This window comes from Amycolatopsis sp. NPDC023774, assembly GCF_040639695.1.
Classification (GTDB): Bacteria; Actinomycetota; Actinomycetes; order Mycobacteriales; family Pseudonocardiaceae; genus Amycolatopsis.
On the sequence record NZ_JBFAAJ010000005.1, the window covers coordinates 1 to 57671 of the forward strand.

Below are 57671 nucleotides of genomic sequence, written 5' to 3' on the forward strand. Positions count from 1 at the left end.
CTTGAAGTTCTCCTGGGCCAGCTTGAAATCGTCCTTGCCACCGGCCACGGGCGGAACCTTGCCGACGTTGGGGCCAGGGCCGGCGTTGGTGTTCGTGGTGTTGGAGCTCGTACTCGTGGCCTGGTTGCCCCGCTTCGGCCTCGGCGCTTGCGCTGGGGTGTGCAGGTTGCGGGGGCGCGGTGCGTCGCTGCCGGTTTTGATGCCGGCGGGTTTCGAACCGGGGGTGGGGCGGGGACTCGGCTGGGGGTTCGCGCCTTGGCTGGTGACTGTGTCGGCGTTGGTGCTGGTCTTCGTGTTCGCCGCCGGCCGCGGGGCCGGGTTCGTCGCGGTGGCGGCCTTCGGCCTGGTGTCCTGACCACTGTCCGTCCGTGGCGCCGGTGTGGGCTCGGTGTTGATCGACGCACTGGGCGCGGGAGCCGGCGTCGTGTCGATCTTCGGCGCGGGAGTGGACTTCGTCGAGTTTTCGGTGTCCCGGCTCTGCTTCGTCGACGGATTCCCCTTGCCACCGCCGGCCGGAACCGGGCTCGGCGAAGGGAAGGCAGTGACGGCGGTGGGCGCGGGGTTCGCCGACACCGGCGAGGTGTTCACCGGCACGCGGCCTGGGCCGAGGTCCGGCCCGCCGACGCTCGTCCGCTCGTCCGTCGGGCCGTTCTCGCCGTCCTGGCCTGGCCCCGCCGTCGAACGAACCCCACTGACACTCCCCGCGACCGGCGGCGGAGCGGCCTTTGTCGAGCCCGTGTCGGAGGTTGTGCCGGCTCCGGTCTTGGTGTTCGGGTTCGAGGCGGTGTCGGTGTTCGAGCCCGTGTTCGCGCTCGTGGTGCTGTTCGAGCCGGTGTTGCTGCTCGCGCTGGTGGTGGGGCTCGAGGTGGTGTTCGGCCCGGTGGCGGTTGTGGTGCTCGTGTCCGGGCCGGTGGTGCCCGGGTTCGTGGTGGCGTTGGGGCCGGTGTTCGTACCGCCGGTGTTGGGTCCCGTGTCCGGGCCGGTGGTGCCCGGGTTCCTCGTCGTCGGGTTGGGGCCCATGTTGGTGGTGCCGGTGCCGGTGCCGGAGCCTGGGTTCCCCGTTGTCGAGTCGGCGCCCGTATTGGTGGTGCCGGTGTTCGGGCCGGTCGTGGTGTCCGGCGATGGGGTGGTGTTTCCGCTGGTGGGGACGTCGGGCGGCGCGGTGTTCTGGCCGGCGATCTGGTTGCCGCCGAAGCCGGGGAGACCAGTGTCGTGCTGGGGCGCCGAGTGGTCCCCGGCCATGGCAGGTGGTGGTGTGGCTGGGGCAGGTGGGGGTGTGGCGGTGTCGCCGATGTCGGAGTTCACGCCGCCCGGAACCGAAGGCGCCGGCACCGGGCCGCCGGTGTTGACCGAGTTCGGCGACGAGGGCGGTGGTACCGACGTATCACCGGTGTTGCTCGTGTCGGTGTTGCCGTTGGTGCCAGCGCCGGTGTCGGTGTTGCCCGAACCGGTGTCGGTGTTGCCGTTGGTGCCAGCGCCGGTGTCGGTGTTGCCCGAACCGGTGTCGGTGTTGCCGGTGCTCGTGTTGGTATCGCCGGTGTTACCCGTGCCGGCGTTCGGGTTGCCCGTGCCGATGTTGCCCGCACCCGCGTTCGCGTTGCCGGTGCCGGTGTTCGGGGTGCCGTTCGAGCCGGTGTCGCCGCTGCCGGTGGTCGAGTTGCCGTTCGAGCCGCCGGTGGAGCCGGTGTTGTTGTTGGCGCCGGGGTTGTCGCCGCTGGTGTTTCCGGTTCCGGTCGAGCCGGTGTTGCCGGTTCCGGTGTTCGTGTTACCTGAGCTGGTGTCGCCGGTCACGTTTCCGGTACCGGTGTTGCCGGTACCCACGTTGCCTGTGTTGCCGGCGCCTGTGTTGCCGGCACCGGCATTGCCCGTATTGCCGCCACCCGCGTTGCCAGTGCTTCCAGCGCCCGTGTTCCCCGAGTTGCCGCCACCGGCATTGCCGGAACCCGTGTTGCCAGTGTTACCGGCACCGGTGTTTCCAGTGCCGGTGTTTCCCGCGCCGGCGTTGCCCGAGTTACCGGCGCCTGTGTTGCCTGTGTTTCCAGCGCCCGAGTTCGCACCGCCACCGGTGTTGGCATCGCCGGTCGCACCATTGCCCGAGTTGGCACCGCCACCGCTGTTCGCGCCGCCGGTCGCACTATTGCCGGAGTTCACACCGCCGGTGTCGCCGCCACCCGTGTCGCCGCCGCCTGTGCTGGCGCCGGGTCCGTTGAGGCCACCGGACCCAACGGACCCGCCGGCGCCGTGGCCGCCAGAGCCGCCCGCGGCCGGGGGCGGGGGCGGGGGCGGGGGCACCGAAAGATTCCCTAGATTCGGGTTCCCGTTGATACCGCCCATGTCTCCCGGGCCGTTGGGCCCCTTGGCCGTCGGCCCGTCGCCTGCGCCATTGAGGGAGTCGTGGAGGGATTGGCCGGCGTGGTGAGCGCCGTGGGAGGCGGCGCCGGAGAGGCCGCCGTTGAGGGCGCCCCAGCCGAGGCTGTCGGTGTCGCCGCCGAAGATGGCAGCGCCTGCGCCGCCGACGACGACTTCGGTGGTGGCCTCGTTGGCGGCGGCGCCCCAGACGTTCTTGCCGAATTTGGTGCCGAACTTGTTGTCGAACTTGTTCATGGCGCCGTGAAAGTTGTGGGCGAAGGCGCCACCGATGCCGCCCAGGACGCCGGACTGCATGATGGCCTTGCCGTCGAGGCCGTGGCGATTTCCTTGCGCGATCTGGATGACCTGAGCGAGCATCTCTTCCGCGATCTCTTCCGCCGCCTCCTCCGCGGCCGCCTCCGCGAGGTGCGTCGCGAGGTTCATCAGGCGCTGCATGAGCGTCCGTTCGATCTCCACGACGGCGGTGCGCCCCGCCGCGAAGATCTCCGGCACCAGCGGCATCGTGAACGGGTTCGACATCGCCCAGATGATGTCGGCGGCCGTGATCGCGATGGCGATCAACATGCTGTACTTGGACTTCTCGACGTCGAGTGCCTGCGCCCGCAACGCCTGCGCCTGGCCCTGCGCGGCGACGATGAAGTCCGTGCCCATCGTGCCCAATTTGTTGGCGAAGTCGACGAAGTTCTTCTGCACGTCGCCGCCGACGTTCGCGGCCACGCGGCCCGCGATCTGGTTGAAGCCGGTGCCCGCTTCGGCCACGCGCCGGGCGACGTCGTCCCACTCGTCGGCCAGCGCGCGCATGGCGTCCTCGTCGCCCTGCGGCCAGGCGTCACCCGCGATGATGTAGAAGATCCAGTTCAGGCTCGGATCCACCATCAGGCTCATCGCGGGTTCACCCCCCTACCACTTTCAGTCTACAAAGGACTCAGTGAGCCGGCTTCGGCGGAATCGTCGGATTCAGCGCGGTGCCTTCGCGCGCCCGCAACGGCTCGGCCGGACCACCGTCGCCACCGCTGCCGACGTCCGAGTTCAGCTGCGTGAAGTCCGTCCGCAACGACCCCGCGAGCTCCGTCGCTCCCTCGTCGACGTCGCGGAACGAGTCGGCCATGTCGCGCACCGCCGTGGTGGTGCCGTCCACGGCCTTGGCCCACGCGTCGAGTCCGTTGTAGATCTTGCCGGCCGCCGCGAGGTGGACGTTGGCGAAGTTCGAGCCGTTCTTGTCGTTGCCGGTCGCCGCCAGCACGGTGCTCGGGTTGGTCAGGGCCTGCACACGCTGCGCCAGGCTCTGCAGCTCGCCCGCCTTCTGGGCAAAGCCGTTGGCGCTGTTGGTGAGTCCGTCCGCGTCGACGAAGAAGTCGTCAGTCATGCCTGGGTTCCTTCCTCCATGCCGGGAACACGTCCCGAGAACAACGCCCGCACGTCCACGCGGCCGCTCATCAAGTCCTGCGCCGAGAGCCCGGGCGGCAGCATCGGTGCCATCGCCTCCGCCGAGGCGCTGATCGACTTCTGCCGCGCCTCCTCGACCGTCTTCACGATCACCGCCGCCAGCTCGGCCGGCGCCATCCTCTTGTACACACTGGTGGGGAAGGAAAGTTCGGTCAGCTCACCGGTGCGCGACACTGTCGCGGTCACCTCGCGCCGCGCGGACGTGGCGCTGGAGGTGAGCGAATCCACCTGCTTGCGGTTCTCCTCGAACCGCTCGCGCTGCTGCTGGTAGGCGCCCATGGCCTCGTCCAGCATCTTCTGGTACGGCGAACTCATGCGTTACCTCCTCAGCCGACCGACGCCAGGCCCGGGCCCAGCGCCAGCGCTCCGGTCTCAGGTGGACGGATCCCGCGCAGGTCTGCGGCCGCGAGCGTGCGCGACGCCGCCGCCACCGACAGCGTCCGTGCCAGCTCGTGGGCCGCGTGCACGGTGTGCTCGGAGGCCGCCGCCAGCTCGTGAGCCAGCGCGTCTCGCACATCGTCAGGAACGTCGTGACCGCGCCGCACCAGCAGCCGCACGGCGATCTCAGCCAGCTCGTCCACTGTGTACTCGCCGAGCTCCCACCCGACGGTGAACGAACTCCGCAACGTCGGCACCACACCCAGCAACGCGGCCACGCGCTGCGTCTGCCCGGTCAGCACCACGACCGGGTCGGCCGGACGGCGCGTCACCGCTTCAGCGACGGCCTCGAGGACCTCCGCGCCCGAGCTGTGCGTCGCGATCTCCCAGTCGCCGTCCACATCGAGCACGAGCACACCACCGCCGGCGTCGTTCATGGCCGTGCGCACGAGGTACTCGGCCTGCCCCGGCCAGCGCGGGTACAGGTCTGCGGCCACCGAGCAGCGCACGAGCTGCCCGACGTTCACCAGCCCGAGCTCCGCCAGGCTCAACGCGTACAGCTTCGCGAACTCGGCCCGCCCGGACCCGCGTTCGCCGCTGATCACCAGGTTCGCCAGGTGCCCCAGCGGCTGCCGCTCCTGCTTGAGCCCGCCCAGGCGCACCAGCTGGCGCTGCGCGTTCTCCCGCACGCCGGCCTGGCCGACGAGGGTCCGCAGGCGGTTCCAGCCGGTGCTCGCGCCGACGGCCGCCGCCGGGTCGGCACCCACCGACACCGCCGCCGCGGCCGCCGCCGGCAGCTGCACCAGCTCCGCCCGCAGATCCTCTGCCGTCAGCCGGTTGAGCTCCGAGTCCTTCGACGGCGGCTGCAACGCCAACCGCGAAGCCTGGTTGTTCACCATGGCCTCGAACAGCTTGCGCGCCACCCGCCCGTTACCGAACGTCGAGTCCTTCGGCACCCGCTCGAAGTACTCGCGCAGCGCCTGCAGCGCGTCGTCGGTCAGCTCGTAGTAATGCTTGCGCGTCAACCCCGTCGTGATCGTGACCAGCTCGTCGACGCTGTAGTTCGGGAACTCGATCGTGCGCGTGAACCGCGACGCCAGACCGGGGTTGGACTGCAGGAACAGCTCCATCTGCTCCGAGTACCCCGCGACGATCACGACCAGCGAGTCACGCTGATCTTCCATGATCTTCATCAGCGCGTCGATGGCTTCCTGCCCGAAGTCCGGACCGGACCCACCCGAACCCGCGGCCAGCGTGTACGCCTCGTCGATGAACAGCACGCCACCGATGGCCTTCTCGACCACCTCGGTGGTCTTGATCGCCGTCGAACCGATGTACTGACCGACCAGGTCCTGGCGCGCGACCTCGATCATGTGGCCCTTGGACAGGATGCCCAGCTCCGCCAGCACCGTGCCGTACAGGCGCGCGACCGTGGTCTTACCGGTGCCGGGAGGACCCGCGAACACGAGGTGGCGGCTCATCGGCGGCATCGGCAGCCCCATGCGTTCCCGCATCTGGGACATCTTGATCAGGTTGATCAGGCCGGTGACCTCCTTCTTGACCCCGGCCAGACCCACCAGCGACTCGAGCTCACCCAGCGGCCCGTCCAGCACCTCACCCGCGGCGTCACTCACGCTCTGCGGGCCGGCCGGCTGGTCGGGCGTCGACGGGAACTCGGAGGACAACCCGCTCGAAGGTTCCGCCCGCACCTGGTCGGTGCTCACGTTCTCCACCGTCGCCTGGTCGTCCCCGAGCCGGTGCACGGCTTCGCCGCCCGCGTCGTTGACCACACAGTCGCGGATCGTCACCGGCTCGCGCGTATCCACGAGGAACCCGTCGCCACCCGCGCCGAGCACCTCGCACTCGACGAGCGACCCGCGTGACCCCTCTTCCAGCACGACACCGTTACGCTTCGCACTGCGCACGCGGCACCGCGAAGCACTCAGCACGGAACCGCCCGTGACGGTGATCCCGTCGGCCTTCGCCTCGGCGATTTCACAGTCCTGCAAAGAACTTTCGGCCGGGCCCGACACACGGAGGCCGCCGCCGCGCACCAGCACCGAGGTGAGTGACGACGGCGTGCTCGCCCCGAGCGTCACGGCGTGTTCGGCGGTGGAACCCACTCTGATGTCGGCCACGGTCACCCGCGCCGACTCGGTCGCCTCCAGGCCCGCCTCGCGGCCGGTCTCGATCGACGCGTCCGCGAGCTCCATTCGCGACTGTCCGGAAAGGACCATGCCTGGCCCGGATTCGGTGTTGAGCCGCAGGCCGGTGATCTTCACGGCCGCATCGGCGTTCACGAGCACCGCCGTCTGTGTCGAACCGCGCACGGTCGCGCGCTCGAACTTCGGCGTCGCCTCGCCGTCGACGAGGATCGCGACCGGCGAGCCCTCGAACGTGCAGTCCACGAACTCCGGCGCCGCGTTCGCCGTCGCCTGCACCGCGTTGCGCTCGGCACCGGAGAACACACACTCGCGCAGCAGCGGCGCCGACGATCCGGCCACGTGCGCGGCCTGCATGGGCGCGGCGACGAACTGTGAGCTCGCGACCGAGATCCGGCCCTGGCTGGTGAGATAAAGGTCAACGTTTGCGCTTTCGCGCACGGTGAGACCGGTGATTGTTGCGCGGCCCTGTTGTTCCACGACCATCGCGGGTTTTTGCGCGCCGGTGATCTCGCAGTGTTCGATCACCGCCACGGCCTCGCCGTTCACGCAGATGCCGTTGCCCTGCGGACGGCGCACCGCGCACCGGCGCAGCACCACGGACCCGACCTCGGCCACCACGATCCCCGACGACGCCGCGTCGAGGATCTCCGTGTCCTCGATCGTGCTCTGCGCAGGTGAAGCCACGACCACGCCGGCGCCCGCCGAGCTCGTCACCGTGCAGCCGCGCAACGCGAGCCGGCCCTGCAGGCGCGCGAGCAGCGTCGCCCAGGAGGCGCCGGAGATCCGGCAGCCGTCCAGCGCCGCCTCGCCGCGCACGACGTCGACGGCCACGAGGTTGCTGTCGGTGCTGGTGAGCGTGAACCCGCGCAGCTGCACCGCTTCGGCGTTGGCGACGAGCACGCTGCCCTCGCTCGCCACGACCTCGACGGTGCCCGCACCCTGCTCGGCGACCAGCGAAACCATCCGGTCCACCACGAGGTTCTCCTCGTAGCGGCCCGGGTTCACGCTGATCGTGGCCCCCGGCTGCGCCTGCGCCAGCGCGGCGCCGATGGTCGGGAACGCCCCCGGCCGATCACCGCCGACCACGAGCAACTGTCGGTTCATCGAATTCGCCTCTCCCGCCTCGACACCACGCTCACACCAGCCCCGGGAGCGCCCCGAACCGCGGCGCGGACACCTCGGCGATCGGGTCCCGGCCCTCGGCCTCGGCCCACACCTCGAGCTCCCGGCGCAGCGACACCAGCGCCAGCTCGTCGAGCGAGATCCGGTCGGACGCGACCTTGCCGGTCTCGTCCACCTCGCTCGACGTCAGTTCCCGCAGCAGCACCAGCCCGCGCACGCCCTCGGCGGGCTCGCGCAGGTCCAGCACCTTGAAACTCGTGCCGGGCACGAACAGCACCCGGTTCTCCACGCCACCGGCGGTGGGTTCCAGCAGCTTCGTGCGCCGGGCCGTGATCGACCAGACCAGCACGTCGGTATCGCCGGCCAAAGTGGACGACGGCTGTGTGAGCGTGTTGAGGAAACCCCACTCGGTGAGCACCTTCCGCGAGCGGAACAGGTCCCACTCGGACTTCGACACGGACGTCGCGAACGTCGCCGGGCCGCGGTGCGAAGGCAGCCGGCTCAGGCCCGCCACCACGCAGCGCGCGATGGGCACGTGCGGCCCGTTGGCTCCGGTGCGCAGCGCGCCGTCGATGGCCGCACCCTTGGCCGAGAGGTACAGCTGCACGGCGACGGCGTCGGTGAGCACCTCGGCGGACGACGTCGACAGCGCCCCCTGGAACCCGGGGTGCTCGGACAGGATGCGGGCGACGGCGTTGGACATCAGGCCGTACTCCGCGCCGAGCGACTTGCGCAGCCACTCGCGTTCCTTCTCCGCGCCACGCTTGGGCAGCAGCGCCGTCGCCTCGGCACCCGGGGTGGGCTGCAGGCGGGCTTCACCCTGCTCGGCCGGAACGACCGGCTCGGCGGCGGCTTCGGTGGTCGGCGCGTTCTGGCCGGCCTGAGCGTTCTCAGCGGTTTCGGCGGCTCCGGTGATTTCGGTGGTTTCGGTGGTCTCCGTACTCTCGACGGGAACGACCGGTCCCTGCACGGTCGGCGCCTCGACGGACGGGGGCGCCACCGGCGGCACCTCCGCGACAGGTGGCATTCCGGCGGGCGGAGTGGCTGCCGGCGGCATTCCGGCGGGCGGAGTGGCTGCCGGCGGCACTCCGGCCGGCGGCGTAGCAGCGGGCGGCATCCCCACGGGCGGGGTCGCGACCGGTGGCATCGACACGGGCACGGCGGCCGGGCTGGGCGGAGCCACCGGAGCCGGCGGCATCCCGACCGGCGGTGCAACAGGCGGAATCGGCGTGGCCGGACCCGCGAACCCAGTCGGCGCACCAGGAACCGGCACGCCCGAGCCCGCGAAACCGCCCGGCACCCCGAACTTCGGCGGCGCCGACGGACCCGCGGGCGCAGCCGGGACCTCAGCCCCACCCTCGGGCGCCGCGAACTTCGACGGCGCCGACGGACCCGCCAGCGCAGCCGGAACCTCGGCCCCGCCCTGAGGAACGGTGGGGCCGGCCGGACCCGCGAACCCTGCACCACCGGGCTGCTCGGTCTGACGGCCCGCCGGTTTGTCACCCTGCGCGTCCCCGAACGGACCGCCGGAGGGTTCCCCCACGGGCACCATCTGCGGCCGAGCCGTCGTGATCGTGACCGGGCTGCCGACCCCGGCCAGCGACCGCGGCACCCCGACACCCGGGTCGAGGCGCTGCGTGATCGTCGGCTCGGACCGCAGCAAGGCCGGCTCCGGCGTGACGTCCACCTCGAGGTCCACGGGCGCGGCCGGCTTGTACTCGCCAGGCACCACGACCTCCGTCGGGGCGGCCTCCAGCAGTGCCGGGGCCGGAGCCGCGTCGCCCTGCTCGATCTCGGCCAGCGCCTTGGTCGTCACCTGCACCCGGCCGCGCTCGGCCAGCAGCGCGTGCGCGGGAAGCACGCGGCTCATCCGCCGCGTGTTCTCGTCGAGCCGCGCGAGCACGTCCTGGGCCAGCATCCGCATGCGGTCTACAGCAGCTTCGCTCGCCGCGTCGAAAGTGAGGTTGTTGATCGAGTTGTCCAGCATCAGCGCACGCACGGCCGGGGTGTCGCGGCCGTCGTGCGGCGAGCGCACCAGCAGACCGGACTGCACGACCTCGATCACGGCGTCGGGCGAGTACCAGTACACGGCCGGGGCGACCTCGTTGAGGCCGTGGATCGGCGCGCGGTGGCTGAGCAGACGAGGCGCCTGCACCGGCCCGCCTTGCACCCGCGGCTGGTAGCCGATCTCACGCACGAACGTGGTCCAGCCGAGCCGTCCGTCGAACAGCACCGTGCGCACGTCGACCAGCTGCGGCGAGCCGACGGGCAGGCCGGTGTAGAACGCGACCTCCTTGCCGAGCAGGTCCGCCAACGCCTGACCCAGCGTCGTCCCGGCCGGGACCGACATCGGGCCGTACTGCACGAACCGGGCGTTGGCCCGCACGTTCTCCGGCAGCCGCACCCACAGGCGGGCCGCGTCGTCGAGCGTCAACGGCGGGCAGCCGGGGCAGCCCAGCACGATCGTCATCGTGTCGTGCTGCGCGGGCAGGCCCTTGACCAGCGCCGCGCGGTGCGCGCGCTGGCCCTGGTCGAACCCGACCGGCCGCACCCACAACCCACCCGGCAACGGCTCCGCGACCCCGCGTGAGCTCGTGGACGTGAGCTCCGCCGTGAGCCCGGAGTCCCACGACGGCCGCGGGAACCGCTTGGCCTCCCACTTCGGCGCGCGCCCCGGCTGGAACTTCACCCAGCCGCTGCCGCGTCCGGAGTGGACGAACAGGGCACCGCCGGCGCTCGGGATCACCGAACCGTCAGGAGCGAGCACCGTGCGGTTGATCCGCTCCGACAGCCACTGCCCCGCCAGTGCCGACGTCTCGCGCGAACGTCCGCCGATCACCAGCCGCACGCCACGACGGCGCCGCGGCAGGACCTTCGCCACCGACTCCCACAGCGAGATCGGCGAGTCCACCGGCAGGTCCACGACGACCAGGTCGTGCTCGGTGTCGGCCGCGACGCCCAGCGCGAGCGCCTGGGCCTCGTCGGTCATCCCGGTCGCAGGGTGGACGACAAGCGCGTTCCCGACCGTCTGCTTGTCGAGGGTGGTACCGGAGGCACCGGTCCCGCGACGCACCAGCGAGAGGTCCATGTTCACCTTCGTCCTTCCTACCGGCACCGGCCCGAGCTCCCGGTACAGCTGTCATGTGCGGCGTAGGTCTATCGGTTCACGTCGGGATGCGCACCGTGTGGGACGGCCCGCCGGTGCCCCCCACTGGTGCAGACGGCGCGATCCCGCCGGCGTGATGCGCGATCAGGCCGTAGAGGAAAAACCCGACCACGATCAGCAGTCCCAGCAACGCCCCGCCCAGCAGGCCGTTCCAGGTCCGCTTGGCCGGCACGTCGAGGTGGCTCGCGTCGCCCAGCACCAGGGCCGAGGTCATCCGTCCGATGAGGAAGGAGTACGCCTCGACGTGGTCCTTCTGTGTCTGCACCATCTCAGCTCACCCCGTTCACGCCGTGAGCCCGGTCGCCCAGCCGTAGACCCCGAACAGCTGCAGCAGGATCGGGATCACCGCCACCGCGCTCAACGTCTCGGTCCAGTTGGCCAGGTGGCCCCAGATCGGCAGCAGGCGCCGCGGCGGCGGCCGCAGCATCGCCAGCACCAGCAGGAAGAACACCAGCGCCAGCCCGCCGGCCGACACCCCGCGCCAGTTGGCCGCCATCGGGTCGACCAGCGACAGCGCGAGCAGCACCAGCCCGACGGAGCCGGCCACGGACAGCGGCACCCGCTGCCACGCGCCGAGCAGCGCCCGCGAGCGCATCAGCACCGCCGCGGCCACGAGGAACGCCAGCAGCTTCGGGAACAGGTCCTGCTGTGCGAGGAACGGGATCGCACCCGTGAACACGACCGCCGACGCGATGCAGAAGATCGTGAGGTAGCCGTCGGCGTAGGCCGTCTGCCGCACCATCTGCTCCGCGGGCGCGGGCTCGATGTCGTACTGCAGCTCCGATGCGGTGCGCGGCAGCTGCGGACCGCGGATGCGCGCGAACCGGATGCCGATGCGCGGCGCGAACACCAGCAACGCGATGAGCACGGCCGACACGAGGCCCGCCGTCTGTGTCGTGGTGAGCCCCGCGCCGAGGTGCAGCCACATCGAGAGGGCGCCGGCGACACCCGTCGCCACCACCGCGCCGAACGGCACGAACGGCAGCCCCCGCGACCACGCGGCGCGCCCACCGATGAGCAGGCCACCGGCCAGCGCGAACGTCAGCGAGCCGACGAGGATCGGCGCGCCCTGCAGGTCGAATGCGGCGCCGACGCCGGCCACGCCCACGGCCCCGGCGATGGCCGCGAACCCGCAACCGCCGAGGCCGAGCAACAGGAGCAGCGCCTCGTCCTCGGTGCGCACGCCGCACGCGACCGCGGCCACGACCAGGCCCAGCGCCACGACGGCGGTCCCGATCGCGGACAGGCCCAGCGGACCCGGCATGAGCAGGAGCCACGCCAGCACGACCTGCGCGAAGATCGCGAACCCGAGGAACAGCCAGCGGTTGAACTCCGGCTTCCAGCGCCCGGGCTGGCGGCTGACGGCGGTGGCCATGCCGTCGGCGATGTCGTCGAAGTCGAGCTCCGGCAGCGGATCCTGGCGGGGGCGGAGGTGGAACTCCTCGCCCTCCTTCCAGTCCAGCGACTCCGGCGTGCCGGCCGCGTCGAGCGGGGCCTCACCGAGGCGCTGCAGCACCCACGTGTCGGCCAGGTCCTCGCGGCCGCCGGTGTGGCGCAGCAGCACCGGCAGCAGGCTCGTGAGCGGCACCGACATCGGCACGGCCATGTCGGCCCGCCCCTGCGGCCCGTACACCGTGATCCGGCAGAGCTCGCCCTGCATGGCTGTCAACGTCCGCTCCTTCCAGCGCAGTCAGAACTGTGCCGATCGTTACCAGTCCGACCACAGTCACGGCCGAATGGCTTGTGGCAACGGTTACGTGACCGGTGGGGGTCGGCCTACTTTTGGCCGGACTAGTAAAAGTGCTCATCGCAGGCCGCCCACCAGCTGCTGCTGCTCGGCTTCCGCGCCCAGCGGTACGTAACCGGTCTGCACGAGCTTCACGCCGCGGCGGGTGACCAGCTGCGCGCGGCCCGCGGGCAGGTTGCGCGGGGTCGCCTCACCGAGGAACTTGCCTTCTTCCTTGGGATAGGAGAAGACCACGCCGGGGCTGCCGAGCTCCCAGGCGCGGCGGATCACCGCGTCGCTCAGCGCCCGCATCGCCCCGGAGGTGCTGCGCGCGACGATGAGGTGGAACCCGATGTAGGAACCTTGCGCGAGCAGCGACAGCAGCGGCTCCAGCGGCGAGCCGATGCCGCCGGTGAGCAGCTGGTAGTCGTCGACCACGAAGAACAGCCGCGGGCCCGTCCACCAGTCGCGGCGCTTGAGCCGGTCGGCGGTGACGGACTGGTCCGGCACACGCGGGGTGAGCGAGACACTCGCCTGCCCGGCCAGCTCCTGCAACGCCTCCGTGGTGGTGGCGTAGCCGACGCGGTAGGCCTCGGGGACCTCCGTGTCGAGCATGCGGCTCGGGTCGGCGAGCACGATCTTCGCCTCGCTCGGCTGGTAGCGCGCGAGCACCGAGCGGATGACCAGCCGCAGCAGGTTGGTCTTGCCGGTCTCGTTGTCGCCGAAGGTGAGCAGGTGCGGCGTGGCCTCGAAGTTGTGCCACACCGGCAGCAGCCGCTGCTCGTCCTGGCCCAGCGCGATCCGCAGGTCGCCGTCCGGCCGCGGGAGCTCGCTGATCGGCAGCGTGTTCGGCAGCATCCGCACCGCCGGCGCCTTGCGGCCCGGCCAGAACGTGTGCACCTCCTCGGCCACGGCCTTGGTCGCCGCCGCCAGGTCGTCGGTCGCCGAGCTGCCGTCCATGCGCGGCAGCGCCGCCAGGAAGTGCAGCCCGTCCGGCGTCATGCCGCGCCCGGGCTGGTTCGGCACCGTCTTGGCCTTGCGCGAGCCGATCTCCGACTCCATCGGGTCACCCAGACGCAGCTCGAACCGCGTCTGCAGCAGGTCGCGAAGGTACGGGCGGATCTCCGACCAGCGCGTGGACGCGATCACCACGTGGATGCCGAACGACAGGCCGCGCGAGGCCAGCTCGCCGATCTTCTGCTCCAGCTCCGAGTAGTCGTTCTTGAGGCTGTACCAGCCGTCGATGACCAGGAAAACGTCGCCGAACGGGTCCTCGACCTGGCCGCGCCGGCGCAGCTGCCGGTACACCTCCATCGACTCGACGCCGCGCTCGGAGAACACGTTCTCGCGGTACTCCATGATCTGCGAGATCTCTTCGATGGTCCGCACCACGCGGTCGCGCTCGAGGCGCGTGGCGACCGAGCCGACGTGCGGCAGGCCGTTGATCGACATGATGCCGCCACCGCCGAAGTCCAGCCCGTAGAACTGGACCTCCTGCGGCGTGTGCGTCATCGCCAGCGCCAGCACCAGCGTGCGGACGATGGTCGACTTGCCCGTCTTCGGGCCACCCACCACGGCCACGTGGCCCGCGGCGCCGGCCAGGTCGGCCATCAGCAGCTCGCGCACCTGCTCGAACGGCCGGTCGATCATGCCCATCGGCACGCGCAGGCGGCCGTGGTGCGCCGGGTCCTGCACGCTCATGCCGCGCACCGGGTCGGGCAGCACGCTGGGCAGCAGCGAGTCGAGGCTCGGGGACTCCGCCAGCGGCGGCAGCCACACCTGCCGCGCCGCCGGGCCGGCGCCCGTGAGCCGGTCGACGAACACGTCGGCCAGCGTCGGGCCGATCGGCGCCGCGTCGAGAGCGTCCACATCGGACATTCTCTTCTCGCCCGCGTCCGGCTCGTCGTCGCGGATGATGAACCGGCTCGGGCGCGCCTGGGTGAAGAACGGCACCACCTCGCGGCTCACGCGCGCCGCATCCGCGTGGCCCTCGCCGTTGCCGGCGGGCACGGGGCCGGACACGTACGCGGCCTTGAACCGCACCAGGTTCGTCGTGTCGATCTTGAGGAAACCGTTGCCGGGCTCCGAAGGCAGCTCATACGCGCTGCCGACCCCGATCACACTGCGCGACTCCATCGAGGAGAACGTGCGCAACGCGATCCGGTACGAAAGGTGACCCTCCACGCGGTGGATGCGGCCCTCGTCGAGGCGCTGCGACGCGAGCAGCAGGTGCACACCGAGGCTCCGGCCCAGCCGCCCGACCGACACGAACAGCTCCATGAACTCCGGCTTCGCGCTCAACAGCTCGGAGAACTCGTCCACCACCAGGAACAACGTCGGCATCGGCGCCAGCTGCTCACCGGCCGCGCGCGCCTTCTCGTACTCGTACAACGACGGGTAACCGCTGGCGCGCAACTGTTCCTGCCGGCGCACCATCTCCCCGTTGAGCGAGTCCTGCATGCGGTCGACCAGCGGCAGCTCGTCGGCCAGGTTCGTGATCATCGCCGAGGTGTGCGGCAGGCGGTCCATGCCCAGGAACGTCGCGCCACCCTTGAAGTCCACCAGCACGAAGTTCAAGATCTCCGACGAGTGCGTCGCCGCCAGCCCCAGCACCAGTGTGCGCAGCAGCTCCGACTTACCCGAACCCGTCGCCCCGATCAGCATGCCGTGCGGGCCCATGCCGCCCTGCGCGGACTCCTTCAGGTCCAGCTCGACGATCTCGCCCTCTTCGGTGACACCGATCGGGACCGACATCCGCGCGCGCTGCACCGCCCGCGGCCGCCACTGCGCCGCGATGTCGAACGTGTGCACGTCCTTGATGTTCAGCAACGCCGTCAGCCCGAAGTCGCTCTCCAGCGGCTGCTCCGCGATCTCCAGCGTGCCGCTCGTGCGCTTCGGCGCCAGCAACCGCGCCAGGCCCTCGGCCTGCGTCACCGACAGCTCGTCGCGAAACGCCGAACCCGCGCCCGTCCCGGCCGGGAACTCGACCAGATCGTCCTTCGTCGTCAGTCGCAGCACCTTCGGTCCACCGGGCAACGCGCCCGTGACGTCCAGCAGCACCACGTTGCGCAGACCCGCGCCGACCAGCCGCGAGGACTCCGGGACCGGCGCCAGGTGGGCCACGATCACCACCAGCGGCTCGCTCGTGCTCGGGCCCACCGACTTGTCGTGGTCGTCGCGATCGGCCACGTCCGGGCCCAGGATGTCCATCAGCTCGTCGTGGTCGGTCGCCAGCAACCGCAACGGGCCCGCCGGATCGCGGAACGTCGGGTGGTTGTTGTGCGGCATCCACTTCACCCAGTCCCACTGCGACTGGGCCGCCTCCGTCGTCAGCACCGCCACCCGCAGCTCGTCCGGCGAGTGGAAGGTGATCAGCTGCGCCAGCATCGCCCGCACCAGCCCCACGGCGGCCTCGGGGTCGCCGTCGAACTCCACGCTCGTGAAGCTGCGCAGCCCCACCGCCGTCGGAATGCCCGACAACGTCCGGTACGTCTCCGTGAAGCGCCGCAACGAGATCGCCGACAGCGGGTCCAGGTCCTCGATCGGCTTCGTGACCGGCGGCATCAGCTCCAGGGCCGACTGCTGCGACCCCAACCCGATGCGCACGCGGCCGAAGTCGTCGTGCGACACCCGCCGCTCCCACAACCGCGGCCCCATCGCCAGCGACCACAACGAGTCCGGCGACGGGTTGTTCCACGCCACCGCACGCCGCTGGTGCTTCGCCGTCGACCGCGCGCGCTCGCGGACCTGCGCGATGTAACGGAGGTAGTCGCGGCGCTCGGCCTTCATCTTCCGCTTGCGTTCACCCGCCGCACGCGACAGCTGACCCAGGCTCATCGCCATCATCGACACGCCCATGCCGCCACCGAGCACATACGTCATCGGCGAGCTGCCGCCCACACCCGAGAACGCCAGGATCATCACCATCGACCCGATGCCCATCGGGAGCATCATCAACAGCGAGTTGAAGTCCCGGGCCGCAGGCTCGGCGAGCACCGGCGGCTCCTGCAGGTCCTCCTGCCCCTCGGGCAGCTCCGGACCCGCGACCCGCGGGCCGCGCTTGACCGTCTCCGTACTCACCGGTGCACCTCCTTCCCGAACTTCCCCGTCACTCGAGCACGCCCGAAGGCCGGCTCGCCGGACGGCCCCACGCGGACTCGTCCTGGCTCAGCAGGTCCGCCATCGTGCGCTCGGCCTCTTCCTCTTCCTCGCCGTCCTCGGCTTCCGCAGTGTCCTCTTCGGACTCGAGCTCGTCGGGGTCGGGTCCGCCGTTCGTGGGCAGCTCGTCGGCGTAGAACTCACCTTCACCGGTCCGCACCCGCTGGTACTTCGCGAGCTGCGGCGAGTCGTCCGCACCACCGGCCGGGCGCCACGGCTTGTCCGAACGCTCCACCAGGTCGGTGACGAAGTCCTCCTCCCGCTCCTCGCGCTGCGCGAACACCGAGGAAGGCAACAGGCCCGGCAGGAAGTCCGCTGTGCCGGCGTCCCACGCCGAGGTGTCCACGACCTCCGCGGCCTGGACCACGGCTACGCGCACCTCGTCGGGCTCGCCACCGCCGGCGCCGCCCGCGACCGCGCCTTCGCGGTCGTCGTGCTTGGCGTGCTCCTGCTGGGAGTTCTGCGTGTTCTGAGCCGACTGGGTCGCCGGGCTCGCCGGGGTTGCCGGGGTTGCCGGGGCTGCGGCCGAGCCGGCCACACCCCAGCCCGCTTGCACGGGCGGCACCACGACCGGGACGGCCGGGACCGCGCTCGTCGCCCAGCCACCCGAGCCGGCGGCCGGCTGGTCGCCGGTGCCCCAGCCCGTGACCGGTCCCGGGTCGTCGGGGTCAGCCGCGGTCAGCGCGTCGGCCGGCGTCGCTTCAACGGACGTCGGGAGCACCGGGGTCGGGTGGACGGGCGTCGCTTCTACCGGCACCGCGGTGACCGGAGTGGCGTCGACCGGCACTGGCGCGGCAGGCACCGCGTCGGGCTGCGTCGACCACGACGTCGCGGGCGCGGCCGGGGTGTCGCTGAGCACGGCCGGATCGCCGGCACCCGCCGGGACCTGGCCGTTCGTCCACGGCTGTGTGGTTGCGTCGAGCAGGCTCGCGTCGTCGGGCCGCTCGGTCGCGGTGCCCGTCGGCGCGGGGCCGCTCACACCGTTCTGCGGTGGGACGGCCATGCCCGCCGTGCCGGTGCTGTCGTGCGTGGCCGGCGCGTCATGACCGTCCACAGAGGACAGTGCCGGCGGCGCCCAGTCGGCCGACTTCGACGGCGGGGTGTCCCCGGACGAGTTCGGGTCACCGACGCCGGCCGGCGAGCTCGCCAGCCACGCGTTGTCCACGCCACCGAGCAGGCCGGCCGAGTCGGGCCGGTCGGCGGACGGCGCGTTCGCACCCGCGCCACCACCTGCGCCGCCCGGCGGCATCATCGGCATGCCCGAGCCCGCACCACCGGCGCCGGCCTGGCCAGGACCGTTCGTCCCGTTCGGGTCCGCCAGCGACTGCGGCAGGTCCGGCGGCGGCACGAGGTTGCTCGAGTCGAGCCCCTTCACCCCGTCCAGCCCACCGCTGTCACCGGCGCCACCGAGGTCACCGGTACCGCCGAGTCCCGCGTCCGTTCCGGGCGGGGGAGCCCACGACGCCGACTTGAGCGGCGGCGTCTCCCCGAACGAGGTCGGGTCGCCGATGCCCTGCGGGACGTCGGTGAGCCACGGCTTGTCGATGCCCCCGAGCAGACCGGCGGAGTCGGGCCGGTCGCTGGCCTGGTTGCCCAGGCCACTCGCGCCACCTGCGCCGCCCGGCGGCATCATCGGCATGCCCGAGCCCGCACCACCGGCGCCGACCTGGCCAGGACCGTTCGTCCCGTTCGGGTCCGCCAGCGACTGCGGCAGGTCCGGCGGCGGCACGAGGTTGCTCGAGTCGAGCCCCTTGATCCCGCCGGGACCGTCCGAGCCCGCGCCACCGAGGCCGCCGATGCCGTCGAGGTTCGCACCGCCGGCGCCGCCGGTCCCACCGGCGTCACCGGGTGGCGGTGCCCACGAAGCGTGGCTCAACGGCGGGGTTTCGCCGAGCGAGGTCGGGTCGCCGATGCCCTTCGGGATGTCCGTGAGCCACGGCTTGTCCACGCCACCGAGCAGGCCCGCCGAGTCCGGCCGCTCGTTGCCCTGGTTGCCCAGGCCGCCCGCGCCACCGGCGCCGGTCGGCGGCGGCATCATCGGCGGCGGCGGGATGGCGCCCTGGTTGCCGTTGTTGTTGCCGTCCTGCAGACCCGGCGGCAGGTCCGACGGGTTCAGCGCGTTGCTCGAGAGGTTGTTGCCCAGGCCGGCGGTGTCCGGCGGCGGCGTGAGAGCCGGCGGCTTGATGTCGCCGAGGCCACCGCCACCCGCGCTGCCGGGGCCGCCGGTGTTGCCGAGACCGAGGTCGCCGAGGCCACCCCCGCCCTTGACGTCACCGGGAGGCGGCGTGAGCGCGGGCGGCTTGATGTTGCCGAGGCCGCCGCCACCGGACGTGTCGTCGTTGTCGGCGCCCGTCGAGCCGGGCGGCGGCGTCAGGTTGGGCGAGGTGAACGGGGGCAGGTTGCCGAGACCACCGTTCTGCCCGCCGTCGTCGCCACCGACCGAGCCCGGAGGCGGCGGCAGGTTCGGCGACGTGAGCGGAGGCGGCGTGGTGTCGAAGTTGCTCAGGCCCGCACCGCCGGGGCCGCCACCGGGGCCGCCGCCACCGGACGTGTCGAGGTTCGGCGGCGCGACGTCGAGGTTCTCCAACGGCGGTGGGTTGCCGGCACCGCTGTCGCCGCCACCGAGGTCACCGGGCGGCGGCGGGATCTCCGCGGCGTTGAGGGGTGGCGGGTTCCCGCCGCCACCGGTCCCGTCACCGCCACCGAGGTCGCCCGGGGGCGGCGGGATGTTGGGCGGCGGAACGTTGCCGCCACCACCACCGCCGTCGCCACCTCCGGCACCCCCGCCGGGAGGCGGCGGGATGTCGGCGGGCGGCGGGATGTTCGGGGGCGGCGGCAGGTTGTCGTCACCGCCGCCGGGCGGCGGGACGTTCGGCGGCGGGGGCGGCGGGGCCTGACCGGGCGGCGGCGGGCTGTAGCTCGAGGTCGCGACGGTGTTGTACTTCCCGGCCAGCTGGTTGCCGACCTGGCGCATGTCGTTGGTCATCATCTCGACCGCATCGGGGAACTGCGAGATGAACGCCCGCCCGTCGCCGAGGACCTTGCCGCGGGCGATGACCTGCTCGGCGTAGTAGCTGTCGATGTAGCGAAGGGTGTTCTGCGCCCACTGCAGGTAGGCGGCGGAGTTCACGAGCTGGGTCGGGATGTCGCGCGCACCGCCACCGTCGTCGGTGATCATGTGCACGAGGGCGTCGAACTTCGCGCTCAGGTTGCCCGCGAGCACCTTGAAGTTGTCGGCGGCGGTGCCCTTCCACGGCCCGTCGTCGCCGGCGAGGGCGGCGGTCTGGTCCTTGATGGCTTGGGAGATGGCGGCGAGGTTCAGCTGCGTCGTCTGGAACACGCCCGCGGCTGCCTGCAGCGACTGCCAGTTGACGTTGCCGTAGGCCCGGTCCAGGTTGTCCTGACCGCCGGTCATCGAACCGCCGCCGAGGATGGCGGCCTCGATCTGTTTCCAGGTCAGCCCGTCGAAGTCCTTGCTCGGGTCACCGGTGGTGTTCGATTTCCCGTTGCTGCTGGAATCGGGCCAGATGCCGTCGTCGTCCTGCTGGAACCCGTTGTTGTTATTCGGGTTGTCTGCCATCTTCCCTCGTTCGCCTCGAACCTGGGACCGCCGCCCCCGTGGGACCGGTCAGCTGTGCTTGTTGCCCGCGTTGTTGATTTCGTTGCTGACGTTGCCGAAGTACTGGTTGTACTTGTCCATCGTCATGTTGTTGGCCTCGTCGGCGTCGTCGTAGGCCTTCGACGCCGTGTTGACGGCTTCGGAGAGGTCGTGCAGCGACGTGATGAGGTCCTGGATCGTGGCGCGCGTGGTGTCGCGTACCCCGCCGGGTCCGACGATCGGCTGGGTGATCTTGCTGTTGGCGGTGGCGAAGATACCGGGCTTGACGGTGATGCCGTCGAGCTGACCGGGCAGGTCCTTGAGCGGGCCGTCGGCGAGGGTCTGCATGTTCGTGGCGAACGTGCGCATCGCCTCGGTGTTGACCGTGGTCACGCCCTTGCCGGGGTGCTCGGCGCCACCGGGAACCGGGGGCGGCGTGGTGACGTTGCCCTGCGGGATCCACTGGTTGTCGACCGGCGGCGGGGTCTGGTCACCCGGGCTCTTGAACGGGCCGCTGGTCGTCGCCGGGGTGTTGTTCCCGTCGCCGTTGATGGAGTCCATCACCGTCTTCGCCGCTTCGAAGACGACTGGGTCGAATGCCATGAGTGCTCACTGTCCTTTCAGGTCTGCGGACCCGGTGGGGACACCGGGGGCGCGGCGGCTGATCCACCGCGCCCCGGGGACCCGCGACGCCGGCATCAGCGCTGGGCGAACCGCTGAGCGTTGCCGCTCTCGGTGGCGGAGGTGCCTTCGTTGATGTGGGACAAGGTCTGCGCGGCGGCGTCGAGCGCCTGCGGCAAGACCTGGGCCTGCTGGTGGCACCACTCGTAGGTCGACTGGAACTCGTCGGCAGCGGCACCGGTCCAGTGTTCGCGCTGCGCCTGGATCTTGCTGTGCATCTCTTCGAGCAGCGAGGTGATCTGCTGCGCCTGCTGCTTGGCCGACCCGACCGTGTCGGTCATCGCGGTAAAGTTGATCTGGAAGTTGCCCAGAGCCATGGATCTTGTCCTCTCGGGAGAAAGCTGGGATTGGGTTCGAACCGATCAGAAGCCGCTGAGGCCGCCGCCGCCGATGGCAGCGGCCTGCGCGCGGGCCGTCGCCGTGTTGTCCTCGTCGCCGCGGTCGTAGTCCGCCGCGCCCTGGGTGACGTGCTCGGAAAGAGTGGTCAGGCGCTGCACGATCTTCTTCACCGTGTTGTCGAACTCGCCCATGGCCTGGTGGAAGATCGTGGCGGAGTCCGACCGCCAGGTGCCGAGCAGTTCCTGCATGGTCGAGTCCACCTGGCCCCCGACGCCCGTGATCCCGTCACCGGTGCTGGTGATCGTGCTCGCACCCTGACGCATGATCCCGGTATCGACCTTGGCGCCGTCCTGCGAAGCCATGCTCTTCTCCTCTGGTTGGTTTTGTCTTCGATTGTCGACATGTAGTCGAAGCTGCTCGCCGTCAGCACGACGTCATCGTGACGACGGTTCATCGCAAATGCCGTGACGCCGCTTCACACTTCCGAGGTTCGAAAAGGCTGACCGGAGCCGGCGAGGTAACGGTAAGTGAGTGCGCGACACCCCGCGCTCTGTTGTTCCCTTATGGACACGAGGTCGCGGACGCGGGGGCAACGGTGTTCACGACTGGACAAACAGGACATCGCCCAGCAAGGCCCAGGTGCGCCGGACCGGCCCGGCCCGCTCATTGCCCCTTTTTCCGCCCAAATCTGCATGAGGGGCCATCGCCGGAAAGTGTCGGTGCGCCCCCGTAGAGTGCGAGCCGTGATCGACCAGCTCACCATCCCGACCGAAGCAGGCTCTTTCGACGCAATCGCCTCCGGGCCGGCGGACGGTCGCCCCGTGCTGCTGCTCCACGGTTTCCCCGAGGCCGCCGTGGAGTGGGAACACCAGGTGGCGACCCTCGGCGTGCTCGGCTACCGCGCCGTGGCACCCGACCAGCGGGGGTACTCGCCGGACGTTCGCCCCGAACAACCGGCGGAGTACGGTATTTCTACCCTGGTGGACGACGCCGTGGCAATGGCGGATGCGTTGGGGTGGCCGAAGTTCGACCTCATCGGGCACGACTGGGGCGGTGCCGTCGCGTGGTGGACCGCGGACGCTCACCCCGGACGGCTGCGGAGCCTCGCCGTGGTGTCGACCCCGCACCCCGCGGCTCTCGCGGCGGCGATGAAGACCGACGAGGACCAGCACCTGCGCTCGGCGTACATGACGGAATGGCGCGCGACCCCGGCCACGGAGCGGAAGATGCTCGCCGACGGCGCCCGCGCGTTGCGCGACATCTTCGATCGCCGCATCCCGCCGAGCCGGATCGACGAGTACGTCCGGCGCCTCGAGGAACCGGGTGCGCTCACGGCCGCGCTGAACTGGTACCGCGCCGGCCGGCCGGGCGGGAAGATCGGCAAGATCGAGGTGCCGACGCTCTACGTGTGGTCCACCGAAGACGTCGCGTTCGGCTCCACCGCGGCGCTCGACACCGGCAACTGGGTCACCGGGCCGTATAGGTTCGAGATGCTCGAGGACGTGTCCCACTGGGTCGCCGAAGAAGCCCCCGAGGCCCTCACCTCCCTCATCGTGGAGCACCTCGGCAGCCACTGACGAAGAAGCAGGCCCGGCTTTCGTTGGCACACGGGAATTATTACCGACATCCGTCCAATTCGGACCGCGGGACAAGAGCGTTCACCCGAGGCGGTCATACGCTGAGTTGCGGGCCGGCGCCCGTCACGGACTGTGCTGTTCGGCGTGGTTCGCCGGGGACGGTTCGGGTATCGCTTTTCCACTGCGGGCAGGGGCTTACGGTTGCCGTCGGGCTCGCGGTCTCACGGCGACCGTGCGTCAAGAGCCGGTTCGGCAGTTCACCCGAGCCGGGTCGAGCGGCGACTCGCGGGCCCCGGCGGTGACGGATCGTGTCGACGGGTGGGACCCGGCGCCCTTTTGTCCACTTCGGACTCGAGCGTTCACCCGGGCGGTCACGCTAGTGGGCACAGGACCTCGGTCGTCACGCACCGTGCCGCCCAGCCACCCGAAACGGGATGAACGGCACGGCCACCCGCCTTGCGGTACCTCGTCCGTGGAGGTCTGGTGTTCAGTGGTCAGGTGGACACCATCACCGAATCCGAGTCCGAGCGCGTCGTCTTCGTCACGGAGGACGGCGTGCCGACGGGAGAGACCGGGCCGAAGCTCGCGAGCCACCACGGCGAGACGCGGCTACACCTCGCGTTCTCGTGTTACGTGCTGCGCCGCGTCGACCAGGCGTTGTTGATCACGCAACGGGCGCTGGACAAGAAGGTGTGGCCGGGGGTGTGGACCAACAGCGTCTGCGGGCACCCTGCACCGGGCGAGTCGCTGCCCGACGCCGTGCGTCGGCGCGCGGCGTACGAGATCGGGCTGCCGGAGCTGCAGGACCTGGAGTGCGTGCTCCCGAAGTACCGGTACCGGACGCCGCCGTTCCAGGGGATCGTGGAGAACGAGTTCTGCCCGGTGTTCGTCGCTTGGGTCGATCGCGACCCCGAGCCCAACCCAGAGGAAGTCGGTGACTGGCGGTGGGTCTCGTGGCCCGATTACGCACAGTTGCTCGAAGGCACCGGGGGAAACGTGAGTTACTGGGCCAAGGACCAGTACGCGCAGCTCAAGGGCAAGAAACCGTTTTCGTCGTTGGGGCGGTAGAACATCGGTGCGTGACAATGCCGGGCCCCCGTCGTCCACTTGAGCGATATTCGCTTTCGTGCGTACCGATGTCTCAAGACACCGCTCCTTTAAGACGACAACCATGAGGTGGCGGAGGTGGGTGTGGCGGCCGAGGATGAGCTCACGGCGGGTGCACCCGCTCCGGATCTGCTGAGCCTGCACGAGTCCATCGCCGGCATGTTCGCCAAGCAGGGCGACTGGCGCCGGGCGTACGCGCACCTGCGGTCCGCGCTCGACATCGCGAGAGCCGGCAGCCTCCGGGACACGCTGACGTCGAGCTACAACCGCCGTTACCTCGACCAGCGGCTGCCCGGGCTGCCCGCCGCACGTGGTCTCGCCGTCGCACTGATCGACCTCGACCGGTTCAAGCACGTGAACGACACGTACGGTCACCTCCTCGGCGATCGTGTGCTGTGCCGCGTCGCCGACCTCCTGCAGGAAGAGCTGCCGACCGACGGGTTCTGTGCTCGCTACGGCGGCGAGGAGTTCGCGCTCGTGCTACCGGGCGTCGACGCGCCGGGGGCCGTGCGCATCGTCGAGGCGGCTCGCACACGCGTCGCCCGTCACCCCTGGTCAGAACTTCAGCCCGGCTTGAGAGTCACCATCAGCGCGGGCCTGGCACACGCTTCCGCCGGCCCCGTGTCCGCCCAGCGGCAGCTCCTGCGCGCGGACAACCTCCTGTACGCGGCGAAACGCGCGGGGCGCAACAAAGTTGCGTATCACGACCGCGGAACGACGCGCGTCATTACCCACTCTGAGTAACGCAAACGCGGGCCTTCTCCCTTTTGCTTGCTCCAATCTTCACCTGTTCGTCCGCTTCGGGCCGTCTTGGGTCGACTCATGGTGAAGAAATTCGCGGGAGGGTGTCGTCACGAACGGCGGGTATCCGTACGATAACGAAAACCTCCCGAGGAACGACGTGCCCTGGGAGAGCCGGAACGAAAGGCCCCCGCCGCCGGTTCGTAAGCGCCCGAAGTGCGAAAGGAGTCCGAGTGCCCGACGATCGCCCCCTCCCCGGCACCGGTCGCCACTCGGACAACGGCACCCCCCACACCCGCGCCGGCCGCCGCCGCTCCATGGAAACCCAGGGCGGCATCAGCGTCTCCGACGTCGTGGCCCGCCACACCGGCGAACGCCCGACCTTCGACACGGAAGACTCCGACGCGGGCTCGCGTCGCGCGGAGCCTGGTGGGCGGTCGAACAGCAGCTCACACGTGCGCGGACCCAACGGCCACTCTGCCGCGCCCGGCTCCCGCTCAGGCTCACGACGCGCCGACGACTCCGACGTCGAGGGCAGCTCACACCTCGCGGAGTCGAACGGCAGCTCCCGCCTACGTTCAGGCAACTCACACTTGGCCGAGTCCAACGGCAGCTCCCGCGCGGGCAGCCCCGGCACCTCGCACCTGGCCGAGTCCCACGGCAGTGCCCGCGCGGGCCGCCCCGGCAGCTCACACCTCGCGGACGAGACCTACTCGACTTCTTCCCGCTCGCACCGCGCCGAGCAGCCGCCACCCCGCGGCCGCCGCGCCCGCCCCGACGACGACCCGCCCGCCGCACCTTCGGCGGGCGGCCCCGTGCCAAGCGCGGATTCTTCGGGCCGGTCCTCGCACACCGCGGATGCGCCAGAGGCGGCTCACTCGCGCGGACCCCGCCGTGCCGCTTCGGAACCACCTTCCCCGCGCCGCCCGACGACCTCGCAGCCACTGCCCACCGGCCGCCGCCGCGCCCCGGAACCCCCGGCCCCCGGCGGCAGCCACGCCGTGGCCGACCACGGCCCGAACTTCTCCGACCTCCCGGCCGCCGAACCCGCCGGCCGCCATGGCACCTCCGCACCGCCCGAGCCCCCGAACGGCCGCACCCCCGGCCCGGCCGGCGCCGCCCCGCTGCCCCCGGCCGAACGCCCCGCCCGCCCCAACGGCCAGCGCCCCGGTCCGAGCGGTATGCCCGGCGCAAGCGGCAAGGCCGCACCGAATGGCAACCCGGGCCCGAATGGCAAGCCTCCTGCCCACGGCATGCCGCGGCCCAACGGCGCCGCCGGCCCGAATGGCAAGCCAGGCCCCACCGGCAAGCCGAGCTCCCAGATCGACACACACGGCATGCCGGGTCCGAACGGTGCTGCCGGACCCCATGGCAAGTCCAACCCGAACGGCAACCCGGCGGCGCGAGGCGACGCGAATGGCATGACCGGCGCAAACGGCGGTCCGGGCGCAGGCGGTCCTGCCGGACCCCATGGCAAGTCCGCGCCGAACGGCACGTCCGGCTCCCATGGTGGGGCCGGAGCTGCCGGGCCCAATGGCCAGGCGGGCCCGAATGGCATGGCGACGGCCAACGGCATGCCACGACCCGGCGGCCCTGCCGGCACGAACGGCAAGTCTGGGCCGAACGGCAGCGGAATGCCGGGGGCCAATGGCGTTGCCGGGCCCAACGGCAAGGCCGGGCCCAACGGCGTTGCCGGGCCCAATGGCGTTGCCGGGCCCAATGGCGTTGCCGGGCCGAGCGGCGTTGCCGGGTCCAACGGCAAGGCCGGGCCCAACGGCAAGCCGGGACCCGGTGGGATGCCGGGGCCGGAGGGTCTTGCCGGTGCGAACGGCAAGCCGGGACTGAATGGCACGTCCGGGCCACACGGTGTGCCGGCGGCCAACGGTACTGCCGGACTGAACGGCAAGGTCGGGGCGAACGGCAAGCGGCGGCCTCAAGCCGGCGCGAGCAGCCGGCCCGGGCCGAACGGTGCCGTCAACGGCAAGCCCGGTGTGTCCGGCAAGCCCGGCGCAGACCAAGGCCTCGCGGCCGACGGGTTCGTCGAGAACGACCAAAGCGCCGAAGCAGACCACGAGAACAACCAAGCCGCCCCGGGAGCCGAGCGCACTCAGCTCACCTCTCCCGTGGGGGAGCGCACCCAGCTCACCCCTCCCGTCAACGGCAAACGCCCGCCCCGCCAACGCCGACCGCCCGCGCGGCCCGCTGGAGTGCCCGCGCGGTCGGAGCTCGATCCGTTGACCATGACGGACGAGATGGAGGCGATCGACGAGGCCACGCAGTACCGCAGGAAGATCGACCACACCCTCGCGCGCTTCTCGGCCGCCCACGACGAGATGCTGGCGGAGGAGGACAAACGGCGCGAGCGCATGGCGCGGCTGACCGCGCGGCCCGTCGCGTTGTTCGAGCAGACGCGCACTGCTCTGCAGCGCGTGGTGGCGCCCACCGGGATCCAGAAGGCGATCCCCGCCGAGGCGGACGACGAGACGCCCGAAGAGCGCGCCCCTCAGACCCGTCTGCAGGAAAAGAAGCAGCGCCACAACGAGCGGGCCGTCCGGATCGGTCGGATCGTGCTCATCGTGCTGGCTGTGTTGGTCTTCCTGGGCACCGGCGTGGCCTGGGGAGCGGTGAACTGGTTCGACGCCAAGTTCACCCAGGTCTCCGCGCTCGACGAGAACTCCTCCGACATCCGCGACGCCGACGCCCAGGCCAACGACGAGAACTTCCTCATGGTCGGCTCCGACAGCCGCGACGGCGCCTCGGCCGAAGAAGGTGTCGGCACCGCCGAGAGCAACCCCGGCGCCCGCTCGGACACCGTGATGGTCGCCCACGTGCCGGCCGACCGGAAGCGCGTGGTCGTGGTGTCCTTCCCGCGCGACCTTGAGATCAACCGGCCCGACTGCAACCGCTGGGATCCCTCGAAGTCCGTCACCACCGACGAGGTCGTGTCGGGCCAGAGCATCGCGAAGCTCAACACCGCGTACGCCGTGGGTGGCCCGCAGTGCGTCACGAAGGTGATCCAGAAGATCACCGGCCTGCGCATCAACCACTTCGTGGGCATTGACTTCAACGGTTTCAAAGACATGGTCGACGCGGTCCACGGCGTCACGATCAACAACGAGAAGCCGATCGACGACGAGGTGCTCGGCAAGGTCCTGCTGGAGACCGGCGACGTCACGATCTCCGGCGACCAGGCCCTGAACTACGTACGCGCCCGCCACGTGAAGGGCGACCCGACGTCCGACTACGGCCGCATCAAGCGGCAACAGGCTTTCATCGGCGCGCTGCTGAAGAAGGTCATGTCGTCCGACGTGGTCCTCGACCCCGGCAAGCTGTCCGGCTTCATCACCGCGTTCGCGAAGGCCACCTTCGGCGACAACCTCGGTGTGCAGCAGATGATGACGCTCGCCCAGTCGATGCGCGGCGTGGACCCGTCCAAGATCAACTTCATGACCGTGCCCACCACCGGCACCGCCAACAAGCGCGGCAACGAGGTCCTCGTGCAGTCCAGAACGGACTCGCTCTTCGACGCCTTGCGCGACAACACCCCGCTGCCCGGCGAAAAGCCCACCACCGCGGCCAACGCGGGCAGCGCGTCGAAGATCGACAGCAAAGGCGCCGAAGGTTGACCCGCGGGATTCGTTAGACCGGATTCACGTGCGGTTCACCCGGCGATGCGGTATTCGGACAACGCGCGTCGTAGGGTGTCTCCATGCGTGAGGCTTACCATGTCGAACTCGAACAGCTCGCCGAGAACCTGGCCGCCATGTCGGCTCAGGTCGCCGAGGCGATGGAGCTGGCCACCAAGGCACTGCTGGAGGTCGACCTGGGCCTCGCGGAGCAGGTGATCAGCGACGACGCGAAGGTCGACGACGCGCGCGCCGAGTGCGAGGAGCAGGCGTACGCGCTACTCGCCCTCCAAGCACCCGTGGCCACGGACCTGCGCACCGTGCTCGCCGCAATCCACGCCGCCGAGAGCCTCGAGCGCATGGGCGACCTCGCCCTGCACGTCGCCAAGGCCGCGCGGCGTCGCCACCCCGAAGCGGTGCTGCCGGAGTCGGTGAAGCCCTACTTCGTCGAGATGGGCCGCGCCGCGGTGAAGCTCGCGCGCCAGGCCGAGCAGGTCATCAAGTCCAAGGACGTCAACGCCGCCAAGGACCTCGAGGCCGAGGACGACCAGGTCGACGACATCCACCGTCACCTGTTCACGGTGCTGATGGACCGCGAGTGGCCCTACGGTGTCGCCGCGGCCGTCGACGTCACGCTGCTCGGCCGCTTCTACGAGCGCTACGCCGACCACGCGGTTTCGGTCGCCAAGCGCATGATCTTCGTGGTCACTGGTCGTATGCCGGGCTACGACTCCGACGAGGACCTCAACGTCTGATCTCGCGGTCAGCCGGCACCGGCTGTTCATCAGAGAGCGGTTCGACCGTCCACTTCGACCGTGAGTCGACGCTGGTTTCTCCTCGCTGACAACGCCGCCCTCACCGCGGCCCGGAAAGCCGTCGCCCGCGACCGCTGACCGGCACCACCCGACGAAACTGCCCCTCCGTCCACATCGGACGGAGGGGCAGTTGTGCGACAGGCCAGAATGGACGATCAGCCGAACCGGCCCGAGATGTAGTCCTCGGTCGCCTTCTGGTCCGGGTTGGAGAAGATCTTCTCCGTGTCGTTCAGCTCGATCAGCCGGCCGGGCTGGCCGACGCCGGCCAGGTTGAAGAACGCCGTCTGGTCGGAAACTCGGGCCGCCTGCTGCATGTTGTGCGTGACGATGACGATCGTGTACTCCTTCTTGAGCTCACCGATCAGGTCCTCGATGGCGAGGGTCGAGATCGGGTCGAGCGCGGAGCACGGCTCGTCCATCAGGAGCACGTCGGGCTGCACGGCGATGGCGCGGGCGATGCAGAGCCGCTGCTGCTGACCGCCGGAGAGGCCGCCGCCCGGCTTGTTGAGCCGGTCCTTGACCTCGTTCCACAGGTTGGCACCGCGCAGCGCGCGCTCGGCGATCTCGTCGAGCTGCTTGCGGTTCCTGGTACCGCCCAGGCGCAGCCCGGCCACCACGTTGTCCTTGATGGACATCGTGGGGAACGGGTTGGGACGCTGGAACACCATGCCGATCGTCCGGCGCACCTGCACCGGGTCCACCGCGGACGCGTAGATGTCCTCGCCGTCGAGCAGCACCTCGCCCTCCACGCGCGCACCCGGGATGACCTCGTGCATCCGGTTGAGCGTGCGCAGCACGGTCGACTTACCGCAGCCCGACGGCCCGATGAACGCGGTGACGTTGCGCGGCGGCACGTTCAGCGTGACGCTGTCCACGGCGTGGAACTTGCCGTAGTAGATGTCTACGTCCTTGACGTCGATTCGCTTGGCCATGACTCACTTCTTCTTCGGGGCGAGGAGCCGGGAGAGCAGGGTGGCGAGCAGGTTCAGGATCGCGATGATGATGACCAGCGTCAACGCGGCACCCCAGATCCGGTCGAAACCGACGCTCCCGGGGTCGAGCGAGTTGGTCACGCGCTCGTTGTTCATCACCAGCGGCAGTGCGGCCTGCTCACCGTCGAAGGGGTTCCAGTTCACGTAGGCCGAGTAGCCCACGAGGACCAGCAGCGGCGCCGTCTCGCCCATCACCCGGGCGAGCGCCATCATGACGCCGCCGATGATGCCGGACATCGCCGTCGGCAGCACGATCTTCATGATCGTCTTCCACTTCGGCACACCCAGCGCGTAGGACGCCTCGCGCAGGTCGTCCGGCACGATCCGCAACATCTCCTCCGACGAGCGGACGACCACCGGGATCATGAGCAGCACCAGCGCCAGCGACACCGCGAAACCGCTGCGCGGCAGGCCGAGCGTGGTGATCCACAGCGCGTAGATGAACAGCGCGGCGACGATCGAGGGAACACCGGAGAGGATGTCGACCATGAACGTGGTGGCCTTCGCGAGCTTGCCGCGGCCGTACTCCACCAGGTAGATCGACACCAGCAGGCCGATGGGCACCGCGATGACCGCGCAGATCAGGCCTTGCTCCAGCGTGCCGATGATCGCGTGCAGCACGCCGCCGCCGACCTCGTCGCTCAGCACGGACCCGAAGTCCTCGGTCCACCAGTTCGTGAACGGGATGCGCTTGATGCCGTTGACGATCACGGTGTAGAGCACCCACACCAGCGGCACGACGGCGACCAGGAACGCCAGCCACACCAGCACGGTGGCGAAGCCGTTCTTGGCCTTGCGGGCCAGGCTGACCTGCTGGAACGCGGGCGTCACGGCGGGACGTTCGAGCGTTGTGGACATGCTCAGTCCCCCTTCTTGCTGATGATGGAGCGGGCGGCGAAGTTCACCAGGAACGTCAGCACGAACAGCACGAGACCGGCGGCGATGTACGCGCCGGCGGAGGTGGCGTTGTTGAACTCGCTGTAGTTCGCGGCGATCTTCGACGCGAACGTCGCACCACCGTCGAAGAGGCTCCAGTCGAAGTTGCGGCCCTGCGGGATCAGCAGGATGACCGCGAGCGCGATGGTCTCACCCAGCGCGCGGCCGAGGCCCAGCATCGACGCACCGATGTAGCCGGCCTTGCCGAACGGCAGCACCGTGGTGCGGATGACCTCCCAGCGGGTGGCGCCGAGCGCCAGCGCGCCTTCGATGTGCGGGGTCGGCGTGCGTTCGAAGACCTCACGCGAGAGCGAGGTGATGATCGGCAGGATCATGACCGCGAGCACGATGCCGGCCGTGAAAATCGTGCCGCGCACGTTCGGCTGCACGTTGCCCGGCGCGAAGAGGGGGAACCAGGAGAAAGTGGAGTTCACCCACAGCGAGAACGGCTCGATCGCCGGGGCGAACACGATGATGCCCCAGAGGCCGAAGATGATCGACGGTACGGCGGCCAGCAGGTCGATCACGTAGGCGAACCCGCGGGCGAGCCGCTTCGGCGCGTACTGGGTGAGGAACAGGGCGATGCCGAGCGAAACCGGCATGGCGATGATCAGCGCCACCAGCGAAGTGGCCACGGTGACCTCGGCGAGGTCCGCGATGCCGAACGCCATGTTCGCCGGATCGTTGGTCGACCACCCGTGGTTGAACAGGAAGTTGACCTTGTCGACCCGCAGCGCCGGGATGGCCTGGATGATCAGGAAGATCCCGATCAGGCCGATCAGCGCGACGATGAAGATGCCGGCCCCGGTGGTCAGGTTCTGGAAGATGCGGTCACCGGCCCGCACCTTCTTCGGCTTCTCCTGCGCGGGCGGCCTTTCGGGCGCCGGCGCGGATGTTGTGTCCGAAATCGGATCCTCCGGGAACGCTCGGGCGGACGACGAACGCCCACCGGGGCCGCCGGTGGGCGTTCGCGTCGAGGATGACTCGCTCATCGACTGGGGTTCTGTCCAGCGTGTACTTGTTGTTCAGCCAAGTCGAGGATAGGTCACGAAATCGCCTTGATGGCGGTCAGCACCTTGTCCTGCAGGCTCTGCGGGATCGGCACGTAGCCCTTCGACGACAGCTGCTGCTGGCCGGTGGTGGCCGACGTGGTCAGGAACGCCTTGACGGCCTTCGACACGTCCGGGTTCGAGTACTTCGAGCAGACGAGCTCGTAGGTCGTGAGCAGCAGCGGGTAGGCACCCGCGACGTTGCTCGCGTAGATCTTGTTCAGGTCGAGCGCGAGGTCGTTGGAGCCCGCGTTCAGGAAGGTCGCGGAGTCAAGCGACTTCGCAACGTTCTCAGCGGACAGCGCGACGCCGCCGGAGCCGCTGTCGATCAGGGCCGGGGTGACGCCGTCCTTGGCGAACGCGCCCTCCACGTACGTGATCGAGCCGTCAGCACCCTTGACCGTGGTGGCGACACCGTTCGAGCCGGAAGCACCGTTGCCGACGCCACCGTTGAACTTCTTGCCGGCGCCCTTGGTCCAGTCGGCCTTGGCGGCGGCACCGAGGTACTTCTGGAAGTTGTCGGTGGTGCCCGACTCGTCCGAGCGGGAGACGACCTGGATCGCCTTGTCAGGGAACGTGAAGCCCTCGTTGCCCTTGATCGCCTTGATGGCCGGGTCGTTCCACTTCGTGATGCCACCGCTGAAGATCTTCGCGATCACGGACGGCGTGAGAACGAGCTTGTCGACACCCGACAGGTGGTAACCGACGGCCACCGGGCCGACGACCAGCGGGATGTTCCACGCCGGGGAGGCGCAGCGCTTGTCGGCGGCCTGGAGGTCCGCGCCAGTGGCCGGGGAGTCCGTGCCACCGAAGTCGACCTGGTTGCCGTTGAACTGCTTGACACCCGCGCCCGAGCCGCTGGCGGTGTAGTTGACCTGCTGGCCATTGCACTGCTTGCCGTAGGCGAGCTTGAAGACGTCGATGGCGTTGTTCTGCGCCGTCGAGCCCTCACCGGACAGCGGGCTCTTGCCACCGCAGTCGACCTGCGCGGTGCCGGTGGCGGCGGGGGCGGCGGCCGAGCTGGAGTTGCTGCTGTTGCTCGCCGCGGGGTCGCTACCACAGGCGGCGAGCACCAGGGCGGCGCTCGCCACGATGCCCACGGCACCAAGGGGCCGCATGATCTTCACTGCATTTCCTCCACTCGGAGACTTCGCCGGATCGGCGCGCGTCTCAGCGCGCCGGATCCGGACATTAGGCAGCCCCGGTGGCCGGTCGCCCTTGCTCACATGAACGAAAAGTGAACAAGGCACCGTATGTGAGCAGGGCGACTACCCCGAAAGGGTGTCGTGTCCCTGCCGTGACCTGCATGTACGCAGAAAGTAACACGGGGCATTCACCCCGTCGATGGTGACTACCGACCGTACTGGACGTCGGTTTCGAAACGCCTGAACCCCAGCTTCGAATAGACCGCCAAAGCCGGTGCGTTGTCGCCCTCGACGTAAAGGATGACTTGCCGTAATCCCTTCTCGCGCAAATACCGAAGCCCCGCAAGCGTCAGCGCCTTGCCGAGACCGCCGCCCTGCGTGCCCGGATCGACACCGACGACATAGACCTCCCCGACTGGCTCACCGCCGAAGCGGCCGGGCACGGGCTCGTGCACCTTCGTCCAGTGGAAGCCGACGACTTCGCCGTTGTCGTTCTCCGCCAGGAAGAAGCCGGCCGGGTCGAACCACGGCTGCCGTTCCTCGGCGCGCAGCTCGTCGACGGTGAACGCGCCCTGCTCCGGGTGCCAGTCGAACGCGCGCGCGTTGACGGCGATCATGGCTTCCTCGTCCTGCCCCGGCACGAAGGTGCGCAGCCGCAGTCCTTCGCGCAGCACGGGTTCGGGCCAGTCTGCGCCTTCGACCTCGACGTGCAGGATCAGCAGCTCGCGCTGCCGGCCCAGGCCGAAGTCCTTCGCCAGGGCGGCGGCCGCGGCGCTGTCCCCGTGGGCCCAGACGCGGGCGCCCTCGGCGGCCTTCGCGTCGAGCTCGCGGGCCAGCGCGGTGCCGACGCCGCGGCGGCGGTAGTCGGGGTGCACCACGACCTCCGCAACTTGGCGGCCGTAGGAGTCGCCCTCGGTGTCGAGGTGCGCGTAGCCGGCGGGCTTGCCGTCGAGGCGCGCGATCAGGTGCAGCCCGCCCGCGAACTCGCGCGGCAACGGACCGGTCGCGTCGACCTCGGGCCGCCCGTCGGCCGCCTTCGCCGCGAGCAGCACCTCACGCACCGCTTCCGCCGCGTCAGCCCCGAGTTCGGCCGTCCAGCCCGTCAGCTCTGTTTCCGCCACGAAGCCGACATTACCCACGCGCGGCGCCGCGTGAAGGGGCTCGTTGGGGGAATCGGGGCGCTTCGGTCGAGCGAACTCAACGGTTGGTGTACTCGGGCGCGGATTCGATGGCCGGCGCCGATTGCTTCGGACCGGACTTCGCCGGGCGCTCGAACTTGTAGCCGACGTTGCGGACGGTGCCGATCATCTGCTCGTGCTCCGGGCCCAGCTTGGCGCGCAGTCGCCGCACGTGGACGTCGACCGTGCGCGTGCCGCCGAAGAAGTCGTAGCCCCAGACCTCCTGCAGCAGCTGCGCGCGGGTGAAGACGCGCCCGGCGTGCTGCGCGAGGTACTTCAGGAGCTCGAACTCCTTGTACGTGAGCTCGAGGGTGCGCTTGCGCAGGCGGGCGGTGTAGGTGGCTTCGTCGATCACGAGGTCGCCCACGCGCAGCTCCGCCTCGACCTGGCCGGAGACGCCGTCGCGGGTCGTCACGAGCCGCAGGCGCGCGTCGACCTCGGCGGGGCCGGCGGTCGGCAGGAGGATGTCGTCGGTGCGCCACTCGGAGCTCACGGCCACCAGGCCGCCCTCGCCGACCACGGCGATCACCGGCGTGCTCGCCTCGTCGTCGCCGGCACCCTTGAGCAGGCGGCACAGGCTCTTCGCCGAGGCGAGGTCGCTGCGCGCGTCGAGCAGGATGACGTCGCGGTGCCCGGCGTCGAGAAGGGCCGTCACCTCGGGCTCGCGGACGCGTACGGTGTGGGGCAGCAGATCCAGCGCGGGAAGCACAGAGGTGGGGTCGGCTTCCGCGGTAAGTACCAGAAGGTCCAGGCTCATGGAGCCACACCGCCTTCACAAAGTCAGGTCCTGGCGCACGGCCTCGAACGTGGGCCTCGGTCGGTGCTGAGTGAGAATACCGGGTGAACAACACGTCACCTAGCTCGTGCTGGATCGATCACACCTGGCCGAACCCCAGGAAGCGCCCCGGCCCCCGACGAACAGGAGAACCGACGCGATGGTGAGCAGGCCCGTGACGCGGGACGACCGACCGGCTCCTCGGCCGGGCAACCGACGTCGCGGACGGCGCGTCCGCCGCTGGGTGATCGTGCTCGGGGTCATCGTGATCCTGCTGGTCGGAGCCGATTTCGGAGCCGCCGCGTTCGCCGAGCACACGATCTCCCAGAAGGCGCGTGAGCAGCTCGGCCTGACCGACGATCCGTCGGTCGACATCCACGGTTTCCCGTTCCTCACGCAGGCGCTCTCGGGTGACTACAGTCACATCACCGTCTCGGCCGACGGCGTGCCCGTGGGCGGTGAACTGCGCGATCTCGGCGTGAGCGCGGAGCTCGAAGACGTAACGGCGCCGTTGTCCGACCTCACCGCGGGCAACACGAAGAACGTGAAGATCGGCAAGCTCACCGGCGCCGTGACGATCAAGGCGTCGGACATCGCGCGCATCTCGCCACTGGACAAGATCCAGAACTTGCGCATCGACCAGAGCACCGAGGCCTACGTCAAGTACGGCGACACCGACCAGGGCCAGGAGCCGGACCCGACACCCACCAACGCGGCGGGCGAGCCGGAGGACGGCAACACCGCCGGCGTGCGCCTGTCGGGCGACGTGCAGGTGGCCGGCCAGAAGGTGGAGATCTTCTGCTTCGCGCTGATCGAGCTCAAGGGCAAGACGATCACGATCACCCCCCACCGGCTGCAGTTCGGGAATGACCACGAGACCACCGTCGTTCCGGACTCGGTGCAGAAGGCGCTCCTGCCGAACTTCCGCGCCACGATCGACACGAGCACGCTGCCGCTCTCGGTCACCCCGACCGCGGTGCGCGTGGACAGCGGTTCCGTGACGATCAAGGGCGAGGCGACCGGCGTGAACTTCTCGGATCTGTCGACGTCGAAGGGGTGAGTGCCCGGTGACCGGAGTCTGGGTCCTGCTGGCCACACTGGTGGTCGCGGTCGTGGCCGGCTTGCTGCTCAAGGCGCGCAACGGACGGGTGCGCGCGGCCAAACCGGCCGCCGCCGCCCGCGACCTCGCCCAGCTGCCCGCTCCGGTCGCGGAAGCACTCGACCCGGCTTCGGCCGTCACGCTGGTGCAGATCTCGACGACGTTTTGCGCGCCGTGCCGCCACACGCGCGCGATCCTGTCGTCGCTGGCCGACAAGACCGAGGGGCTGCACCACGTCGACCTCGACGTGACCGAGCAGCCCGAGGTCGCCCACGCCCTGTCCGTGCTGCGCACCCCCACCACGCTCGCGCTGACCGCCGACGGCCGCGAGCTGCTGCGCGTGGGCGGCGTGCCGAAGGGCCCGGCGCTGCTGGAAGCTCTCCGTCCGCATCTGGCCGAAGCCGACGTCCGCTGACCGGCGGAGAAGCGCTTCACCGGCTGTTTCCCAGACTTCGGGACTCGTCCCACGGTATGAACGCGGTTCCCTGTGCGTTGGCGCACTGGGTACCCTCGGCAGCGTGGACGAGCTGCCCATCACCCTCCTGACGCAGCGGCGCGCAGTGGATCTGTGCCGCGTGCGCAGCAGCTTGTGTCCGCGCACGTCGCGCCGGCGCTGAACGACGTCCCAGCCCCGGTCTCCGGCCCACTCCACCCGTCGCCGTGTGCCTTTCGCACGCCCCTCGCCTCGCCCTCAGCAGGAGGAACCATGCCCGCCGGACCGGCCGTCGACCCGCGTGGCCCGCGGTTCGCCGCGATCATCACCACGATCGTGCTCGCCGTGGTGCTCGTGACGCAGTGGTGGCCGCTGCTGGCCCTGCAGACCGTGGTGTTCGCGATCGGCGCCTTCATCGGTCTCAAGCCGGCGCCGTACTCCGTGCTGTACCGCGCGCTCGTCGCGCCGCGGCTCGGCCCGCCGACCGAGCGCGAGGACGCGGCGCCGCTGCGGTTCGCGCAGGCCGTGGGCTTCGTGTTCGCGCTCGTGGGCACGATCGGCTTCGTCGCCGGCGTGACCCCGCTCGGCATCGTCGCGACGGCGTTCGCGCTGTTCGCCGCGTTCCTGAACGGCGCGTTCAACTTCTGCCTCGGGTGCGAGATGTACCTGCTGCTCAAGCGCTTCAGCCCCGCGCGGGCTTCCTAGCAGTTCCAAACCCCAGAAGGAGAGTTCGCTTCCATGAGCCGTGAAGACGCCCTGGTCACCACCCAGTGGGCCGAGGAGAACCTGGACACGCCCGGTGTGGTGTTCGTCGAGGTCGACGAGGACACGACCGCGTACGACGCCGGGCACATCCGCGGTGCGGTGAAGCTCGACTGGCGCAACGACCTTCAGGACAAGGTCCGCCGCGACTTCGTGAACAAGGCCGGCTTCGAGAAGCTGCTGTCGGAGAAGGGCATCTCGAACGACGACCGCGTGGTCCTCTACGGCGGCAACAACAACTGGTTCGCTGCCTACGCATACTGGTACTTCAAGCTCTACGGCCACGAGAACGTGCAGCTGCTCGACGGCGGCCGCAAGAAGTGGGAGCTCGACGGCCGTGAGCTCAGCGCCGACGACGTGAAGCGCGACGCCACGGAGTACAAGGCCAAGGAGCAGGACCTCTCGCTGCGCGCGTTCCGCGACGAGGTCGTGCAGGCCATCGGCGCGAAGAACTTCGTCGACGTGCGCTCGCCCGACGAGTTCTCCGGCAAGCTGCTCGCCCCGGCGCACCTGCCGCAGGAGCAGTCCCAGGTCCCGGGCCACATTCCGGGCGCGCTGAACGTGCCGTGGGCCAAGGTCGCCAACGAGGACGGCACCTTCAAGACCGAGGACGAGATCAAGGACCTCTACACCGAGGCCGGGCTCGACGAGTCGAAGCCGACCATCGCGTACTGCCGCATCGGTGAGCGTTCGTCCATCGCGTGGTTCGCGCTGCACGAGCTGCTCGGCTACTCCGACGTGAAGAACTACGACGGTTCGTGGACGGAATACGGCTCGCTGGTCGGCGTGCCGGTCGAGTTGGGAGCGAAGTGATGGCGGCTGACGACGGTTGCGGCGCCCCGGTCCAGGTGGCCACGCCCGCTGACTTCGACACCAACGGTCAGGTCGTGCTGGCCGGCAAGGTGACCGGCACCGACGGCCCGCTGGGCGGCGCGTTCGTGCGCCTGCTCGACGGCGGCGGCGACTTCACCGGCGAGGTGGTCGCCTCCCCCGAGGGCGACTTCCGCTTCTACGCGGCGCCGGGCTCGTGGACGGTGCGCGCGCTGCACCGCACGGGCAACGGCGAGGCCTCCGTCACCGCCGAAGGCCCGGGCCTGCACCAGCTGGCGATCTCGGTCGGCTGACGCGCTTTTCCGTGCCGGGCCCTCAGGGATTTCCTGGGGGCCCGTCACTTTTCTTCGTTCAAGACCCGCGGGTAGCCGCGCCGCGAAGGGCGCGATGATCAGCGCGCTGTCGTCGAGGTTGAGCAAACCCCTGTCCTGCACCATCTTCACGATGGTCAGGCGGTGCAGCTCGGCCTCGCTGTAGAGGCGTTTGCCCGCGCGGCGCGTCGCCGGACGCACGAGGCCGCGGGCGTCGTCGTCGAGCTGCGCGTGGTGTACCCGATGCGGCCGATCCCGCTGTCCGCACGGGGTACGCGGCGAAGCCGAACACCACCGACACCGAGAACCGCGCGCTGCCGCTGGGAAATCTCGCCGGAGCGGCCGGCTGCGCTCGCGGTCGCCGTCGCCGGGCTCGGCGTGGGGCTGTGCGTGACGCCGACCGACGTCGCCGGGCTCGCGGGCGCGCCGAGCGAGTGCACGGGCATCGCGTCGGCCACCGTCAACGCCACCCGCCAGACGGGCACGGCCCGCGACGTCGCCGCCCTGGGTGCCCTCGTCGCGGACGGCTCGAACCGGACGGCCGGGCTGCACGCGGCCACGGCCGTGGCCGGCGGCGTGCTGCTCGTCGTGACTGTGCTCACCGTGACGACCCTGCGCGGAGCCTGAGGGCGCCGGGCCGACTATTGTCCACGTTGTGGAGACCCTGTTTACGATCCTGCTGGCCCTGGCGGCAGTCGCCATCGTGTGGTTCGCCTGCTACGTCGTCTACCGGCTGTACGCCGACCAGCGCTGAGCACCATGACCGCCAGTGGCGACGAAGCCATCGCGGCCGCCGAGGAGCGCGCGGCGAGCACCCGCACGCGCAACCTGCCGTTGTGGGACGACCTGCCGATCCCCAACGACACGGCCAACCTGCGCGAGGGCCCGAACCTGAACGACGCGTGCCTCGCGCTGCTGCCGATGGTCGGTGTCTGGCGAGGTGAGGGCGAGGTCGACTACCCCACCATCGAGGGGCCGGTCAAGTTCGCGCAGCAGCTCACCATCGCGCACGACGGCCGCCCGTTCCTCACGCACGAGGCCCGCGCGTGGCTGCTCGACGACGAGGGGAACGTCATCCGCCCCGCCGCCCGCGAGAGCGGGTTCTGGCGGCCGCAGGAGGACGACACGATCGAACTGCTGCTCACGCACAGCTCCGGCATCGTGGAGCTCTACTACGGCAAGCCGCGCAACCAGACGTCGTGGGAGCTGGGCACCGACGCGGTCATCCGCACGGCCACGGCCAAGGACGTCACCGCCGCGCAGCGGCTCTACGGCCTCATCGAAGGCAGCCTCGGCTACGTCGAGGAGCGCGCCATGATGGGCCAGGAGATGCAGCCGCACACCTCGGCTCTGCTGCACCGCGTCGTCGGCTGAGCAGGGCGTTTAAGCTCTGTCCATGCTCTGGCGGCCCTGCGGCGAGCACGCCGCCCTGCTCGACTGCGACTCGCTCGCGCAGATGACCGCCGCCCGCGCCACGGTCGAGGCCGCCGGCGTCGACGGGATCGCCGAGCTCGTGCCCGGGGCGCGCAGCCTGCTGGTGGTGGCGGAGCCCGGGTCGCCCGCGCTCAAGTCCGTGCGGGAACTGCTCGACGGCGCCGACCTCACCCACCCGCCCGGCGGCTCGCCGCGCGAGGTCACGCTGGACGTCTACTACGACGGCGAGGACCTGGCGCTCGTCGCGCGCGATGCCGGGGTGTCCGCGGCCGACGTCGTCACGCTGCACACCGAAGCCGAGTACACCGTCGCGTTCACCGGCTTCGCGCCCGGATTCGGCTACCTGACGGGGCTGCCGGACGCACTGCGGCAGCCCCGGCTCGAGTCGCCGCGCACGAAGGTCCCCGCCGGGTCGGTGGGCATCGGCGGCGAGTTCACCGGCGTCTACCCGCGCGAGTCGCCCGGCGGCTGGCGGCTGCTCGGGCACACCGACACAACGCTGTTCGACCCCACCGCCGAGCGGCCCGCACTGTTCGCGCCCGGCGACCGCGTGCGCTTCCGGAGCGTGTGATGCGCGCGCTGGAGATCGTCCACACGGGACCGCTCGCGCTGGTGCAGGACCTCGGCCGGCCGGGTTACGCGCACCTCGGCGTGCCCCCGTCGGGTGCCCTCGACGCCGACGCCCTGCGCCTCGGCAACCGCCTGGTCGGCAACGCCGAGGACGCAGCCGGGATCGAAGCGTTGCTGGGCGGGCTGGCCGTGCGGGCGACGGTGCCGTGCACGGTCGCCGTGACGGGCCCCCTCGTGCCGGTGCGGGTGGACGATCGGCACGTCGGTTCCCACTCAGCCGTCTCGCTGCGGGCGGGGCAAACGCTTGCGCTCGGCCGCCCGGCGGCCGGTTTGCGCAGCTACCTGGCGGTTTCGGGCGGGATCGCCGTCGACCCGGTGCTGGGCAGCCGTTCGCGGGACGTGCTCTCGGAAATCGGACCGGAACCGCTGGAAGACGGCGTTTCGCTCCCGCTCGGCCCGGTCACCGGAGTGCCGACGGGAGCCGACGTGGTGGTCGCCCCCGCGGCACCCGAGCGCCTCGTCGTGCCCGTGGTCCTCGGCCCGCGCGACGACTGGTTCACCGACCTCGTCGAAGGCCTCGGCGCCTGGTGGACGGTGACGCCGGAGTCCAACCGCGTCGGCCTGCGCCTGGACGGCCCCCCGCTGCGCCGCGCGAACACCACCGAGCTGCCCAGCGAAGGCCTGCTGACCGGCGCAATCCAGGTCCCGCCGAGCGGCCTGCCCGTCGTCTTCCTCGCCGACCACCCCACGACCGGCGGCTACCCAGTGGCCGCCGTGGTGAGACGCGGGTCACTCGGTGCACTCGCTCAGGCACGCCCCGGAACCTCTGTGCGGTTCCGCTCGTCTTGATGGGCGTGGAACGGGTAACGGTCACGGGTGGGACAGGTGTCCTGAAGCTGAACAGGGCCCTGGAACTGAACGGTGGCACTCACGTGGAGCTGCCGCAGTCGTTGCGCATCGCACTGGCCACGGGCCAGCTGCGGCGTCCGCTCGCCGAGACCCTGCGTGACCTGCTGGCCCTGCTCGTCGACGGCTGTTACCAGGTCGACGGCCCCGCACGCCTCGACTCCGACGAGCCCCTCGTGCCCACCGCGACCTGGCCGCCCGACGACGAGGCGCGCGTCGCCTACTACCGCACCGCGATCCGCACCGGCCACCGTCCCGTGGCCGTGGTGCTGTCCGGCACCCGGCCGTTGATCCTCGACGGGCACCACAAGATCGCCGCCTACGAAGCCGAAGGCGTGCGCGCGTCCGCCGTGGTGATCAGTGAGGCGCCGGCTCAGTACTCGCCCTCGTAGGCCGCCACCAGCTCGCGGTGCAGCTCCGCCGAGTCGGGCAGGGCGGTGCCGTCGAGCGTGTGCACGCGGGTCACCAGCCGGACCGACGACGCGAGGAACACCCCGTCGGCCGTCGCCAGGTCAGCGGCCGGAAATGGCTCCACCTTCACCGTCCAGCCGGCCTTCTCCGCGCCGCGGAACAGCGCGGCCTGCGTGGTGCCCGGCAGGATCCCGACGGTCGACGGCGGGGTGTAGAGCGTGCGCTCGCGCGCCAGCAGGACCGTGGACGTCGGACCTTCCAGCACGGACCCGTCGGCAGCGGTGAAGATCACATCCTGCGCGCCACGACGGCCGGCCTCGCGCAGAGCGGCCATGTTAACGGCGTACGAAACGGTCTTGGCGCCGAGCAGCAGCCACGGCGCACGCTCGGCGACCTCGGGCCCGAAGCCGCGTTCCAGCGTCACCGCGGCGACGCCCTCGGCGCGGGCGCGGCGCACCTTCTCGTCGATCTCCATGCCGAGGGCGAACGCGGTCGGCGTGCCGGCCGGGTCACCGTCGACACCCCGCGTGTACACGAGTTTCAACGCGATTTCCCGGCCACCGGCCCAGTTGTCGATCACGGCGCGGGCGGCCGTCTCGAACGCGGCGAGGTCGGGCGCCGGCAGCTCCAGCATCGCCGCGGAACGGGCGAGCCGGTCGAGGTGCGGACGCAGTTCCCGCGGATTTTTGTCAGCCACGAGGATGGTCTCGAACACCCCGTCTCCGCGCAGCAAACCGAGGTCGTCCACACGAATGTGGGCGGCGTCGGGGTCGGCCAGGGTTCCGTCGAGGAAGGCGAGGACGCGCATTCCCTCACCGTACTCACATAGTCTTGTGGTCATGGCCTACCGCTCGCCGTTGCTCGAAGCCCCCCGCGCGATCGCCGCGCCCGACGGACACCCCGAGGCGGGAGTTCCGTGGCACTGGGGCGATCCGTTCGCGGAGCAGCGCACCGCCGCCCGCGGCGTGGTCGTGATCGACCGCTCGCACCGCGAAGTCCTTGCCGTCTCGGGCGAAGAACGCTTGAGCTGGCTACACCTCGTGATCTCCCAGCACGTGACGGAGCTGCCCGCGGGGTCCGGCACCGAGGCCCTCGTGCTCAACAGCCAGGGCCACGTCGACACGCACTTCGTGCTGGCACACCTCGACGGCACCGTCTGGCTCGACAGCGACCCCGGCCCCGTCGCCACGAGCGCGCTGCCCAAGGGCGGCAAGCAGACGTTGCGTGAATACCTCGAAGCGATGAAGTTCTGGTCGAAGGTCGAGATCCGCGACGCCACAACGGAACTCGCCGTCCTCACCGTGCTCGGGCCCGAAGCCGAACGCGTGCTGACCGCGGTCGGCGTGGCGGTCGGCACCGACCCGTATTCCGTGTCGGCGTTGCCCGGCGGTGGTTTCGCGCGCCGCATGCCGTGGCCGTCTCGGTCCAGTGTGGACCTTCTCGTGCCGCGCGAAGAACTCGCGACGTGGTGGCAGCGCATCACCGACGCGGGTGCCCGCCCGGCCGGGACCTGGACGTTCGACGCGCTGCGCGTGGAATCGCGGCACCCGCGCCTCGGCGTGGACACCGACGAGCGCACCATCCCGCACGAGGTCGGCTGGATCGGCAGCGCCGCCCACGTGGCGAAGGGCTGCTACCGAGGCCAGGAAACCGTCGCGAAGGTGCACAACGTCGGGCGCCCGCCGCGTTACCTCGCGCTGCTGCACCTCGACGGTTCACCCGAGATCACGCCCGAAACGGGTGACCCGGTGCGCCTCGGTGAACGCGTGGTGGGCCGCGTGGGCACCGTCGTGCAGCACCACGAGCTCGGGCCCATCGCACTGGCCCTGGTCAAGCGATCCGTGCCCGGGGGCGCGGAACTGCTGGCCGGCCTGGGGAAAGACGACGCGGCGGAGGACTCTGAAAACCCCACTGACCGCACCGTTCAGGCCATCGTGGACCCCGACTCCGTGCCGGGCGAGCACGCCGCCCCTGGTCGCGAGGCCGCGCAACGGTTGCGGGGCTGAAGTGAACCCGGCGGTAGCATTGTCGGGGAATCTAGAGCAGGATGTGCCCGTGATCGAAGTGCGTCCCGGTGGGCGACGGCGGATCGACCGCGTCCTCGCCCCGGGATACCTCACCGGACTCGGCGACCTGCCGCTGCCGGTGCTGCGCGAACGCCGTGACGAGGCGGCGCAGGAGGAGACCGACCTGTCGTACCTGCGCCGGCTGCTGCATGCGCGGATCGACATCGTGCGCGCGGAACAGCAGCGCCGGTCGTCCGGCGGCGAGAACAGCATCGTCGACCAGCTCGCCACGATCCTCGCCGACAACGCGCTCGGCCCCGCCACCGGTTCCGGGCGCCACCAGCAGCTCGAACCCTCGCGCGCCGGCGAGCACCGCCGCCACGCCGAGGCGCTGGTCGGCGACACGGACCTCACCGACGTCGGCACGCTGTCCGACGACAAGCTCGCCTCCGCGCTCGACACGTACGCCACCGAGGAGTCTTCGGTGTCCACGTTCCGGCGCCAGGTGCAAGGCGTGATGGACGCGCTCAACGCCGAGATCGCCGGCCGCTACCAGCGCGGCTCCGCGACCGTCGACGAGCTGCTCGACTCCGAGCTGGGGCGCACCGAAGAGTGACGGAACCGGTTCTCGTCGAGGTCGAGCGGTCCGGCCTCGTGGAAAGCGTGCACCGCGGCTCGCTCGTGATCACGGCGCCGGACGGCGGCGTCACGTACTCCGTCGGCGACGTGACGAGTCCGGTGTTCCCGCGGTCGTCGACCAAACCCCTCCAGGGCGTCGGCATGCTGCGCGCCGGCCTGGACTACGACGGCGCGGACCTCGCGCTGGCCTGCGGCTCCCACTCCGGCGAACCCGGTCACGTCGAGCGCGTCGCGGCGATGCTCGCGGCGGCCGGTCTCGACGAGTCGGCGCTGGCCTGCCCTCCCGCGTACCCGCTGCACGAGCCCACGATGCACGCGGCGACCGAGCCGTTGCGCGTCACGATGAACTGTTCCGGCAAGCACGCCGGGATGCTCGCCACCTGTGTCGCCGCGGGCTGGCCGACCGACGGTTACGAGGAGCCCGACCACCCGTTGCAGAAGGCGCTGGCCGACACCGTCGTGGAGCTGACGGGCGAGCCGATCGCCACCACCGGCGTCGACGGCTGCGGCGCGCCACTGTTCGCCTACTCGCTCACCGCCCTGGCTCGCGCGTTCGGCCGGTTGGTGCAGGCGTCACCGCGAACCGAGGAGCTGCGCGTCGCCGACGCGATGCGCGCGCACCCGTGGCTGGTCGCCGGCACGGACCGGGAGGACACCGCGCTGATGGGCGCGGTGCCGGGGCTGCTGTCGAAGATCGGCGCCGAGGGCGTGCTGGCGTTCGCGCTGGCCGACGGCACGGCGGTGGCGCTGAAGATGTCCGACGGCGCGAAGCGTGGCTGCGCGCCGCTGGCCGTGGCTGCGCTGCGGTACCTGGGCGTGGACGTCTCCGACCTCGAAGCCTTCGCGAACCCGCCGGTGCTCGGCGGTGACCGGCCGGTGGGCCGGCTGCGCGTCAGTTGGAGCGCTCCCTAGCGGCGAGGTCGCCCCAGAACTCGCGCAGCTCGGAGAACAGCTCCGCCAGCTCCTCGACGTTGCCGGTGCGCAGGGCTTCGAGGATGTCGTGGACCTCCTCGGCCGTCGTGTCGGACTCGAGGATCGCGTCGGCGAACAGCTGCACGAGGCCGCCGTAGTCCAGCTCCACCACGGAGTCCGGGTCGAAGCTCTCCAGCCACTGACGCGTCTGCGACAGCACGCGGCCCGGACCGGAGTCGCCGAACGCGGCCTCGATCAGCTCGCCGGCCTCGGCCGCGCGGGTCAGCGCGTCGGACATCGACGTGCGCCACGACAGCTCGCGCGCCGGATCGTCCTGGCCGGAGCCGAGCACGAGTTTGCGCTCGTCGGGGTCGACGAGGACGAACCACGGGAGCGGCACGGTCCAGGTGGTGGTGAGCGTGTGGGCGGCGGCCGTGGTCAGGTCGGCCATCGCGGCCTTCGTTCGCGAGCGGGCGCGATCGGCCGAGACCCCGCCGGCGTCGAGCACGGCGTTCTTGAGCGCCGGGGTCGCGTCGCCGAGGAACGTCACCAGCGCGGCGGCCGCGCGGGCCCGCAGTTCGAGCGGGCAGACGAACGGGCCGGCGCCGGGGTGGCCGGCCGGCACCTCCGCCGGGTCGAGCACGAGGACGTCGGTCACCAGGCTCGGCGCGGGCCGCCCGTCGGCGAGCTCCGCGGGCAGCAACCGGGCGGGCACGACGGCCTGTGACTTGAGCCACACAGCCTGCTCGCGTTCGCCGATCGCGGGCCGGCGCAGTTTCGCCGCGGCGACGGCTTCACGCAGGCGGTCGTCGGGCGGGTCACCGAGCGCGAGCAGGGGTTCGTACACCCGCAGATACGCCACGAAGGGACGGAGCACCTGAGCATCGTGGCACGCCCACCTGCGCCGATCACCCCCGACAGGCCGGTAACCGGCGTCCGGCGGACACTGTCGCCACCGGCACACCGTGCCACGTCGCATCGAACCCCCGGGACACGGTACGGTGTGACCAGGAAAGAACTGTCGAGACGATGCGGGGCCGCCGATTCCCCCGGCCGCCCCGCCCCTGTGCGAGGGGGTCGAGCCATGGGGCGCGGCCGGGCTAAGGCCAAGCAGACGAAGGTGGCGCGCGAGCTCAAGTACAGCTCCCACGACACCGATTTCGATGCTTTGCAGCGCGAGCTGTCGAGTGATTCCTCGGCCAACAACGGGCACGAGGACGACAACCGGTACGAGGACCCGTACGACGACGGGTACGACGAATACCGGCGTTGAGCAGACGCGATACGCGAGGGTGGAGTCCGGGCACTGCCCGGCACCACCCTCGCGCGTCGCGTGCTGCCCAATTTCTGTGCCTGCCTGACGAAGGAGCTAGCCGGTGACAGACATTCAGCGAGTCGGTGTGGTCGGTGCCGGCCAGATGGGCTCGGGCATCGCCGAGGTGCACGCCAAGTCGGGTTTCGACGTGGTGATCACCGAGGTCAGCCGGCCGGCCCTCGACGCAGGCAAGGCGCGCATCGAGAAGTCGCTGCAGCGGGGCGTGAAGAACGGCAAGCTGTCGGCCGAGGACGCCTCCGCGGCGTTGGGGCGTTTACGCTTCACCACGGACCTGGCCGACCTCGCCGACCGTGACCTCGTGATCGAGGCGATCCTCGAGCAGGAGCAGGCCAAGGTCGACGTCTTCGCCCAGCTCGACAAGCTCGTCTCCCGCCCCGACGCGATCTTCGCGTCGAACACGTCGTCCATCCCCATCGTCAAGATCGCCATGGCCACGAGCCGCCCGCAGCAGGTCGTGGGCATCCACTTCTTCAACCCCGTGCCGGTGCTGCCGCTGGTGGAGCTGGTCCCGTCGCTCCTCACGGGCGACGACACGGCCCGCCGCGCCGAGGAGCACGCCGGGGCGCTGGGCAAGACGGTGATCCGCGCCCAGGACCGCGCCGGCTTCATCGTCAACTCGCTGCTGGTGCCCTACCTCCTCTCGGCGATCCGCATGGTCGAGTCCGGCTTCGCCACCGCCGAGGACATCGACCGCGGCATGGAGCTCGGGACGGCCCACCCGATGGGCCCGCTGCGCCTGTCGGACCTCATCGGCCTCGACACGGTGAAGGCCATCGCGGACTCGATGTACGACGAGTTCAAGGAGCCCCTCTACGCGGCCCCGCCGCTGCTGCTGCGCATGGTCGACGCCGGGCTGATGGGCAAGAAGTCCGGGAGGGGCTTTTACCCGTACTGATCGTCGATCGCTCGCGGTGGCGATTGGCGCGTCTACCGGCCGGCCACTTACCACCTGGGGCTTCGACCGGTCCTTTCGAGCCGCCACCACGGCGCGAACGGACCGCTCGGACCCGCACGCAACCGCGGCAGCGGTCCCCTTGGCCCAGGCTCGCGACGGCCTCGCCGGGTCAGCCAGCACGCCGCCGGAAGGCCCCTCGGTCGGCCGTAACCGCGGCGAACGGGTCCGCCACACCGCCGGCGGCCACGCGAATCCTCAAGACGATCGCGGGGCGCGCAGCGAGCGGCGCGCCCCGCCGTCAGCGCAATGCGATTGTTCACGCCGCTGCCACGACAACTTCGCCGGTCAGGGCTTGAACGCTGTTCGCCGAGCCGCGCGGCGCAGGATCGTGAGGATGGCCGGGCCCAGGACCAGGATCGCGACGAGGTTGGTGATCGCGCGGCCCGAGTCCCAGCCGAGGGTGGACGTGAGCACGGTGAAGACGAGGAACCGGTGCAGGTTGGCCCCCAACGGCGCACCTGGCACGAAGTCGACAGCCGACGTGCCCGCGAGGAACGGCCAGGTGAACATGCTCATGGCTAGCCCGTAGAAGTACGCGGCCACCACGCCGTAGGCGCCGAGCAGCGCGATCTCCCAAGGGCCCCGGACGCCCCGCGGCAGCAGGCCAGCACCCAGACCGACCAGCGAAGACGCGAGCATCTGGAACGGCAGCCACGGGCCGACGCCGCCCGTGAGCAGCGCGGAGGCGAAGAGCGAGGTCGCGCCCAGCACGAAGCCGAAGCCCGGGCCGAAGACGCGCCCGGCGAGCACGAGCAGGAAAAACACCAGCTCGATGCCGCCCGTGCCGGCACCGAGCGGCCGCAGGGCCGCGTCGACGGCGGACAGGACGCCGAGCAGGGCCAGGGCCTTCGCGTCGAGGCCGCCGCTGGAGAGCTCGGCGAGCACGATCAGGATCAGCACCGGCAGCGTCGCCATGAAGATGAACGGCGCGTCGGCGATGTGACCCGACGGTGGCGTGGACACGAAGAGCGGCCAGCAGAACATCGCCAGGCCGAGGACCACGGCGACCACGAGCACCGCCGCAGTTCTGAGCCGGATCCGGACGGCCGGGCCCAGGAAGTCCGTCACTTCAACGCCTGCTCGACCTCGGCGACCGTCAGCCATTCCTGCGGCGCCAGGACCTTTGCCACCTGCGGCGCGAAAGCCGGGGATGACACGACGACGTCGGCAGTCGGGCCGTCCGCCACCACCTCGCCTTCGGCCAGCACCACCACTCGGTGAGCGACCACCGCGACGAACTCGACGTCGTGCGTGGCCAGCAGCACCGCGACGCCCGAAGAAGCCAGCGAAGCAAGCACCGAGGCGAAGTGCCGCTTCGCCGGGTAGTCCAGGCCGCGCGTCGGCTCGTCGAGCAGGACGACGGGCGGCGCGGCGGTCAGCTGCACGGCCAGCACGAGCGCGAGCCGCTGTCCTTCGGAGAGGTCACGAGGGTTCGCGTCCGGGGAGACACCCGGAACCAGCCGGTCCAGCAGTGCCCCGGCGGTGCCCACAGCGGCGCCCGATTCGGTGTCGGCCTGCCGGCACTCGGCGGCCACGGAGTCGAGGTACAGCAGGTCGGACGGGGTCTGCGGCACCAGGCCGACGCGCGACCGCGCCACCCGCGGCCGCACCGCAGCCGGGTCCGCGCCGAGCACGTCGACGGTCCCGCCGGAGGGCGGCCCGCTGCCCTGCAATGCCCACAGCAGCGAAGACTTGCCGGACCCGTTGCGCCCCATCAGCGCGACAACCTCGCCCCGGCCCAGCCGCAAGTCCACCCCGCGCACGGCCACGACGCCCCCGTAGCGCACCTGCACCCCCCGCGCGGTGAGCACGTCCTCCTCCGGAGGCACGCCGGCCGCAGGGGGACGGGTCACCGACGAGAGCCGTTCCCTCAACGGTCCGGCCCGCCGCCGTGCGTCCCGCACCGAGAGCGGCAGCGGCGACCAGCCCGCGAACCGGCCGAGCTCCACGATCGGCGGCGCGACGTCGGCGTCCGCGAACACCTCCGCCGGTGGTCCGGACCGCACCGAACCGTCGCCCGGCAAGTAGAGCAGCAGGTCGGCGTACTGTGCCACGCGCTCCATCCGGTGCTCCGCGACGACGACCGTGGTGCCGAGGTCGTGCACCAGCCGCGTGATCGCGGCCAGCACCTCCTCGGCGGCGGTCGGGTCGAGCGCTGACGTCGGTTCGTCCAGCACGAGCACACGCGGGTGCGCCGTGAGCACGGACCCGATCGCCACGCGCTGCTGCTGCCCGCCCGAGAGTGTCCGAAGTGGACGGTCGCGCAGCTCGGCGATGCCCAGTAGGTCGAGCGTCTCCTCCACACGCTTGCGCATCACGTCGGGCGCCACGGCCAGCTGCTCCATCGCGTACGCGAGCTCCTCCTCGACGGTGTCCGTGACGAACCCGGCGAGCGGGTCCTGCCCCACGACACCGACGACGGACGCCAGCTCACGCGGCGGATGCGTCGCCGTGTCCAGACCGTCGACGAGCACGCGCCCGGCCAGCGTCCCGCCGGTGAAGTGCGGCACGAGCCCGTTGATGGCCCCGAGAAAAGTCGACTTGCCAACCCCGGTGCGCCCGGCCACCAGGCACAGCTCGCCTTCCCCCACCACGAGGTCGACGCCGCGCAGCACGGGCGCGGAAGCTCCGTCATAGGTGACGGTGACCTGCGAGAACTCGATCACCGCGCCACCTCCGCGACGGGCCGCGGCCGCGGCGCGAGCCACGCCGGCAGCACCGCGATCAACACGGCCAGTGCCGGCAGCAAGGGCAACGTCGGCCAGCTCGGCGGGCTCACCGACGTCACCAGCTGCGCCGGCGGGCAAGCCAGCAGCAGCCCCGCCGACGCGACCCCGCACAGCACCACCAACGTCTCCGGCAGCCGCCACGGGTCGGGCCGGTACGTGCTCCGCTGGATCCGCCGCCCGCCCAGCACGAACCCGGCGGACGCCACGACCAGCCCGGCCACCAGCATCGGCACACCGAGCCAGCTCGACGACCCATCGAGCACCCCGTACACCCCGACCGCGACCCCGAACAGCCCGGCCAGCACGCAGGCCGCGATCAGCACCCGCACGCGCGGCGTGAGGTACCCGCGCCGGCCGTAGCCGCGCGAGTCCATCGCCGCCGCCAGCAGGAGCGAGCGGTCCAGCGCGTCCGCCAGCACCGGCACGAACACCCCCTTCACGAAGCTCAGCCCCCGGCCGCGCGCCGCCCGCAGCCGTCGTGCGCGCCGCACCCGCTGCACGCTCTCCACCAGTTGCGGCGCCACCGAAAGCGCCACCGTGACGGCCGTGCTCACCTCGGCCAACGCGCCCGGCACGGCCTTGAGCAGGCGTTTCGGGTTGGCGAGCGCGTTGGCGGCGCCGACGCAGAGCACGATCGTGGCCAGCCGCAGCCCGTCGTAGAAGCCACCGAGCAGCTCCTCGGCCGAGGTCGGCCCCAGCAGCTCGATCCCGGCGGCCGCGGCGGGCAACGGGATCGTCGGCAGCGTGAAGAGCACGTGGCCGCCGTCCTCGCCGCCGATGAGGATGCGAAACAGCACGCGCGACACCACGATCACGCCCGCGACCAGTGCGTACCCGCGAAAAGCCAGCGCCCACGGCGCGTCCCCGCGACGGTTCACGACCACGAACCCGGCCACGGCGATCACCAGCGCGAGCAGCAGCGGGTTGGTGGTGCGGCCGGCGGCGACGGCGAGCGCGAGCGCCCACACCCACCACGCACCCGGGTGCAGAGCCCGCGCGTTACCGGGCAGCACGCCCGCGCCGCAGCCCGACGACCACGCCCGCGACGACGAGCACCGCGATCACGACGAGCCCGATCACCAGGCTCCACGGGAAGCCGCTGCCGCCGGAATCCGTCGACGCGGCCGCGGGAACAGGCGCGTTGGCCTTCCGCACCGGCGCCACCCGCGGCGACGGGTAGTCCTGGAACGACTTGTTGTGCGCAAACGACCAGCCCTCGAAACTCCCGGCCGGCGGCTTCCAGCCCTGCACACCGACCTGGCTCGAAGCCCACTTGCCGCCGTCGGTAGCCGTCCAGAAGCTCCACGACGCGCTCTCCGGCGGCATCCCCGAACACGACTGGTCGGCCGGTTTGCCCTCGATCTTGCAGATCAGCGCCAAGCCGTACTTGCCGACGCCCGCAATGTCGAGCCCGGCGTTCTGCATCGCCGCCACGCCGTCGGCCTGCGGCCCGGGCGCGCAACGGATCAGGGTGTCGCCACCGAGGTCCTGGAAGTCGACGACCACGGTCACGCCGTTGCCGTCCGGGCAGTAGCCCGCGGTGCCCTTCCCGGGCACGGTCGCGGTGGCGGGACTCGCGCCGGACAGACCGGCGGTGATCAGGAGCGTCGCCACGGCAAGCATCCGGACTGAAAAGACAGGGAGCCGGGCAGGGAACAACCGCATCGTTGATGAACCTCGCATCGAGTCGGACCACGGCGGGCGATCCGGCTCACGGCCGCGCGGGCGGCCGCTCACGGTTGCGGGTCAGCGCCGGATTCCCACCGGCTTCCCCCGATCGTGGTGTACAGCGGACCGACGTTAACCCACCGGAGGTAGCCGCCGGAAGCGGCGCTGGACACACCTACACTTCCGGGCGTGGACGTCGGACAGCTGCGCATCGGCCTCGTCGGAACCGGTCCCTGGGCGGCCACGGTGCACGCGCCTGGCCTGGCCGAGCACCCCGGCACCGAGCTCACCGCCGTGTGGGCGCGTCGCGTCACCAGCGCCCGTCCGCTGGCCGAGGCCCACGGCGCCGTCGGCACCGACGACCTCGACGAGCTGTTCTCACTGGTCGACGCCCTCGCGTTCGCGGTGCCGCCCGCCGCGCAGGCGGAGATCGCGACGCGCGCGGCCGAGTCCGGCAAGCACCTGATCCTCGAGAAGCCCATCGCCGCCGACCTGGCGAGCGCACAGCGGCTGGCCGACGCCGTGGACAACGCCGGCGTCGCGTCGCTCGTGATGCTCACGCTGCGGTTCTCCCAGCAGACGCGCGAGTGGCTCGACGGTCTCGCTGCCTCGGGTGGCTGGCGCGGCGGTGGCGCGCGCTGGCTGTCGGGCGCGCTGCTCGGCGGGCAGTACTCGACCTCGGCCTGGCGCCTCGACGCGTCCGGCGGCGCGCTCGCCGACATCGGCCCACACGCGTTCGACCTGCTCGACGCCGCCCTCGGCCGCATCACCGACGTGCTCGCGGCCCACCGCGGCCCCGACGACCTGTGGCAGCTGATGTTCGCCCACGAGGGTGGCGCCACGAGCACGGCGACTCTCTCGCTGCGGCTGCCGGTTCAGCCGACCGTCGTCGAGGTCGCGGTCTACGGCGAGCACGGCTACCGGACACTCGGCCGCAAACCAGGCACCGCCGGGGAGTCCTACACGGCCCTGCTGGACGACTTCGCGGCCATGGTCGCGAGTGGCACGACCACGCACCCGTGCGACGTCCACCGCGGCCTGCACCTGTCCGCGCTCATCGAGGAGGCGCGCGAGCTCGCCGGGTAGTACACAGGCTCGAATCCTCGTTTTCCGTTGTGGAACAAGGCTTTGCACCAAGTCGGCGAAATCCTTCCACAGGGTTGTCCACAGCATCCACTATGGACGGTCCGCGCCTCGACCGAACCACGGGAAGCCGTTTCGCGCCACCGGAAAGATCACCGAATAGTGCGGCCCGCTGAGCATGCCGACTCGAACCGGCAATGCGAAGGTTGATCTTGGGAGGGTCGGAAGAAGCAGTTCAGAGGGGTTCGAGAAGGGAAGCGCATGGGTGCCTTGCTGCGCGCTTTCTGGGGGATCATCCCGATCACGGCCATCGCGTTGCCGTACGCGCTGCTCTGCTGGCCTTTGCTCGCCGCGCGGAGGCGGCGAAGAAGCAGCGGCGTCAGCGTGGGCCACGCGTCGGCGACCGCGGCCGTCGACGTGACGGCGGTGACGATCGGCGCACTCGTGCTCTGCCTGGTCATCATGCCCGTCGGCGCCGCTTCGGGGAGCACCCTCGACCTCGTGCCCGGCGCCGACCTCTCCGCCGCGCTGTCCGACGACGGCTCCCTCTGGCAGGTCGTCGGCAACGTGCTCCTCCTGTGCCCGCTGGGCGCGCTCGCGCCGCTGCGCCTGCGCCGGCTGCGTTCGCTCAGCCGGATCGCGCTCACCGCCCTGACCGCGTCCGTGCTGGTGGAGGCCACGCAGTTCCTCATCCACAGCGGCCGTGTGACCTCGACCGACGACGTGCTGCTCAACACCATCGGCGCCACGCTCGGCGCCGCACTGACCCGCCGCGGCTGGCGCTGCTTCGACGTGGTGCCCGCGGTCGCGATCCCGCAGCAGGTGCGGCGGACCGTCTGCAACGCACCCGTCCGCCTGCGGGTACCGCGTTCGGTGTGGGACACGCGCTACGCCGGGATCGGCCACCCGGAACGGCGGTGAAACCAAATCGGTTGCCCGTGCTGGGACACTGCAAGCTCTCGGATCTTCGGACGAAGGAACGCCTATGTTTGCCGCCGCTGCTCGCGACGGCCGAGGTCAGGCCTGACGCGAGCCCGTCAGCCGTCCTTCCCACGCCCTGCCCTCCCTGGCAGCGCGCGTGGGTCTCCTTCGACCCCGAAAGGGATCACCCAGCATGTCCGCCCTTCAGGCGTATGTCCGTGCCACCGCGCCCCGAGGCCGTGACGTCGAACGGATCGGCCCGTTCCTCGCGACCTTCTCCCGCACCAGTGACCACCCGATGCTCAACTACGCGATCCCCGACGACTGCGCCGCGCCGTCACCCGCGCAGATCACCGCGCTGACCGAGGCCTACGCGGTTCGCGGCCTGCAGCCCCGGCTGGAGTTCTTCACCGAAGCCGCGCCCGACCTGGAGAACCTCCTCGTGACGCAGGGGTACTCGATCGAGCGGCGCGTCCCGCTCATGACGTGCACCCCGGCCGACTTCGTGGACCGCCCGGCACCCGCCGGGATCGTGCTCCGTGTTCCGGAGACGGACGCCGACCTGCGCCGCCTGCGTTCGGCGCAGAACGTGGCCTTCGGCGCGTCTCCCGCCGTGTCCGATGCGGAGCTGGCGAGCACACGCTCGTTCGGCGACCGCGCCGTGCGCGCCGAGGACACCGCGACCAGCGCGGTGATCGGCGGCGGGTTCGCGCTGGACATCGTGGACGGCGCTGCCGAGATCGCCGGCATCGCCGTCGCCGAGGCGTACCGCCACCGCGGAATCGCTTCGGCGATCACGGCGTACCTCACCCGCCTGATCCACGAGCGAGGCGGCCCCACAGCCTTCCTCACCCCGGGCGACCTGGGTATCGCCACGGTCTACCGCCGCGTCGGCTACCAGCCGGCGGGCGAGTGCGTGCACCTGTCGGTGAGCTAGTCGTCGAACCGGCCGCCGCGGCCGCGTTTCACGTCGCTGCGGCGTTTCTTGGCAGCCAGGCGGCGTTCCTTCGAACCCCGGGAGGGTTTGGTGGGACGCCGCTTGGCCGGCGGCGGCGCGGCAGCCTTGAGCAGCAGGTCGGCGAGGCGTTCGCGGGCGGCGTCGCGGTTCTGCAGCTGCGAACGCTGCTCACTGGCGGCGATGGTGATCACACCGTCGACGAGACGACCCGCCAGCCGCGCCACGATCCGCTCGCGCAACGACTCCGGGATCACCGCCGACCGCGCGACGTCGAACGAGAGCTCCACGCGCGAGTCGGTGGTGTTCACGCCCTGCCCGCCCGGTCCGGACGACCGGGAGAAGCGTTCACTCAACTCGGCCGCCGGGATCACGAACCGGGAGCCGACCACCACGTCCTCTGCCACGTCGTCCAGTCTCCCAGCCGCGACAACCGCGTTTCTAGAACCGCGGGTGGTCGCCCGAGAGCACGGCGCGCGGACCGTCGGGGTCGTCGGCCGGCTGCACGTCGCCGAGGATCCACGCCGGCACGTGGCGCGCCGTCAGCACGGCCAGCGCCCGGTCGACGTCCTCGGCCGACACGATCGCGACCATGCCGACGCCCATGTTGAACGTCTTCTCCAGCTCGGCTCGCTCGACCTTGCCGCGCTGCCCGATCAGCGCGAACACCGACGCCGGCGTCCACGTGCCGCGCTCCAGCCGCGCGACGAGGCCCCGCGGCATCACGCGCGCGAGGTTGGCCTCGAGGCCACCGCCGGTGATGTGCGCGAACGTGCGCACCTCGGTCTCGGCGGCCAGCGCCAGGCAGTCCTTGGCGTAGATCTTGGTGGGCTCCAGCAGCTCTTCGCCGAGCGTGCGGCCGAACTCCTCGACGTGCCCGTCGAGCGGCATGCGCGCGATGTCGAGCAGCACGTGGCGGGCCAGCGAGTAGCCGTTCGAGTGCAGGCCCGAGGAGCCCATGGCCAGCACGACGTCGCCGGGCCGCACCTTCTCCGGGGTGAGCAGCGCGGACGCCTCGACCACGCCGACGCCGGTGGCCGAGATGTCGTAGTCGTGCTCGCCCATCAGGCCCGGGTGCTCGGCCGTCTCGCCGCCGAGCAGGGCACAGCCGGCCTGCACGCAGCCCTCGGCAATGCCGCCGACCAGAGCCGCGATCTTCTCCGGGACGACCTTGCCCACGGCGATGTAGTCCTGCAGGAACAGCGGCTCGGCGCCGGTCACGACCAGGTCGTCGACGACCATGGCCACCAGGTCGATGCCCAAGGTGTCGTGCTTGTCCAGCGCCTGCGCGACCGCGATCTTGGTGCCCACGCCGTCGGTGGACGACGCGAGCACCGGCTCCTTCCACTTGTCTAGTTTCAGGGAGAAGAGCCCGGCGAACCCGCCGACGCCACCGCGCACCTCGGGGCGGGTGGCGCGCTCGGCGTGGGGCTTGAGCAGCTCGACGGCCTGGTCACCGGCTTCGATGCTGACGCCGGCGGCTGCGTACGTGGCGCTCGTGGACTCGCTCACGGAAGCGGACTCCCTACTGGACAACTCGGACTAGGGACGCCGGACGGCGTCTTCGGCACCGTACCCGGCCGGGCTGACCGGAGTCGCTTTGCCATTGACCGAATCCATGCTTTCCAGCAGGTGCTTGCCGATCAACGCGTCGTCGGGCAGGTCGATGGGGTATTCGCCGGAGAAGCACGCGGTGCACAGGCGCGACTTCGGCTGCTCCGAGGCCGCGACCAGGCCGTCGAGCGAAATGTAGCCCAGCGAATCGGCTCCGATCGAGCGGCGGATGCCGTCGAGGTCGACGCCGTTGGCCACGAGCTCGGCGCGCGAGGCGAAGTCGATGCCGTAGAAACACGGCCAGCGCACGGGCGGCGAAGCGATCCGCACGTGGACCTCGAGCGCGCCGGCCTCGCGCAGCATGCGCACTAGTGCGCGCTGGGTGTTGCCACGCACGATCGAGTCGTCGACCACGACGAGGCGCTTGCCGCGGATCACGTCGCGCAACGGGTTGAGCTTCAGCCGGATGCCCAGCTGGCGGATCGTCTGCGACGGCTGGATGAACGTGCGCCCGACGTAGGCGTTTTTCACCAGGCCCGTGCCGTACGGGATGCCCGAGCCCTGCGCGTAGCCGATCGCGGCCGGCGTGCCGGACTCCGGCACGGGCATGACCAGGTCGGCGTCGGCCGGGTGCTCGCCGGCGAGCCGGCGGCCGATCTCGACGCGGGTGGCGTGCACGCTGCGGCCGGCGATCGTGGTGTCGGGACGGGCGAGGTAGACGTACTCGAACACACAGCCCTTGGGCTCCGGGTTCGCGAAGCGCGACGAGCGCAGGCCTTCCGCGTCGATGGCGATGAGCTCGCCCGGCTCGACCTCGCGCACGAACGACGCGCCGCAGATGTCGAGTGCGGCCGTCTCGCTCGCCACGACCCAGCCGCGCTCCAGGCGGCCGAGCACCAGCGGGTGCACGCCATGGGGGTCGCGGGCGGCGTAGAGGGTGTTCTCGTCGGCGAAGACGAGGCAGAACGCACCCTTCAGCGTCGGCAGCAGCTCCATGGCCGCGGCCTCGATGCCCTTGTCGGCCGCGTTGGCGGCGAGCAGGCCGCAGACGAGGTCGGAGTCGCTC

Annotated in this window: 51 protein-coding genes and 1 riboswitch (1 of these 52 running past the window's edge); of the genes, 24 read left to right on the plus strand and 27 right to left on the minus strand. The window is 70.8% G+C overall.

Annotated elements, in window-relative coordinates; translation table 11 throughout:
- From AB0F91_RS14790 to AB0F91_RS14845, 12 genes are all read right to left on the minus strand, one after another.
- A partial coding sequence (locus AB0F91_RS14790) for a hypothetical protein (RefSeq protein ID WP_360597853.1) occupies nt 1-3255 on the minus strand: 3255 nt, incomplete at its 3' end.
- Nucleotides 3256-3295: 40 nt separating this feature from the next.
- The gene (locus tag AB0F91_RS14795) at nt 3296-3736 is read right to left on the minus strand and encodes a hypothetical protein (protein ID WP_360597855.1); all 441 of its coding nucleotides are present in this window, start codon (nt 3734-3736) and stop codon (nt 3296-3298) included.
- Entirely contained in the window at nt 3733-4131 is a 399-nt protein-coding gene (locus AB0F91_RS14800) for a YbaB/EbfC family nucleoid-associated protein (RefSeq protein ID WP_360597857.1), read from the minus strand. Before AB0F91_RS14800 ends, AB0F91_RS14795 begins: the two co-directional genes overlap by 4 nt.
- Nucleotides 4132-4142: 11 nt before the next feature.
- On the minus strand, nt 4143-7463 hold the full coding sequence (locus AB0F91_RS14805) for a right-handed parallel beta-helix repeat-containing protein (RefSeq protein WP_360597859.1): 3321 nt from the start codon (nt 7461-7463) through the stop codon (nt 4143-4145).
- Between the two features lie 31 nt (nt 7464-7494).
- Nucleotides 7495-10569 (minus strand): hypothetical protein, encoded by a 3075-nt coding sequence (locus AB0F91_RS14810; RefSeq protein ID WP_360597861.1) that lies wholly within the window; start codon nt 10567-10569, stop codon nt 7495-7497.
- Between the two features lie 76 nt (nt 10570-10645).
- On the minus strand, nt 10646-10915 hold the full coding sequence (locus tag AB0F91_RS14815) for a type VII secretion protein EccB (protein ID WP_360597862.1): 270 nt from the start codon (nt 10913-10915) through the stop codon (nt 10646-10648).
- Between the two features lie 15 nt (nt 10916-10930).
- Complete coding sequence (gene eccD, locus AB0F91_RS14820) at nt 10931-12307, minus strand: type VII secretion integral membrane protein EccD (RefSeq protein WP_360598282.1); 1377 nt, start codon at nt 12305-12307, stop codon at nt 10931-10933.
- Nucleotides 12308-12451: 144 nt separating this feature from the next.
- On the minus strand, nt 12452-16453 hold the full coding sequence (gene eccCa, locus AB0F91_RS14825; protein WP_360597863.1) for a type VII secretion protein EccCa: 4002 nt from the start codon (nt 16451-16453) through the stop codon (nt 12452-12454).
- Nucleotides 16454-16481: 28 nt separating this feature from the next.
- Nucleotides 16482-20111, minus strand: coding sequence for a hypothetical protein (locus AB0F91_RS14830; protein WP_360597865.1), 3630 nt, complete (start codon nt 20109-20111; stop codon nt 16482-16484).
- Between the two features lie 48 nt (nt 20112-20159).
- Nucleotides 20160-20732 (minus strand): hypothetical protein, encoded by a 573-nt coding sequence (locus AB0F91_RS14835; protein WP_360597867.1) that lies wholly within the window; start codon nt 20730-20732, stop codon nt 20160-20162.
- 95 nt (nt 20733-20827) lie between these two features.
- Entirely contained in the window at nt 20828-21127 is a 300-nt protein-coding gene (locus AB0F91_RS14840) for a WXG100 family type VII secretion target (protein WP_360597869.1), read from the minus strand.
- A 45-nt stretch (nt 21128-21172) separates the two neighbouring features.
- Nucleotides 21173-21511: a WXG100 family type VII secretion target gene (locus AB0F91_RS14845; RefSeq protein WP_360597871.1), complete on the minus strand. Its 339-nt coding sequence runs from the start codon at nt 21509-21511 to the stop codon at nt 21173-21175.
- 381 nt (nt 21512-21892) lie between these two features.
- On the opposite strand from AB0F91_RS14845, the gene AB0F91_RS14850 reads away from it, so the two are divergent.
- The 5 genes from AB0F91_RS14850 (at nt 21893) to phoU (ending at nt 28955) form a co-directional block, all read left to right on the plus strand.
- Nucleotides 21893-22726, plus strand: a complete 834-nt coding sequence (locus AB0F91_RS14850) for an alpha/beta hydrolase (RefSeq protein WP_360597872.1) — start codon at nt 21893-21895, stop codon at nt 22724-22726.
- 498 nt (nt 22727-23224) lie between these two features.
- Nucleotides 23225-23794, plus strand: a complete 570-nt coding sequence (gene idi, locus AB0F91_RS14855) for an isopentenyl-diphosphate Delta-isomerase (RefSeq protein ID WP_360597874.1) — start codon at nt 23225-23227, stop codon at nt 23792-23794.
- Between the two features lie 108 nt (nt 23795-23902).
- Nucleotides 23903-24577, plus strand: a complete 675-nt coding sequence (locus tag AB0F91_RS14860) for a GGDEF domain-containing protein (RefSeq protein ID WP_360597876.1) — start codon at nt 23903-23905, stop codon at nt 24575-24577.
- A 230-nt stretch (nt 24578-24807) separates the two neighbouring features.
- Nucleotides 24808-28200 carry an LCP family protein gene (locus tag AB0F91_RS14865; protein WP_360597877.1) on the plus strand — a complete coding sequence of 1131 codons (3393 nt, stop codon included), beginning with the start codon at nt 24808-24810 and terminating at the stop codon, nt 28198-28200.
- An 83-nt stretch (nt 28201-28283) separates the two neighbouring features.
- Entirely contained in the window at nt 28284-28955 is a 672-nt protein-coding gene (gene phoU / locus AB0F91_RS14870) for a phosphate signaling complex protein PhoU (protein WP_360597879.1), read from the plus strand.
- A 215-nt stretch (nt 28956-29170) separates the two neighbouring features.
- On the opposite strand, the gene pstB is transcribed toward phoU, so the two are convergent.
- From pstB to AB0F91_RS14900, 6 genes are all read right to left on the minus strand, one after another.
- Nucleotides 29171-29947: a phosphate ABC transporter ATP-binding protein PstB gene (gene pstB, locus AB0F91_RS14875; protein WP_360597880.1), complete on the minus strand. Its 777-nt coding sequence runs from the start codon at nt 29945-29947 to the stop codon at nt 29171-29173.
- A gap of 3 nt (nt 29948-29950) precedes the next feature.
- Nucleotides 29951-30865 carry a phosphate ABC transporter permease PstA gene (gene pstA / locus AB0F91_RS14880; RefSeq protein WP_360597881.1) on the minus strand — a complete coding sequence of 305 codons (915 nt, stop codon included), beginning with the start codon at nt 30863-30865 and terminating at the stop codon, nt 29951-29953.
- Between the two features lie 2 nt (nt 30866-30867).
- On the minus strand, nt 30868-31788 hold the full coding sequence (gene pstC, locus AB0F91_RS14885; RefSeq protein ID WP_360598285.1) for a phosphate ABC transporter permease subunit PstC: 921 nt from the start codon (nt 31786-31788) through the stop codon (nt 30868-30870).
- Nucleotides 31789-31988: 200 nt separating this feature from the next.
- Nucleotides 31989-33119 carry a phosphate ABC transporter substrate-binding protein PstS gene (pstS, locus tag AB0F91_RS14890; protein ID WP_360597882.1) on the minus strand — a complete coding sequence of 377 codons (1131 nt, stop codon included), beginning with the start codon at nt 33117-33119 and terminating at the stop codon, nt 31989-31991.
- Nucleotides 33120-33343: 224 nt separating this feature from the next.
- On the minus strand, nt 33344-34243 hold the full coding sequence (mshD, locus tag AB0F91_RS14895) for a mycothiol synthase (RefSeq protein WP_360598287.1): 900 nt from the start codon (nt 34241-34243) through the stop codon (nt 33344-33346).
- 91 nt (nt 34244-34334) lie between these two features.
- A complete protein-coding gene (locus tag AB0F91_RS14900; protein ID WP_360597884.1) occupies nt 34335-35072 on the minus strand; it encodes a response regulator transcription factor in 738 nt (245 codons plus the stop codon).
- Between the two features lie 178 nt (nt 35073-35250).
- Between AB0F91_RS14900 and AB0F91_RS14905 the strand changes: the two genes are divergently transcribed.
- From AB0F91_RS14905 to AB0F91_RS14955, 11 genes are all read left to right on the plus strand, one after another.
- On the plus strand, nt 35251-36150 hold the full coding sequence (locus AB0F91_RS14905; protein WP_360597885.1) for a DUF2993 domain-containing protein: 900 nt from the start codon (nt 35251-35253) through the stop codon (nt 36148-36150).
- Between the two features lie 7 nt (nt 36151-36157).
- The gene (locus tag AB0F91_RS14910; RefSeq protein WP_360597887.1) at nt 36158-36604 is read left to right on the plus strand and encodes a thioredoxin family protein; all 447 of its coding nucleotides are present in this window, start codon (nt 36158-36160) and stop codon (nt 36602-36604) included.
- Nucleotides 36605-36707: 103 nt separating this feature from the next.
- The gene (locus AB0F91_RS14915) at nt 36708-36806 is read left to right on the plus strand and encodes a putative leader peptide (protein ID WP_353074115.1); all 99 of its coding nucleotides are present in this window, start codon (nt 36708-36710) and stop codon (nt 36804-36806) included.
- Nucleotides 36807-36895: 89 nt separating this feature from the next.
- Entirely contained in the window at nt 36896-37327 is a 432-nt protein-coding gene (locus AB0F91_RS14920) for a DUF4395 domain-containing protein (protein WP_360597889.1), read from the plus strand.
- Nucleotides 37328-37360: 33 nt separating this feature from the next.
- Nucleotides 37361-38197, plus strand: a complete 837-nt coding sequence (locus AB0F91_RS14925) for a sulfurtransferase (RefSeq protein ID WP_360597891.1) — start codon at nt 37361-37363, stop codon at nt 38195-38197.
- Nucleotides 38197-38508 (plus strand): DUF1416 domain-containing protein, encoded by a 312-nt coding sequence (locus AB0F91_RS14930; protein ID WP_360597893.1) that lies wholly within the window; start codon nt 38197-38199, stop codon nt 38506-38508. The genes AB0F91_RS14925 and AB0F91_RS14930 overlap by 1 nt, the downstream gene beginning before the upstream one ends.
- A gap of 162 nt (nt 38509-38670) precedes the next feature.
- Nucleotides 38671-39153: a hypothetical protein gene (locus tag AB0F91_RS14935; RefSeq protein WP_360597894.1), complete on the plus strand. Its 483-nt coding sequence runs from the start codon at nt 38671-38673 to the stop codon at nt 39151-39153.
- A gap of 132 nt (nt 39154-39285) precedes the next feature.
- Complete coding sequence (locus AB0F91_RS14940; protein WP_360597896.1) at nt 39286-39900, plus strand: FABP family protein; 615 nt, start codon at nt 39286-39288, stop codon at nt 39898-39900.
- A gap of 22 nt (nt 39901-39922) precedes the next feature.
- A complete protein-coding gene (gene pxpB, locus AB0F91_RS14945) occupies nt 39923-40531 on the plus strand; it encodes a 5-oxoprolinase subunit PxpB (RefSeq protein ID WP_360597898.1) in 609 nt (202 codons plus the stop codon).
- Complete coding sequence (locus AB0F91_RS14950) at nt 40531-41379, plus strand: biotin-dependent carboxyltransferase family protein (RefSeq protein ID WP_360597899.1); 849 nt, start codon at nt 40531-40533, stop codon at nt 41377-41379. The genes pxpB and AB0F91_RS14950 overlap by 1 nt, the downstream gene beginning before the upstream one ends.
- A gap of 5 nt (nt 41380-41384) precedes the next feature.
- Nucleotides 41385-41828 carry a hypothetical protein gene (locus tag AB0F91_RS14955; protein WP_360598289.1) on the plus strand — a complete coding sequence of 148 codons (444 nt, stop codon included), beginning with the start codon at nt 41385-41387 and terminating at the stop codon, nt 41826-41828.
- Here AB0F91_RS14955 and AB0F91_RS14960 read toward each other — a convergent pair.
- Nucleotides 41810-42655 carry an aminodeoxychorismate lyase gene (locus AB0F91_RS14960; protein ID WP_360597901.1) on the minus strand — a complete coding sequence of 282 codons (846 nt, stop codon included), beginning with the start codon at nt 42653-42655 and terminating at the stop codon, nt 41810-41812. The two genes, AB0F91_RS14955 and AB0F91_RS14960, sit on opposite strands and share 19 nt — an antisense overlap.
- A 31-nt stretch (nt 42656-42686) precedes the next feature.
- Between AB0F91_RS14960 and AB0F91_RS14965 the strand changes: the two genes are divergently transcribed.
- From AB0F91_RS14965 to AB0F91_RS14975, 3 genes are read left to right on the plus strand one after another with little or no spacing between them, the layout of a single operon-like run.
- Complete coding sequence (locus AB0F91_RS14965) at nt 42687-43853, plus strand: folate-binding protein (RefSeq protein ID WP_360597903.1); 1167 nt, start codon at nt 42687-42689, stop codon at nt 43851-43853.
- Nucleotides 43854-43902: 49 nt separating this feature from the next.
- Nucleotides 43903-44469 (plus strand): aerial mycelium formation protein, encoded by a 567-nt coding sequence (locus AB0F91_RS14970; RefSeq protein WP_360597905.1) that lies wholly within the window; start codon nt 43903-43905, stop codon nt 44467-44469.
- Nucleotides 44466-45404 (plus strand): asparaginase, encoded by a 939-nt coding sequence (locus tag AB0F91_RS14975; protein WP_360597907.1) that lies wholly within the window; start codon nt 44466-44468, stop codon nt 45402-45404. Before AB0F91_RS14970 ends, AB0F91_RS14975 begins: the two co-directional genes overlap by 4 nt.
- Here AB0F91_RS14975 and AB0F91_RS14980 read toward each other — a convergent pair.
- Nucleotides 45385-46281 (minus strand): hypothetical protein, encoded by an 897-nt coding sequence (locus AB0F91_RS14980; protein ID WP_360597908.1) that lies wholly within the window; start codon nt 46279-46281, stop codon nt 45385-45387. The genes AB0F91_RS14975 and AB0F91_RS14980 overlap by 20 nt on opposite strands.
- A 207-nt stretch (nt 46282-46488) precedes the next feature.
- Here AB0F91_RS14980 and AB0F91_RS14985 point away from each other — a divergent pair, with 207 nt between their 5' ends.
- On the plus strand, nt 46489-46677 hold the full coding sequence (locus AB0F91_RS14985; RefSeq protein WP_360597910.1) for a DUF3073 domain-containing protein: 189 nt from the start codon (nt 46489-46491) through the stop codon (nt 46675-46677).
- A gap of 103 nt (nt 46678-46780) precedes the next feature.
- Nucleotides 46781-47635, plus strand: coding sequence for a 3-hydroxybutyryl-CoA dehydrogenase (locus AB0F91_RS14990; RefSeq protein ID WP_360597912.1), 855 nt, complete (start codon nt 46781-46783; stop codon nt 47633-47635).
- Nucleotides 47636-47980: 345 nt separating this feature from the next.
- Here AB0F91_RS14990 and AB0F91_RS14995 read toward each other — a convergent pair whose 3' ends face one another.
- From AB0F91_RS14995 to AB0F91_RS15010, 4 genes are read right to left on the minus strand one after another with little or no spacing between them, the layout of a single operon-like run.
- Nucleotides 47981-48763, minus strand: a complete 783-nt coding sequence (locus tag AB0F91_RS14995) for an ECF transporter S component (protein ID WP_360597914.1) — start codon at nt 48761-48763, stop codon at nt 47981-47983.
- Nucleotides 48760-50361: an ATP-binding cassette domain-containing protein gene (locus AB0F91_RS15000; protein ID WP_360597916.1), complete on the minus strand. Its 1602-nt coding sequence runs from the start codon at nt 50359-50361 to the stop codon at nt 48760-48762. The genes AB0F91_RS14995 and AB0F91_RS15000 overlap by 4 nt, the downstream gene beginning before the upstream one ends.
- A complete protein-coding gene (locus AB0F91_RS15005) occupies nt 50358-51434 on the minus strand; it encodes a CbiQ family ECF transporter T component (protein ID WP_360598291.1) in 1077 nt (358 codons plus the stop codon). The genes AB0F91_RS15000 and AB0F91_RS15005 overlap by 4 nt, the downstream gene beginning before the upstream one ends.
- Nucleotides 51424-52047, minus strand: a complete 624-nt coding sequence (locus AB0F91_RS15010; protein WP_360597918.1) for a hypothetical protein — start codon at nt 52045-52047, stop codon at nt 51424-51426. The genes AB0F91_RS15005 and AB0F91_RS15010 overlap by 11 nt, the downstream gene beginning before the upstream one ends.
- A gap of 55 nt (nt 52048-52102) precedes the next feature.
- Nucleotides 52103-52238: riboswitch (cobalamin riboswitch) on the minus strand.
- Between the two features lie 43 nt (nt 52239-52281).
- Between AB0F91_RS15010 and AB0F91_RS15015 the strand changes: the two genes are divergently transcribed.
- The 3 genes from AB0F91_RS15015 to AB0F91_RS15025 all read left to right on the plus strand — a co-directional run bounded on the left by AB0F91_RS15015 (nt 52282) and on the right by AB0F91_RS15025 (nt 55033).
- On the plus strand, nt 52282-53178 hold the full coding sequence (locus AB0F91_RS15015) for a Gfo/Idh/MocA family oxidoreductase (RefSeq protein ID WP_360597919.1): 897 nt from the start codon (nt 52282-52284) through the stop codon (nt 53176-53178).
- Nucleotides 53179-53436: 258 nt separating this feature from the next.
- Entirely contained in the window at nt 53437-54096 is a 660-nt protein-coding gene (locus tag AB0F91_RS15020; RefSeq protein ID WP_360597921.1) for a VanZ family protein, read from the plus strand.
- A 193-nt stretch (nt 54097-54289) separates the two neighbouring features.
- Entirely contained in the window at nt 54290-55033 is a 744-nt protein-coding gene (locus AB0F91_RS15025; protein ID WP_360597923.1) for a GNAT family N-acetyltransferase, read from the plus strand.
- Here the strand turns inward: AB0F91_RS15025 and arfB are convergent.
- The 3 genes in view from arfB to purF are tightly spaced (at most 34 nt apart) and all read right to left on the minus strand, a layout consistent with a single transcriptional unit that may run on beyond the window.
- A complete protein-coding gene (gene arfB, locus AB0F91_RS15030; protein WP_360597925.1) occupies nt 55030-55458 on the minus strand; it encodes an alternative ribosome rescue aminoacyl-tRNA hydrolase ArfB in 429 nt (142 codons plus the stop codon). The two genes, AB0F91_RS15025 and arfB, sit on opposite strands and share 4 nt — an antisense overlap.
- A 34-nt stretch (nt 55459-55492) precedes the next feature.
- A complete protein-coding gene (purM, locus tag AB0F91_RS15035; protein ID WP_360597927.1) occupies nt 55493-56563 on the minus strand; it encodes a phosphoribosylformylglycinamidine cyclo-ligase in 1071 nt (356 codons plus the stop codon).
- A 30-nt stretch (nt 56564-56593) separates the two neighbouring features.
- On the minus strand, nt 56594-57671 hold the 3' portion of the coding sequence (gene purF / locus AB0F91_RS15040; protein ID WP_360597929.1) for an amidophosphoribosyltransferase. It continues 449 nt past the right edge of the window; only the last 1078 of its 1527 coding nucleotides appear in the window; its start codon lies off the right edge, out of view; it ends in the stop codon at nt 56594-56596.

Coding starts and splice junctions, on each gene's coding strand:
- AB0F91_RS14795 (WP_360597855.1), bottom strand. CDS start 3,736: ATGACTGACGACTTCTTCGTCGACGCGGACGGACTCACCAACAGCGCC.
- AB0F91_RS14800 (WP_360597857.1), bottom strand. CDS start 4,131: ATGAGTTCGCCGTACCAGAAGATGCTGGACGAGGCCATGGGCGCCTAC.
- AB0F91_RS14805 (WP_360597859.1), bottom strand. CDS start 7,463: ATGAACCGACAGTTGCTCGTGGTCGGCGGTGATCGGCCGGGGGCGTTC.
- AB0F91_RS14810 (WP_360597861.1), bottom strand. CDS start 10,569: ATGGACCTCTCGCTGGTGCGTCGCGGGACCGGTGCCTCCGGTACCACC.
- AB0F91_RS14815 (WP_360597862.1), bottom strand. CDS start 10,915: ATGGTGCAGACACAGAAGGACCACGTCGAGGCGTACTCCTTCCTCATC.
- eccD (WP_360598282.1), bottom strand. CDS start 12,307: ATGCAGGGCGAGCTCTGCCGGATCACGGTGTACGGGCCGCAGGGGCGG.
- AB0F91_RS14830 (WP_360597865.1), bottom strand. CDS start 20,111: ATGGCAGACAACCCGAATAACAACAACGGGTTCCAGCAGGACGACGAC.
- AB0F91_RS14835 (WP_360597867.1), bottom strand. CDS start 20,732: ATGGCATTCGACCCAGTCGTCTTCGAAGCGGCGAAGACGGTGATGGAC.
- AB0F91_RS14840 (WP_360597869.1), bottom strand. CDS start 21,127: ATGGCTCTGGGCAACTTCCAGATCAACTTTACCGCGATGACCGACACG.
- AB0F91_RS14845 (WP_360597871.1), bottom strand. CDS start 21,511: ATGGCTTCGCAGGACGGCGCCAAGGTCGATACCGGGATCATGCGTCAG.
- phoU (WP_360597879.1), top strand. CDS start 28,284: ATGCGTGAGGCTTACCATGTCGAACTCGAACAGCTCGCCGAGAACCTG.
- pstB (WP_360597880.1), bottom strand. CDS start 29,947: ATGGCCAAGCGAATCGACGTCAAGGACGTAGACATCTACTACGGCAAG.
- pstA (WP_360597881.1), bottom strand. CDS start 30,865: ATGTCCACAACGCTCGAACGTCCCGCCGTGACGCCCGCGTTCCAGCAG.
- AB0F91_RS14900 (WP_360597884.1), bottom strand. CDS start 35,072: ATGAGCCTGGACCTTCTGGTACTTACCGCGGAAGCCGACCCCACCTCT.
- AB0F91_RS14905 (WP_360597885.1), top strand. CDS start 35,251: ATGGTGAGCAGGCCCGTGACGCGGGACGACCGACCGGCTCCTCGGCCG.
- AB0F91_RS14920 (WP_360597889.1), top strand. CDS start 36,896: ATGCCCGCCGGACCGGCCGTCGACCCGCGTGGCCCGCGGTTCGCCGCG.
- AB0F91_RS14925 (WP_360597891.1), top strand. CDS start 37,361: ATGAGCCGTGAAGACGCCCTGGTCACCACCCAGTGGGCCGAGGAGAAC.
- AB0F91_RS14930 (WP_360597893.1), top strand. CDS start 38,197: ATGGCGGCTGACGACGGTTGCGGCGCCCCGGTCCAGGTGGCCACGCCC.
- AB0F91_RS14940 (WP_360597896.1), top strand. CDS start 39,286: ATGACCGCCAGTGGCGACGAAGCCATCGCGGCCGCCGAGGAGCGCGCG.
- pxpB (WP_360597898.1), top strand. CDS start 39,923: ATGCTCTGGCGGCCCTGCGGCGAGCACGCCGCCCTGCTCGACTGCGAC.
- AB0F91_RS14950 (WP_360597899.1), top strand. CDS start 40,531: ATGCGCGCGCTGGAGATCGTCCACACGGGACCGCTCGCGCTGGTGCAG.
- AB0F91_RS14960 (WP_360597901.1), bottom strand. CDS start 42,655: ATGCGCGTCCTCGCCTTCCTCGACGGAACCCTGGCCGACCCCGACGCC.
- AB0F91_RS14965 (WP_360597903.1), top strand. CDS start 42,687: ATGGCCTACCGCTCGCCGTTGCTCGAAGCCCCCCGCGCGATCGCCGCG.
- AB0F91_RS14985 (WP_360597910.1), top strand. CDS start 46,489: ATGGGGCGCGGCCGGGCTAAGGCCAAGCAGACGAAGGTGGCGCGCGAG.
- AB0F91_RS15010 (WP_360597918.1), bottom strand. CDS start 52,047: ATGCTTGCCGTGGCGACGCTCCTGATCACCGCCGGTCTGTCCGGCGCG.
- AB0F91_RS15020 (WP_360597921.1), top strand. CDS start 53,437: ATGGGTGCCTTGCTGCGCGCTTTCTGGGGGATCATCCCGATCACGGCC.
- AB0F91_RS15025 (WP_360597923.1), top strand. CDS start 54,290: ATGTCCGCCCTTCAGGCGTATGTCCGTGCCACCGCGCCCCGAGGCCGT.